At 68.3% G+C, this 57,428-nt stretch carries 42 protein-coding genes and 2 pseudogenes (2 of these 44 running past the window's edge); 13 read left to right on the top strand and 31 right to left on the bottom strand.

The annotated features are described in order from the left end of the window. The 8 genes in view from cas2 to PHN62_RS02695 are tightly spaced (at most 7 nt apart) and all read right to left on the bottom strand, a layout consistent with a single transcriptional unit that may run on beyond the window. A protein-coding gene (cas2, locus tag PHN62_RS02730; protein ID WP_300145943.1) for a CRISPR-associated endonuclease Cas2 crosses the window boundary here: on the bottom strand, positions 1 to 278 show its 5' portion. Its footprint begins 22 nt before the window's first position; 278 of the gene's 300 nt are visible here — the first part of the coding sequence; its start codon is at positions 276 to 278; the stop codon falls past the left edge of the window. Beyond that, on the bottom strand, positions 278 to 1,252 hold the full coding sequence (gene cas1, locus PHN62_RS02725; RefSeq protein WP_300145940.1) for a CRISPR-associated endonuclease Cas1: 975 nt from the start codon (positions 1,250 to 1,252) through the stop codon (positions 278 to 280). The genes cas2 and cas1 overlap by 1 nt, the downstream gene beginning before the upstream one ends. Continuing rightward, a complete protein-coding gene (locus tag PHN62_RS02720; protein WP_300145938.1) occupies positions 1,252 to 1,818 on the bottom strand; it encodes a Dna2/Cas4 domain-containing protein in 567 nt (188 codons plus the stop codon). The genes cas1 and PHN62_RS02720 overlap by 1 nt, the downstream gene beginning before the upstream one ends. Further along, the gene (locus PHN62_RS02715; RefSeq protein ID WP_300145935.1) at positions 1,796 to 3,823 is read right to left on the bottom strand and encodes a DEAD/DEAH box helicase; all 2,028 of its coding nucleotides are present in this window, start codon (positions 3,821 to 3,823) and stop codon (positions 1,796 to 1,798) included. The genes PHN62_RS02720 and PHN62_RS02715 overlap by 23 nt, the downstream gene beginning before the upstream one ends. Beyond that, complete coding sequence (locus PHN62_RS02710; RefSeq protein ID WP_300145933.1) at positions 3,820 to 4,506, bottom strand: hypothetical protein; 687 nt, start codon at positions 4,504 to 4,506, stop codon at positions 3,820 to 3,822. The genes PHN62_RS02715 and PHN62_RS02710 overlap by 4 nt, the downstream gene beginning before the upstream one ends. A gap of 2 nt (positions 4,507 to 4,508) precedes the next feature. Continuing rightward, the gene (gene cas7d, locus PHN62_RS02705) at positions 4,509 to 5,513 is read right to left on the bottom strand and encodes a type I-D CRISPR-associated protein Cas7/Csc2 (protein ID WP_300145930.1); all 1,005 of its coding nucleotides are present in this window, start codon (positions 5,511 to 5,513) and stop codon (positions 4,509 to 4,511) included. Next, positions 5,513 to 8,422: a hypothetical protein gene (locus PHN62_RS02700; protein ID WP_300145927.1), complete on the bottom strand. Its 2,910-nt coding sequence runs from the start codon at positions 8,420 to 8,422 to the stop codon at positions 5,513 to 5,515. Before PHN62_RS02700 ends, cas7d begins: the two co-directional genes overlap by 1 nt. A gap of 7 nt (positions 8,423 to 8,429) precedes the next feature. Continuing rightward, positions 8,430 to 9,140 carry a CRISPR-associated endoribonuclease Cas6 gene (locus PHN62_RS02695; RefSeq protein WP_300145925.1) on the bottom strand — a complete coding sequence of 237 codons (711 nt, stop codon included), beginning with the start codon at positions 9,138 to 9,140 and terminating at the stop codon, positions 8,430 to 8,432. A gap of 112 nt (positions 9,141 to 9,252) precedes the next feature. Between PHN62_RS02695 and PHN62_RS02690 the strand changes: the two genes are divergently transcribed. Both PHN62_RS02690 and PHN62_RS02685 read left to right on the top strand, forming a co-directional pair. Continuing rightward, positions 9,253 to 10,092: a hypothetical protein gene (locus tag PHN62_RS02690; RefSeq protein WP_300145922.1), complete on the top strand. Its 840-nt coding sequence runs from the start codon at positions 9,253 to 9,255 to the stop codon at positions 10,090 to 10,092. A 283-nt stretch (positions 10,093 to 10,375) separates the two neighbouring features. Beyond that, positions 10,376 to 11,197, top strand: a pseudogene (locus PHN62_RS02685) (integrase core domain-containing protein); the annotation flags it as partial. Positions 11,198 to 11,241: 44 nt separating this feature from the next. Here PHN62_RS02685 and PHN62_RS02680 read toward each other — a convergent pair. From PHN62_RS02680 to PHN62_RS02670, 3 genes and pseudogenes are all read right to left on the bottom strand, one after another. Next, positions 11,242 to 11,769: pseudogene (locus PHN62_RS02680) on the bottom strand (IS5/IS1182 family transposase); the annotation flags it as partial. A gap of 1,213 nt (positions 11,770 to 12,982) precedes the next feature. Further along, positions 12,983 to 14,404 (bottom strand): sodium:alanine symporter family protein, encoded by a 1,422-nt coding sequence (locus PHN62_RS02675; RefSeq protein WP_300145919.1) that lies wholly within the window; start codon positions 14,402 to 14,404, stop codon positions 12,983 to 12,985. A gap of 319 nt (positions 14,405 to 14,723) precedes the next feature. After that, positions 14,724 to 16,676 carry a hypothetical protein gene (locus PHN62_RS02670; RefSeq protein WP_300145916.1) on the bottom strand — a complete coding sequence of 651 codons (1,953 nt, stop codon included), beginning with the start codon at positions 16,674 to 16,676 and terminating at the stop codon, positions 14,724 to 14,726. Positions 16,677 to 17,379: 703 nt separating this feature from the next. Between PHN62_RS02670 and PHN62_RS02665 the strand changes: the two genes are divergently transcribed. The 4 genes from PHN62_RS02665 (at position 17,380) to PHN62_RS02650 (ending at position 22,753) form a co-directional block, all read left to right on the top strand. Further along, a complete protein-coding gene (locus PHN62_RS02665) occupies positions 17,380 to 18,858 on the top strand; it encodes a DegT/DnrJ/EryC1/StrS family aminotransferase (protein WP_300145913.1) in 1,479 nt (492 codons plus the stop codon). Positions 18,859 to 18,932: 74 nt separating this feature from the next. Continuing rightward, complete coding sequence (gene neuB, locus PHN62_RS02660) at positions 18,933 to 19,982, top strand: N-acetylneuraminate synthase (protein ID WP_300145911.1); 1,050 nt, start codon at positions 18,933 to 18,935, stop codon at positions 19,980 to 19,982. Beyond that, positions 19,979 to 20,668 (top strand): acylneuraminate cytidylyltransferase family protein, encoded by a 690-nt coding sequence (locus PHN62_RS02655; protein ID WP_300145909.1) that lies wholly within the window; start codon positions 19,979 to 19,981, stop codon positions 20,666 to 20,668. Before neuB ends, PHN62_RS02655 begins: the two co-directional genes overlap by 4 nt. A 201-nt stretch (positions 20,669 to 20,869) precedes the next feature. Beyond that, positions 20,870 to 22,753, top strand: coding sequence for a DUF262 domain-containing protein (locus PHN62_RS02650; protein ID WP_300145905.1), 1,884 nt, complete (start codon positions 20,870 to 20,872; stop codon positions 22,751 to 22,753). A 98-nt stretch (positions 22,754 to 22,851) separates the two neighbouring features. On the opposite strand, the gene katG is transcribed toward PHN62_RS02650, so the two are convergent. From katG to PHN62_RS02625, 5 genes are all read right to left on the bottom strand, one after another. Continuing rightward, the gene (katG, locus tag PHN62_RS02645; RefSeq protein ID WP_300145903.1) at positions 22,852 to 25,029 is read right to left on the bottom strand and encodes a catalase/peroxidase HPI; all 2,178 of its coding nucleotides are present in this window, start codon (positions 25,027 to 25,029) and stop codon (positions 22,852 to 22,854) included. Positions 25,030 to 25,265: 236 nt separating this feature from the next. Further along, positions 25,266 to 27,818, bottom strand: coding sequence for a heavy metal translocating P-type ATPase (locus tag PHN62_RS02640; RefSeq protein ID WP_300145901.1), 2,553 nt, complete (start codon positions 27,816 to 27,818; stop codon positions 25,266 to 25,268). A 51-nt stretch (positions 27,819 to 27,869) separates the two neighbouring features. Continuing rightward, positions 27,870 to 28,136, bottom strand: a complete 267-nt coding sequence (locus PHN62_RS02635; RefSeq protein ID WP_300145898.1) for a hypothetical protein — start codon at positions 28,134 to 28,136, stop codon at positions 27,870 to 27,872. A gap of 83 nt (positions 28,137 to 28,219) precedes the next feature. Beyond that, positions 28,220 to 28,654: a hypothetical protein gene (locus PHN62_RS02630; RefSeq protein WP_300145895.1), complete on the bottom strand. Its 435-nt coding sequence runs from the start codon at positions 28,652 to 28,654 to the stop codon at positions 28,220 to 28,222. 43 nt (positions 28,655 to 28,697) lie between these two features. Beyond that, positions 28,698 to 30,161: an APC family permease gene (locus tag PHN62_RS02625; RefSeq protein ID WP_300145894.1), complete on the bottom strand. Its 1,464-nt coding sequence runs from the start codon at positions 30,159 to 30,161 to the stop codon at positions 28,698 to 28,700. A 286-nt stretch (positions 30,162 to 30,447) separates the two neighbouring features. Between PHN62_RS02625 and PHN62_RS02620 the strand changes: the two genes are divergently transcribed. From PHN62_RS02620 to PHN62_RS02610, 3 genes are read left to right on the top strand one after another with little or no spacing between them, the layout of a single operon-like run. Beyond that, on the top strand, positions 30,448 to 31,644 hold the full coding sequence (locus tag PHN62_RS02620) for an exopolysaccharide biosynthesis protein (RefSeq protein ID WP_367186981.1): 1,197 nt from the start codon (positions 30,448 to 30,450) through the stop codon (positions 31,642 to 31,644). After that, entirely contained in the window at positions 31,641 to 32,003 is a 363-nt protein-coding gene (locus PHN62_RS02615) for a hypothetical protein (protein WP_300145888.1), read from the top strand. The genes PHN62_RS02620 and PHN62_RS02615 overlap by 4 nt, the downstream gene beginning before the upstream one ends. 9 nt (positions 32,004 to 32,012) lie before the next feature. Beyond that, positions 32,013 to 34,424, top strand: coding sequence for a hypothetical protein (locus tag PHN62_RS02610; RefSeq protein ID WP_300145886.1), 2,412 nt, complete (start codon positions 32,013 to 32,015; stop codon positions 34,422 to 34,424). On the opposite strand, the gene PHN62_RS02605 is transcribed toward PHN62_RS02610, so the two are convergent. After that, positions 34,425 to 34,916 (bottom strand): Rrf2 family transcriptional regulator, encoded by a 492-nt coding sequence (locus PHN62_RS02605; RefSeq protein ID WP_300145884.1) that lies wholly within the window; start codon positions 34,914 to 34,916, stop codon positions 34,425 to 34,427. It abuts the gene before it with no gap. A 249-nt stretch (positions 34,917 to 35,165) separates the two neighbouring features. On the opposite strand from PHN62_RS02605, the gene PHN62_RS02600 reads away from it, so the two are divergent. From PHN62_RS02600 to PHN62_RS02590, 3 genes are all read left to right on the top strand, one after another. Continuing rightward, complete coding sequence (locus PHN62_RS02600; protein ID WP_300145881.1) at positions 35,166 to 36,044, top strand: hypothetical protein; 879 nt, start codon at positions 35,166 to 35,168, stop codon at positions 36,042 to 36,044. A 67-nt stretch (positions 36,045 to 36,111) separates the two neighbouring features. Further along, entirely contained in the window at positions 36,112 to 37,515 is a 1,404-nt protein-coding gene (locus PHN62_RS02595; RefSeq protein WP_300145879.1) for a substrate-binding domain-containing protein, read from the top strand. A 17-nt stretch (positions 37,516 to 37,532) separates the two neighbouring features. Continuing rightward, positions 37,533 to 38,330 carry an alpha/beta hydrolase gene (locus tag PHN62_RS02590; protein ID WP_300145876.1) on the top strand — a complete coding sequence of 266 codons (798 nt, stop codon included), beginning with the start codon at positions 37,533 to 37,535 and terminating at the stop codon, positions 38,328 to 38,330. A 6-nt stretch (positions 38,331 to 38,336) separates the two neighbouring features. On the opposite strand, the gene PHN62_RS02585 is transcribed toward PHN62_RS02590, so the two are convergent. From PHN62_RS02585 to PHN62_RS02560, 6 genes are all read right to left on the bottom strand, one after another. Continuing rightward, positions 38,337 to 39,662 carry a tetratricopeptide repeat protein gene (locus PHN62_RS02585; RefSeq protein ID WP_300145873.1) on the bottom strand — a complete coding sequence of 442 codons (1,326 nt, stop codon included), beginning with the start codon at positions 39,660 to 39,662 and terminating at the stop codon, positions 38,337 to 38,339. Between the two features lie 2 nt (positions 39,663 to 39,664). Continuing rightward, a complete protein-coding gene (locus PHN62_RS02580; protein ID WP_300145870.1) occupies positions 39,665 to 40,876 on the bottom strand; it encodes an HEXXH motif-containing putative peptide modification protein in 1,212 nt (403 codons plus the stop codon). Next, positions 40,866 to 42,452, bottom strand: coding sequence for a radical SAM protein (locus PHN62_RS02575; protein ID WP_300145868.1), 1,587 nt, complete (start codon positions 42,450 to 42,452; stop codon positions 40,866 to 40,868). Before PHN62_RS02575 ends, PHN62_RS02580 begins: the two co-directional genes overlap by 11 nt. Before the next feature lie 60 nt (positions 42,453 to 42,512). Then, positions 42,513 to 43,661 (bottom strand): hypothetical protein, encoded by a 1,149-nt coding sequence (locus PHN62_RS02570; RefSeq protein ID WP_300145866.1) that lies wholly within the window; start codon positions 43,659 to 43,661, stop codon positions 42,513 to 42,515. A 36-nt stretch (positions 43,662 to 43,697) separates the two neighbouring features. Further along, positions 43,698 to 44,426 carry a hypothetical protein gene (locus PHN62_RS02565; protein WP_300145863.1) on the bottom strand — a complete coding sequence of 243 codons (729 nt, stop codon included), beginning with the start codon at positions 44,424 to 44,426 and terminating at the stop codon, positions 43,698 to 43,700. A gap of 225 nt (positions 44,427 to 44,651) precedes the next feature. Next, positions 44,652 to 46,604, bottom strand: a complete 1,953-nt coding sequence (locus PHN62_RS02560; protein ID WP_300145860.1) for a patatin-like phospholipase family protein — start codon at positions 46,602 to 46,604, stop codon at positions 44,652 to 44,654. 213 nt (positions 46,605 to 46,817) lie between these two features. On the opposite strand from PHN62_RS02560, the gene PHN62_RS02555 reads away from it, so the two are divergent. Further along, entirely contained in the window at positions 46,818 to 47,390 is a 573-nt protein-coding gene (locus PHN62_RS02555; protein WP_300145857.1) for a peroxidase-related enzyme, read from the top strand. On the opposite strand, the gene PHN62_RS02550 is transcribed toward PHN62_RS02555, so the two are convergent. The 8 genes from PHN62_RS02550 to PHN62_RS02515 all read right to left on the bottom strand — a co-directional run. Next, positions 47,372 to 47,944 (bottom strand): NTP transferase domain-containing protein, encoded by a 573-nt coding sequence (locus PHN62_RS02550; RefSeq protein ID WP_300145854.1) that lies wholly within the window; start codon positions 47,942 to 47,944, stop codon positions 47,372 to 47,374. The two genes, PHN62_RS02555 and PHN62_RS02550, sit on opposite strands and share 19 nt — an antisense overlap. Continuing rightward, a complete protein-coding gene (locus PHN62_RS02545; protein WP_300145851.1) occupies positions 47,941 to 48,819 on the bottom strand; it encodes an XdhC family protein in 879 nt (292 codons plus the stop codon). Before PHN62_RS02545 ends, PHN62_RS02550 begins: the two co-directional genes overlap by 4 nt. A gap of 223 nt (positions 48,820 to 49,042) precedes the next feature. Continuing rightward, complete coding sequence (locus PHN62_RS02540; protein WP_300145848.1) at positions 49,043 to 51,283, bottom strand: xanthine dehydrogenase family protein molybdopterin-binding subunit; 2,241 nt, start codon at positions 51,281 to 51,283, stop codon at positions 49,043 to 49,045. A 13-nt stretch (positions 51,284 to 51,296) separates the two neighbouring features. Continuing rightward, positions 51,297 to 51,746: a (2Fe-2S)-binding protein gene (locus tag PHN62_RS02535; RefSeq protein WP_300145846.1), complete on the bottom strand. Its 450-nt coding sequence runs from the start codon at positions 51,744 to 51,746 to the stop codon at positions 51,297 to 51,299. Positions 51,747 to 52,033: 287 nt separating this feature from the next. After that, entirely contained in the window at positions 52,034 to 53,821 is a 1,788-nt protein-coding gene (locus tag PHN62_RS02530) for an NAD(P)/FAD-dependent oxidoreductase (protein ID WP_300145843.1), read from the bottom strand. A gap of 110 nt (positions 53,822 to 53,931) precedes the next feature. After that, on the bottom strand, positions 53,932 to 55,005 hold the full coding sequence (locus PHN62_RS02525; protein WP_300145840.1) for a 2,3-butanediol dehydrogenase: 1,074 nt from the start codon (positions 55,003 to 55,005) through the stop codon (positions 53,932 to 53,934). Positions 55,006 to 55,323: 318 nt separating this feature from the next. Then, complete coding sequence (locus tag PHN62_RS02520; RefSeq protein ID WP_300145837.1) at positions 55,324 to 57,216, bottom strand: sigma-54-dependent Fis family transcriptional regulator; 1,893 nt, start codon at positions 57,214 to 57,216, stop codon at positions 55,324 to 55,326. Positions 57,217 to 57,292: 76 nt separating this feature from the next. Next, positions 57,293 to 57,428: the end of a cupin domain-containing protein gene (locus PHN62_RS02515; protein WP_300145834.1), read on the bottom strand. Its footprint extends 410 nt past the window's final position; only the last 136 of its 546 coding nucleotides appear in the window; the start codon falls outside the window, past its right edge — the gene reads right to left on this strand; it ends in the stop codon at positions 57,293 to 57,295.

The raw sequence follows: 57,428 nt of genomic DNA, 5'->3' as shown, positions 1-57,428 counted from the left end.
GAATGGTGCAAGAGCTCCTTCTCCTCCAGAGCCCCATTCCCCTCGTTCTTCACCAGAGACACAGCCCGCAGATTATGCCGATTGGCCGTCTGAAACTGCAGGAGGCGATCGCCAGGCTCCGCGACCCTCACCAGAGCGGCGCGCAGCTTGCGATATCGAGAGTCCGTCAGATCTCCCGCGAAAACCGAATTCTGCTCATGAGTCAGGAACTTCACCAGCAGCTTCTTGTAGATCTCGGTGCGCTCGGACGGCACGTCGTAGGTGATCACGAGAAACATCAGATCCGGCGCCTCCAGGGCTTGTATTCGTCGATCCCCAGAAGATCCCGCTCCAGCGCAAGGGCCTCCTGACGCAGGATCTCCCGGAACGAAGCCTCGCCCTGCACGCGCTCCTCCGTCTTGCGCACCCAAAGCTCCAGGGTCTCCACGCGGCCGCGCTCGGACAGGCGGCAGACTCCCTCCTCCTCATGGAACCATTCCGGCTTGATCAGGCCGCGCAGGACCGCCTCGAAAATCAGCGTGTCGCAGATGGCCGGCTTGAAGATTTCGGAGAGGTCCAGAGCCAGAGAAGACCGCGCCTCTCGCGTCGCGTGGAGGAAGGAGACGCAATCATCCAGATGGGTCTTGGCGATCTCGTTGCGCGTCAGGGCGTAGGCCAGCCCGTTGAACCAGGAAATCAGGCAATTGACCGGATTGTTGGGCGGCCGCCGCCTGCGTGGACCGAAAGCCAGAGCTTCGTCGATCAGCGGCCAGGCCTCGTAATAGAAGGCGCGGATCTGGCCTTCGATCCCCATGAGGCTTTCGGCGCTCTCAGCGGAGGGGATGCGCTCCGAAAGCTTTTCGATGGAGGCGACTGCGCCATCCAGAGCCCGATTGCCGCGATAGCTGCGATATTTCAGATTGACCAGAATGTTGCGCGCCGCGCCGGTCACGAAGGCTCGGGCGAAACGCATCCTTCTGTCCGGATCCAGCGCCGCCGCGGCCTGAAGCAGCCGCACGCGCCCTGAAGCCGGAGAGCCTTTCGGCTCGAAGCAGCCGACGACGTTCCCATGCCAGTCCAGCACCGTCACCCGCACGCCGTTGCGTCCGCAGAGCCCCAGAACCGCCGTGGTCAGATGAGCCTCGCCCGCCACGATCACATGTTTCAGCCCCTCGATGGGCGCCCGACGCCGCGCGCCGGAGGCCGTGAGGATGAGCAGCGTCGAATGCTCGCGGGAGAGCTTGACGTCCCTGGTGAGATACAGCGTCTCCATCAGGCGAACCCGCAGAGAAAGCGATAGGAGCAGGACTCGCAGATCGACTTGCGCGCCGCGGGAGGCGCCAAAGGCGTTCGCGTCAATTCCTCCAGACGCCGGGCCATCTCCAGCATGCGCGCGATCTCCTCCGGCCCCACCGCGACCGGCAGCTTCTTGCGTCCGCCGACGATCTCGTTCGCCGCCGACCACCGGCGGCCCGTGGCGGCCATGAGCAGCAGCGCGTAGAAGAGCGTCTGCATGGAGACCGCCCGTCGCGCCCCCGCCGAACCCTTCGCCTCGATCACTTCGCGACCCGCCCAGTCGATCCGGTCGGGCGCGAGGCCCATCAGTCCCTCGACGGAGCGGTCGCGCGGTCGATGCAGTTCATGCGCCACGGCGCCGAGCTTCATGCGCTCCTCAAGGTGGGCGTAATCCACGCGTTGCAGATGCAGCCAGGCGCGCCTTTCGCAGAGATCCAGATGCTGGAACAAGAGCCCGTGCAGATCATGGGCCTCCACCAGCGCGACGAAGGCGCGGATAGGCGCCGCCCAGTCGCCGAGGTCAGAGGATGACGCTTGGGCCATCCTCGGCTCCGTCTTGCTGGATGAAAGGGACGATCTGCGTGCGGTTGACCAGCGTGATGGCGCTCAAGAGCGCGATCTCCTTGTCCGAGGAGAGGCCTGGCTCGCCGATATCCCCAGCGGCGGCCCGTCTCCAATGGGTGGCGATGTCCTTGAGCGGCAGGGTGACGCGCGCCCCCTTATGCGGGAAGAGGGCCTCTTCATGACGCTCCACGCGCTGGCCGCCAAGCGCGCCTTCGATCAGGACGATGGGCCGCGAGACATGGACCCTCACGCCCCCTTTCTCGTCAAGGATAGCCGGAGAGCGCCGCAATTCCTCCGTATCAACGTAAAGCTGCCAGGGGATGGATTTGCTCTTGCCGCTCGGCTCGACCAGCGTCACCTTGGGCAGGATCATCCGCAGCTTTTTCGCCTCATTCAGGAAAGCCTGCGCCCAGGCCTTCGTGAAGTTCCAGCGGCTTTTCAGCATGGGATCGAGGCGCTTTTTGATCTCCGCCGCATGTTGCGGGCGAAAGTTTTCAAGCGCGCCCCCAAGACCCTTGTAATGCGCGCTCTGCTCCAGAGCCGCCCAGAAGAGCCCAGCCCCCCAGATCGCGGATTCCGGCATGGACCTGAAGCTTCCATCTCTTTCGATCCGGTCGGCGGCCAGATCCTCCGGCCTGGCGTCGAAACGCGCGCGGATCGCCTTCAGGACGAGATCCGTGAAACGATCCACGGAAATGCGCTCGCCCTCCTCGGCGAGCAGCTTGGGCAGATGCCGCAGCCAGGCCTGACCCGAACGCCCCAGAGCTCTTTCATTGAGCAGCACGACGACTTCTCCGGGGATGTCGCCGCGCGCCGCCCGCCCGAGCCTTTGCACGAAGGAGCATGCGTCATGTCCGGGCTCCATGAGGATCAGCCCGGCCTTGAAGGTCACGCCCATCTCGACGCTGGAGGTGGCGACCAGAACCTTGAACTTGCGCGGATCGGTCTGGCGGCCGATGGTGAAGAAGCCGTCCATATCGCGCTCGACGCTGTCGTCGGAGGAATTGATGGAGAGACGCTCCTCCTGCCGGACGCCGATGGAGTCGAACCAGGCGGCCAGAGCCTGCTTGTCCTGCAGCAACTGACGAATGGAGTCGTAGATCACCACCACCTGAAACCCGTCGTCGCCCCGCGCGAGGGTTTCGAGGATGCGCGGCTTGTGCGCCTCCAGCAGGCTCGGGAGATCCGTTCCCGGCTCCAGCCTCACCCGGACGTCGCCATGCAGGGCGCGCATGGCCGGAGTCGCCTCCGGCCCGCCGGTCACGACCGTCTCCTGAGCCGTCACGATGGCGGAGGCCTCGATTCCGAAGCCCGTCAGGGTGGTCCGGACGTCGATGGGCGTGGCGGAGAGGAAGGTGATCTTCGCCGTGCGCCCCATGCGGCTGGCGATGGCCGCCAAGCCGCAGGACAACCCCATGCCGCGTGCGTCGATGCTGTGGAACTCGTCGAAGACGACATGATCCAGGCGCAGAAGGTCGAAGGGATTCTCCGGATCCTGCCCGTCCTTGCGGAGGCCGGGGTTCAGCAGATACCAGGCCACGCTCTCCGGCGTCGCGAAGATCATGAAGCCGAGCCCCTCGGGGGCGAGATCCGGGCGGATCTCGCTGCGGATCTGACGGATGCGCAGATCCCGGAACCTCACTTCGGGATTCGCCTCCTCATGGGCCTTGCGCCCGTCGGAGGTCCAGAGGAAGACCCGCGCCTGAGCCTCCTCCTTGCTCAGGCCCGCGTCGAGCAGATCCCCCAGCAGCCCCTCCATGAGGTTCTGCGCCAGACGCCGCGTCGGGACGATGAAGAGGATGCGCGCATTGCGCTCGCGCATGGCCTTCTGGAAGGCGTAGCTCTTGCCCGCGCCCGTGGGCGCGGAGAAGATCCGCACGGAAGCCTTTTCTTCGATCATGCGCGCCTGAAGCGGAGAAAGCCCGGTCTGCGGATCGGAAGGGACCGCATGGCGCGGAATGACGAAGGAGAAGGCTTCGGTCATGCGGAGGCTCCCGTCTGGAAGCTCCGCCATGAACCGACGACCGCAGCCGCCTCCGCCAGTTTCATCGGCGCCGTGAGCTGGATGTCGTAAAGCGCGAAGACGTCGACCTCCATCGCCTCGACCGCCGCGCCGAAGAGCTTCGCCGTATGGAGATTCAGGCGGGCGGCTTCGATTTCCGGAGCGCGGCGCAGTTCGATCAGGCCGCCGAGATGGCGTCCCGTGCGCAGGACGAGGCTCTCCACCTTGCGTCCCTCGACCTCCGAGGCCAGCCTGAAGGGATCGGGGCCGAAGACCGCGCCCTCATAGACGACGCCCGGCGGAACCTCCTGAATATAGAACCAGGTCTTGAGGTTCCCGGTTCCGGTCGCGTCCATCAGCCTTTTCTGATAGCCGCCTTCCGTATCGAGATTCAGCCGTTTGCCGATGGGCGGCAGCAAGCGGGGATTCTGCGCCTCGAAGGCCGAGCAGAGCCAGGGCAGGGCCTCCAGATCGCGCCGGTAATCCTTTTGCGGCAGGGCCGCCGAAGCCGCCAGAGCGCCCATGGCTCCCGCCAGCGCATAGGACATGGAGCGGTCGGCCAGATAGCTGGAGAGGGTCGCGGTTCCCGAAGGAACCGCAAGGCTGTGATAATGGAACGGGGTCAGCGAGACGGCCCGAACCGGAGTCGCGACCGGCGCGCCCATCCTCAAACTCCCTCGAACCAGGCGTCGAAATAGGCCCCGACCTTCCCGGCGGTCGCCTTGTAGGCGCCGCGCAGGGCGGGGTCGTCGGCTTCGAGCCGCGCGATCAGATCCTTTTGCGCCGCGAGGATCGCCTCGCCGGGGATCTCGACCGGCCAGGCCGCGCGACAGGCCTCCGTGAGCGCTCTGGAGACGGCGGCCACGTCGTCAGGATCGACGCCCTGCTGGTAAAGCCGGTCGATGGCGACATAAGGGCTGCTCAGATCGCGCTCGAATCGCCCGGCGAAGATCCCGAGCGGATGATTGCGCACGTTCACGCCGTAGATCGAGGTCGCGCCGCCATAGGCGCCCGCCAGACCGAGGCTCAGGAGCAGATGCTCCACAGCTTCCGGCGGAGCGGTCTTGCCGTTGAAGGCGATGGTCTGGAGCAGCAGCGTTCCAGGCCGCAGGAAATGGCGCTCGAAGATGTTGGTCGAATTCGCCTTGCTCTGGGCGTCGAAGAGGGAGCCGTCTTCGGAGGCGCGGTTATGGAAGGTGCTGTCCACGCAATCGCCATAGGGCTGGACCGACACGGCGTCGGAATATTGCGCGGCGGCCTTCACCGGCAGGACCTTCGAGCCGTGATTGGCGCTGTCGCCGAAGACCAGCGTGTTCAGGTCGAAGCGGGCGGAAGGCTTCTCCTTGCCCACGAAGGCGGTCTTGTTCTGGGCCGAGGCGCCGCCCGCCTCGAAATAGCGCAGCACCTGCAGGCCGCGGGCGCGCTCGCCGAACTTGAACTTGTTGGCGACGGCGCGGGCGTGACGGCGGCCGTTGGAGTCGATGTCGGTGATCTCCGCCTCGGCGTTGCGGAAGGAGGCGGGCGAGATCACCTCGCGCAGGACCACCAGAACCGCCGAGCCGAGGTTCTTCAACGCAGGCTGGGCGTAGCTCTTGCCCTTCTCGTCGCCGACGGTCATGGAAAGCAGCGAGTCGAGGCCGCCGAGATAGGGTTTGATCGCGTCGAGGGTCATCAGTTGTGCTCCGCAGGGGTTTTCCGGTCGTCGCTCGCGGCGGCCTCCTGGGCCTCCTCGTCGAGGGGTCTGGCGCGCGGACGATAGGATTCGTTGTCGAAGGCGACCTGATAGATCGCCAGAGAGATGCGCCGGGCCTTGGCGGCGGGCTGGCGGTTCTTGAACACCTCGGGCCAGAGGCGCTCGACGAAGAGCGTCGCCGTCTCCATGGCGGCCTTGCGCGGGAAGGCGAGGCCTCTCTCCTTGCCTCTCCAGGCCAGCCGCGAGGAGCGTTCGAACTCCTCCTCCAGCTTTCCGGCGATTCCGGCCTTGAGGCTCTCCGACCCGGTCTGGCCGATGTCGGCGCATTCGTCGATGGCCTCCAGAGCGATCCGCAGCCCGAGGCTCCGTTCGGAATTGCTGGCGTCCCGTTTGGGGGCGGTCTGGATCCGGGTCATCGACCGGGCGTAGTCGATCAGAAGTTCGTCGCTTTGGGTCATGGGGATGTCGGGGCTCCTCACGAAATGTCTCAGGGGTTGCGGGAGGGGGCTCATCTTGAGCTTGTCCTCCGGCATGCGGTTGAGGGCGGCGAGCGCCTCGCAGGCCGCGGCGAAACGGGTGGCCGGATCGGCGAAGCGCAAGGCGAGTTCAAGTCCGAGATTGGGGGCGTCGGCCATCTCTTCGATCAGGCCGAGCAGGCGCAGGGCGTCGGGAATCTGCTCCAGACGCAGCGAGGCGCCGCCCATCCCCCGCTCGATCGCGCCGGGCAGGAAGTCGAAATGGACATAGGCGTTGTTCGGCGTGGGCAGGCCCTTGAAGACATGCACCGGGCGCCCCAGACGCAAGGCCGCCTGCATCATCATCCGCGCCAGCTTGAGGGCGTCCGCCGTCCTGGGCGGAATGGAGACATGGCGGGCGAACATCACCCTCTGGCCGTAAGTCTGGGTCTCGGGATAGACCTCCTTGCCGGGTTTGGGCTCCAGCCGCGCGAGGTCGTAATGATCGATCTGGAGGAAATCCTGATCGGCCTCCATGTTGAGGCTGGCGAAGAGCCCCATCATCGTCGGCGTGGAGACATAGGCCGGGACGTCGCCCCCGCCGCGCCCTTCGCCCAGCAGCGAGCGCAGACGATGCTCGGCGGCGGCGGGCGCCGAAACCAGAGTCTGGGATTTCGTCCGGTCGAAGAACTCCGGACGCCCCTCGCGGCCCGAGAAGGCGCTGACCTTCAGCCCGTCGAGGCCGGATCTGGCGTCGATCTCGGCGTCGAGGCCGACCGGCGTATTGGTGAAATGGCAGCGGCCGGGGGCGTTCTCATCCGCCGAGAGGAAGCGGCGGGTCATGGCGGCGCGCAACCAGGTCGTCGCGGCCCCGGCGAGGGCCGCGCCGGGATCGCCGATCTTCTCCAGAAGTCCGGCCCTTTCGGCTCCGTCGCCGCGGAGCCAGAGATTCAGGAGGCCGTCTTCTGCAAAGATCCTGTCCGAAAGTCCTTCATCCTCTCCGGCGAGACCCGCCGCCCAGCCCGCGAGCAAAGTCTGACGGCTGAGCCTATGCTCCAGCGCGCTCAGCCATTCGGGCGGGGCATGGCCTTCGGTCTCCAGCAGGGCGAGAAGTTCGGATTCGCGGCGGGCGGAGTCCGGCGTGCGTTCGGCGAGGCGTTTCTCCGCAGGCTCCTCGCAGCCGAGGCCGACGGCCAGAGCCGCGGCGTGACCGCGACGCTTGACCTCCTGCTCATCCAGAGAACCGCCGCGCGTCGGCCAGGGCTGATAATGCTTGCCGGCGAATTTCTCCAGACCGGCGTAATTCGTCGGCAGGCCGAGCGGGATCAACAGTTCGTCGATGGGATCGCGCAGGGAATCCGGGCCGGTGAGGAGATCCACATGGACGAACAGCGCCTTCGAGGCCTCATCCGGATTGAGACGCAGCACCTCCAGCAGATCCTGAACCCCTGCGCCGCCGTCGAGGATGTTGCGCGTGCCGCGCGGATTGGTCATCACGCGCATCTTGAGCCGCAGACGCCCCGTCGCCCGGGAGATTCCCTGCTCCATGGCGGCTTCGGCGAAGGCCTCAGGGATCAGGGCGAGCAATTCGCCGTCATGATGGATCTCGAGGAGCGGAGGCATGCCCGCCAGCTCCTGAACGGCTGCGGACAATCCGCGCTGGAGCTGGTTCAGCAGGAAAGGCGTATGGGCCGAGCGCAGATGGACCACCCGCCAGCCGCCCCAAGCTGATTTCGCGCGCAGGCCCTCGAAGGAGGTCCATTCCTCCAGCATGTCCCTCACGCCATTCGGGCTTTTGAGGAATTTGCTCTCCATGCGGTCCGCCAGGCGCGCATAGAGGCAATCCTTCTGCTCCTCGTTGGAGAGCAGGCTCATGCCCGGCGCGGTCAGATTGCTGCGGCTGACCTCCACCGCATGGATCATCGAGAGAAGATCCTCCGGGCGAAGCTCGACCCCGGCTTCCTTCAGGAAGGCGTCGACGCGATAACGCGTCGCCAGCTCCGCCACATCCTGAACCGTCAACTGATCGATCCGGCTTTTGTTCAGCATCTTGTCGGCGTCATGGAGGAAGCCGACCGCGATCTGGCGGGCGACGCGCCTGCGGATCTGGTCTTCCGGCACACCAGCGGCGCGCAGATCCAGCTCCGCGAAGACCGCCGCTCCGCGCGCGACCGAAACGAGATGATCAAGCAGACTGACGTTGCGGAAGAGCTTGCGCTTTTCAAAAGCCTCGCCCTCCACATGACCGCCCTTGCCGGAGATGCGGCAAAGCCAGGGAGTCCGGGGGTCGATCCGCTTGCCGGAGGCCACTTCCCTGGCGGCCTTCTCGGAGAGGGGGCCCTGCTGGAAATCGCGTTCGGCCGAGCTGAAGGCTCCGTTGCGGACGACGATGTCCATGAAGGAATCGAAAAGGTCTCGGGAATGCGTCAGCATGGCGGCCTCACGACATCAGCGCGGGGCAGCCGTTGCCCGCTCGGGTCTTGGCGCCGAAGCCCGCCAGATAGGCGAAACGGACGTCCTCGGGCGCGCCCCGAAGGGTCATGGGCGCGGCGAAGCCCGGCAGGATCATGCTGCGTCCGTTCGGAAAACGGCGAATATGGATCAGATGCTTCTTGCGGCCGTCGGTGCGCGCCGTGAGAGGGTCGATGACGATCTCGAGGGCAAGCTCCCGCCCGGCTCTGCGGTCGAGACCGGCCTTGAGCGCGGCCGGAGCCTCCTCGACGGGCAATTCCTCATGAAAGCGGGTCTTGCTCTTCCCTTCCTTGGCGGCGGGCAGGATGAAGGGACTGATGAAGCCGATCATGATTTCATCGGCGCCCGGAGCGAGATCGTCGCATGGCAGGATGCGGGCTTCGGCGCCGTCGATCACGTCGCCGTTGCAGGATCTGACCTTCACCTTGGCGGCGTCCAGCCGGGGCAGAACCTCGGCGAAGGCCGGATGCGGCGAAGAAACCACGACGGAGCGCACGCGACGCTTGCGGCCCGGAGCCGAAAAGGCCTCCATGCCGAAGGTCCAGGGGTAGGCCTGCTCGCCGACGACCTGTTCGGAGGTCAGGCCGGCCTCGGTGAGGCCAGCCACGAGAGCCGCGTTCATGCTGTCGACATAGGAGACATGCTGAACACATCCCTTGAAATCAATTCTGATTCTCATTGCAACCTCCGAGCGCGTCTGATGGCTGATCAGATGTTGAAAACGCGCGGAGGTCAATCATGTAAAGCGGTATCGAGTTGTGTCGAAAAAGAACATGAAATAGAATTTTAGGATGGATTATTTTGCGATCGAATATCTGGCTTACTGGGAGGGTCGCCTGAGCGCCGGGCGACTGGCGGCCCTTCTGGGCAAGACGCGCAGTCAGGTGCAACGGACCATCATCAAGGATTATGAGGAGCAGCATCCCGGCGCCCTGATGCGCGGGGGACGGGGCAAGACCTTCGCCGACACGGCGGAGGGATTGAAATTCGCGCCGACTTCGGCCTCGGCCTTGCTGGACGTGATCCGCGGCGAGCGTCGCCTGGCGGAATCCTCGGGCGAAAAGCCCCGCTTCGGGCCTCCTCTGGAGGAGGTTTCCGCCTTCGGCTTCAGCGAGCCGGATCCCGACGTGTTCCAGCGCCTCTACGCCGCCTGTGTCGGCAGACGTGCTGTGCGCCTGGATTACGCGGCGAAATCCGGCCTCATGGAGTGTGATTTCAGTCCGCACGCCCTGGTGCGGGACGGAGGCCGAATCCATTTTCGCGGCTATGCGTCAACGATCTATCGCCCTTCGACGCCCTATCCCGACCCTTTCCGCCAATATATAGATCTTGTGCCCTCGCGCGTGAGACGCCTGATCCACGAGAGCTCTGTCACGGATTACGTCCCGGATGCGGGCGACGCCGATTGGCATGCTCGCGAGACGCTTGTGTTTCGCCTGAACGACGATCTTCCGAAAGAGATCCTCGGCGTGCTTGCGGTCGAGCATGAAGGCGCCAGGGCGAGCGGCGATTTCAGGATCAAGAGGATCCAGAATGTTCGCAAGGCCCTGAGAATCTATGTGCAGAGATCCTTGAGACATAGAGCCTTCGGCGATGTCCTTTACGAAATCTGGCGGCCCGTTCCCAATTGACGTCGACCTCCAATCCTGAAGGCGAGGGGAGTGGTCGGTTCGACTTTCAAGAGGCGATTTCCAGCATCGGCGAGGCTGCAAGAAACATTGCGCCGCTGATCGACAAGATCATGATCAGACAGGATTTGCGCTCGGCCCCGGAAGCAAGGTCGCGCCCCTCCCTGCGGAAGCGCGCGATCCTGACTTGTCGCCTCGGCGCGCCCCTTCAGGCGCGGCCTCTGCAAAGCTCGCCAAGCGGATCCCCGCCCCTCATCGGAGAAGTGTCAAGTCGCAATAAAATTGGCGTTTCCTGATGACGCGAGTGGCCGCGGCGCTGGGCGTGGCCCGATCGAATCTGGCGCAAAGAAGCGGCGCGCCTCGCAAAATCCGCGGCCCCTGTCGGGAAGCGCAAGACGAAGAGACGGCTCCGTTGATCCGCCGCCTGATCGACGAGCGCCCGACCTGTGGCGGTCAGCGCATGGCGGCCTTGCTGAGCAGGGAGTTGACCCGGCAGGGACGCCCCCTCGTCAAGCGCAAGCGGGTCACCCGGATCATGGAGCAGGACCGGCTGCTTCTGGAGCCCTGCAGGGTTCGGCGTCCAAGGCACGCCTCCATGACGGCGAGGTCATGGTCGGGGGCTCGAACCTGCGCTGGTGTTCGGATGCTCTGGAGTTCGCCTGCTGGAACGGCGAAGTCATCCGCATGGCCTTCGTCATCGACGCCTTCGATCGGGAGGCCATCGCCTTCACCGCCCTCGGCAGCTCGGGGATCAGCGGTTCGGATCTTCGGGACCTCATGCGGGAGGCCGTTTCGGGGCGCTCAGAGCCCCAAAGCCCGTCGAGCATCTCTCCGATGATGGAAGCCATCATGTCGCCGGAGAGCCTCAGGCCTTCGCCGCGACCCTGAACCTCATTCCCTGCTCACGCCGGTCAGGAGCCCGCAGTCCAACGGCAGGACCGAGGCCTTCGTGAAGACCTTCAAGCGGGATGATCTGCGGGTGAATCCGATGCCGGACGCCAGAACGGCGCTCGGCCAAATTCCCGGATGGATCGAGGATGACAACGAGATCCATCCCCATTCCGCCCTCAAGATGCGCTCCCCGAGGGACTTCTTCAAAGACAAAAACACAGAGCCAGCTCGCCGGTCAAACGCAGAACACTCCACGCCCCTGTTGCGGTTGAGAGAGGTCCAGTCCGGACAGGCGGCGGGAGCCTCATTGCTGCGTGTGGGAATGGCTGGGGCGGCTCCGAGGTCGCGGATCTGCTGTCGAAATTCATGGCTGCTATAGCGCCGAGCGGCGTCGGCGATCACGCAAGCCTTGGTCCCATAGCCTCCACAAGAGCGGTCAGGCGCTTGCCGGTGACCTCGCTCCGCTCCTGATCCCCCCTTTCCCTCGCTCCAGCGGCTTTGGAGTGAACGCGAAGACTGGTCCCATCCAGAGGACATGCCCAACTCCACGCCCCGCCGCTTCTGAACCAGCGCCAGAAGCTTCTCTCAGACCCCAGGCCGCGACCAGCGGATGAAGGTCTGCCCCGCCATCCACCGAGGCCCAAGCTCCACAGGGATGGAGCGCCATTTCTCCCCTTCGCGTGACGCCTGGGAGATCGTCCGGCGCAGGTGAGGGTTCAGGCGCCTCGTATGCGGACGGCAGGCTTGGATCAGAGGCTCAAGAACCTCCCTGTGTTCATCCGTAACCATCCATCGCCCTCAAAATTCGAGGAAAGCCACAGCATAACAAATATAAATGATAACAGAGCATAGGGTGGCGAGCAGTTCGGGCGCAATGAATCTCTGGAGGCGGGATCGCTCCTTCCGACCGGGCGTTGGTGCTCGCGCCCCGCAAGCGCTTTCCTCTCGACTGAGCGTTGATGCAGATGCGCCTCGGAAGCGGATTTGCTCGCCTTGGGGAGCACGAGGGCGAAACGGAGCGTCTGGAGGAAGCTGTGGATGCCTATCGCGCCGTCCTGCAGAAATTCACCTGCGATCGCGTTCCCGGAAACTGGGCGCATACGCAGAACAACCTTAGGAGCGCTCTCCGGAAAAATGCTTGGCGGAGGGAAAGCATAGGGCTGCTCCAGAAGGCGCGGAGCCATAAGTCGAGCGCGCTGGAGGTCTTCGAGGCGGCTGAGGCTTACGCCGAAATTTCGCGCCGAAGCCTCATGCAGACCGACGCGCCTCCCGCACCCCCTTGATCCTGCCTCCCAAACAGCCTTTCACCCCATCATCCGGAGCATGTGAGGAGCAGATTTCTGAAGCGGAACAACTTCCGGGTCATTGAGATCGATTGATCCGATTTGGTTTTCTGGCTGCGCCCTGCACCTGCGTTCTGCGTCCAGGGTTGGACCAGAGCGCATATTTCCAGGCTATGAATCGTCATGGCGAGGCGGTTTGGACGGGATCCATGGCGCAAGATTGGTCTCCCTTTCTGGGCCCGAAGCGTCATGAGGTCATGAATTCCGCCCTTGGCTCTTGACGCAGGGCGCGCGCATGTAGGGGGAGAGCGTCGAGAAGGGAATTCTCGAGCATGAGCGCTTCAGCACGATTGGAGACCGGAGAATTTCCCCGTTCGAGCGGGCAACCGGCGAGCGCTTCTGGTCTCTGATGAACTTCCTCTGGGAGTTGCATGTCGGGGGCGGAATGCCGATGGGCCTCGTGGGTGTGATCCATTCAGGATGCCCAGGCTGCAGGCGGACTTCTGCATCGACTATGTCTTGATCGAGCGCTTGTGCGGTCCCTGCAATGCGGGGCCTCCATCTGCGCGCCAGGAAACGATCGGACCCGGCCTGCTGCTCATCCATCGTTCCCCTCTTCTCGGCGGAAGGGATGAGGGGCAGGTCGCCAAGGCGCTTCACAAAGCGGAGGAGCGCCAAGGCTGATGAAGACTCGCGCCTGTCAGATCGCAGTCAGGCGTTCATTTCCAGATCTCCCGATCGACGCCTTTCGCGATCTCGGGATGTTCGGCGGCGTGGAATTTCGGCTCCACTCCGGCCTTGCGCTGCTCGAAATAATTGCGCGTCAGAGCCACGACCGTTCCCGAAAGCGCAAGGATGGCGATCAGATTGATCGTGGCCATCAGACCCATGGAGGCGTCGGCCAGGTTGAAGACCGTCGCCACCGCCTGAAGCGCTCCCCAGATCACCATGATCAGCACAAGTCCCCGCAGCGCCATCAGTCCGGTCTTGGTCCCGACTCCGAGAAAGGACAACGCCATCTCGGAATAGGCGTAATTCCCGATGATCGAGGTGAAGGCGAAGAAGAAGATCGCGATCGCGACGAAGATCGGACCAATCGCCCCGACATGCTCCGCCAGAGACGCCTGCGTCAGCTGCGTGCCCGTCAGCTCGCCTCCGGGAACATAGACCTCCGCGAGAAGGATCATCAGCGCCGTGGCGGTGCAGACCAGAATCGTGTCGATGAAGACGCCGAAGGCCTGCACGAAGCCCTGACTCGAGGGATGATGCGGATTGGGCGTGGCCGCGGCGGCGATGTTGGGCGCCGAGCCCATGCCCGCCTCGTTGGAGAACAGCCCGCGCTTGACGCCGTTCAGCATGGCCGCCGCGACGCCTCCCGCGATGCCGCCCGCCGCTTCGGAAAGGCCGAAGGCGTTCGCGACGATGTGCCAGAGCATGCCCGGCACCTCGCCGATGTTCATGATCACGACGATGATCGCCATCAGCAGATAAAGCGCCGCCATGAACGGAACGACATAGGAGGCGACCGACGCGATCTGCCGGATGCCGCCGAAGATCACGACGGCCGTCAGCGCGGCGAGGGCGACTCCGGTCGCGATCTTGGGCAGACCGAAGGCGCCCTCCATGGCGTCGGCGATGGAGTTGGCCTGGACCGCGTTGAAGACCAGGCCGAAAGACAGGATCAGACAGACGGAGAAAACTCCGCCCAGCCAGGGCAGGCCCAATCCGCGCGCGATGTAGAAGGCCGGGCCGCCGCGATAGACCGCGTCGGCGTCGCTGGCGTCCTTGACCTTGTAAAGCTGCGCCAGAGTGGATTCCGAATAGGCCGTCGCCATGCCGACGAAGGCCACGACCCACATCCAGAAGATGGCGCCCGGCCCGCCGAGCACCAGCGCGACGGCGACTCCGGCGATGTTGCCGGTGCCCACCCGCGAAGCGAGGCTGGTGCAGAGCGCCTGAAAGGGCGAGATTCCCTGTCGATCCGTCGCGGGAGCGGCGGCGATCGAACGGATCATCTCGCCGAAATGCACGACCTGCAGGAAACGGAGGCGGATGGTGAAATAGATTCCGACGGCGATCAGTCCGTAGATCAGGACGTAGCCCCAGAAGATATTGTTCAGAAAGTCGATGATTGCGGTCATGTTTCCTTCCTCGGCGGGTTCGTGGGTTCACCTTTGAAATGAGGCAAGCTCGGAGGAATCCGATTTGAGGGCCTTTTTCCGCTTCCCGCAAGGAAACCTTGTCGAGGAAACCGCCGACAAGGAGAGCCCGGAGGCGCCCCGCCGATGATGAAGCCTGTCGTCCACAGATCCGGCGCCGCCCGACGCATGCGCCGGACGATCCCCGAGGCGCAGCCAGACGCTCCGGAAAGGCCTCCGCCTTCCCCGGTTCATGCGGGCGTCTGATGAAAGGATGAGATCGGCGGAGCCGGTCCTCGTCAGGGATCCGACCCTGTGCGGATCATCGGATGTTCAGGATGCGCTCCAGAGCCAGGCCATCGAACAGCTCGGGATTGGTGCTCCTGAACTCCTTCATGTATTCCGCATTCCTCTGCTGCAGGGCGGGGATGTCCGAAAGCATCCGCTGCAGATCCTCGATCCTGTCGACGTCATGCGCGAAGCCCATCGAAGGGAAATCGGTCGTGATGTTCTCGTCCATGTTCAGCCTCAGGACGGGGATCCCCCGCAAGGCCGCGCTATAGCCGACATTGCTGAACAAGGTGCAGACAGCCTTGAGGTCGGGATTGTTCAACACGTCGTCCGATTTCCTGTTCCGGAAGACCTTCCGCCCCAGCTTCCGCTCGATGTCCTTCCGGGTCTGCGCGCTCATCGAGGGATGGGTCGTCACGACGATCTCCCAGCCCATGTCTTCAAGATGCGCGGCATGGAGAAACGACAGGGCCAGAGCGTCCAGATGATGCAGCCCCTGCGTCGGATAGAGCAGGATCGGCGCGCCCTCCGGAGCCCCGTCCTCCCGGGCCCCGTCGTCCTTCCGCGCCCGAGCCCTGCGCTTCTGCATCAGCGCGGCCTCCAGGATCGAGCCCACCACCACGACCCGCTCCGGATCATGCCCCATGTGCTCGACGTAGATCGCCCGCTGATGCCGGTCGAGACAGGCCACATGCGTCGCCAGCGGAGAATCGTAGCGCGGAGACCGGCTGACCAGAAGGGTCTGCACCTCGACGCTCGTCGCGCCGGCCCGTCGGGCGGCGAGGGCCGCCGTCATCCCCAGAAGGCGCCCGTTGCCCGGGACGCAATAGACCCGCCGACGCAGATCCCGCGCGCACCAGGCCTCCACGGCCTCGCCCGCCGCCAGAGCCCGCGGCCATTCCGCGAACATCCGTCGCGAAGCCTCCAGCAGGAAGGCTCCCGCATCCTCCTCCGTCCGGAAATCCTCGAAGATCCTCTCCAGAGAGGGCCGCAGCCACAGGGGCGTCCGGGGCGGCCGGACCGGCATGAACGGAGAGGCCGCCTCATGCGTTCCCTCGAAGGGGCGCCGCCGTCGGGAGAACCAGCGCCGCCACCGGCGCCTCAGAGGCTCCTGCGGAGCCAGGACGCAGGGTTCGTCCTGAAGGGTCAGCCCCTCCAGAATGGCCAGAGCCGCAGGCGCCCAGCGCCCTTCCTCCGGATTGCGCAGATCCGCCGCCACCAGATTCAGACTGTCCTCGGGAAGGGGGTCGGGCTTCAGGAGCGCGGCGGTCCCGGCCAGGCTGGAGGCGGACCGGAACGAGCCTCCCCAGAGGCCCTGGATCCGGTCCTGAAAGGCGCACCAGGCCATCCGCAGATTGTCCATCCCATGCGCGCCGCACAGCAGCACCGCGAGGCCCGCGTCGCCCATCCCCGCTCTGAGGAGCGCGTCCGCCAGAGGACGCCAGTCGCGTTCTCCGGCGACGATCACCACCGGCTCTCCCTGACGCGTCTCCCGGGTCAGCTGGAGCAGCTGGCTGTTCAGCGCGAGGTTCTGCGCGGCGCTGGAGCGGATCAGGCGGCGGACGGGTTCGAAATAGGCGGATTCGCGGGCGCTGAAATCCTGCTCCAGGCGTCGGCTCAGGCGGTCGCTCCAGAGGTTGGCGCGGGTGTAGTCCCGGTCGCCCCGCTCATAGGTGAGGCCGATGCTGGAGTCGAACCGCGCGACGCGCGCCTGCGCGGGAAAGGCCTCCTGAAGCGGATCGCCGCCCTGCACGAGGCCTCCCGCCGCGCTCTGGATCAGGGGCGGCGGAGGGCGCGCTCCGGGCGTCACGATCAGGAAGGGGGCCGCTCCGCTCTCCCTGAACGGCAGCAGGAGGATGGATCTTTCGGCGCCGAGGAACTGGTTGTGCAGGCCGCAGGCGTCGAGCAGCTTCCGGCGGATCGACCGGAACCCGCTCCCGGACAGGCTGTCCGGGAGATGCTCCACGAAGGGGGCGTCCTTCATGCTGAGTCTGAGGGCGTCCGATGCGGTCTGCGTGTCTGGGAATGCCGGAGGCTTGTCGAAACGACGTCTGAAATCCTTTTTCCCCATCAACAGGAAATTCCTTCGGGTTCATTTGTAGTCACGCCGCGTTCGTCCGCGCCCGCCTGGTTCTCCAGGCGGGAGCCTTGTCCTGAATCCTGACGCCGATCTCGGGGAAACATATATGCGGGAGCTTCTTTGGGAAATGGAATTGTGACGATCCGCAGCGCTGCGGAAAACGCCGCAAGATCCTGCTTCGTCTTTTGTTTTCAGTCGGTTGATGTCCGGTCGTTTCAAGTCGGGACAATCGCCCGGGTCGCCTGCGCCGCGCCCGGACAAGGCCGGGGAGACGCCCCGCGCGCGCCGCTCCGGAGATTCCCGAGGCCGCGCCGGACCAGCCTCCGAGCCGCCAGCCGCCGCAGCTCCGCGCGAGCCCCATCCGGAAGGAAAGGGTGCGGCGAAGGGTCGTGGCGTGCGTTCCCCGCGGCGCGCGGCGGGCCGGATCTCGGCTCAAGGCGCGGTTTTCGCTGGATCTTCATGCGACGGGCCGCCCTGGTCCCGGATCGGGGGACCTCCTGCGGATTTCTCGCGGGGGGCATCTGAAGACACGCAGTTTTCTGAAAACGGTGCTACAAGCGGCTCCGTCCGGAATTTGCTCTCTCGTTCCATCAAAGGCGTGCTCCAGATGCCCCAGTTCGACGGCTTGACCATCCCCTCGGTTGCGACTCTCCAGGAAGCCTTGCGCCGCATGCTCGCCTCGGGCGAAGAGGCCCTGATCCTGGTCGGCGAGGACGGCGAGCCCCTGCGCGAGATCACCGAGCGGGCCGTCCGCCGGATGAGGATCGCCGGCTTCTCCGACGAAACCCCCCTGAGCGCCCTGCCGCCCGGCGCCCTCGCCAGAGTGGGCGCGGCCGAGCCTCCCGAGGCCGCCCAGAAGGCCATGGCCGCGGCCAATCTGCGCCTCGCCGCGGTGGTCGACGCCCGGGGCCGCGTGGCCTCGGTGGTCCGGCGCGACCGGCGCGACGAACCCATCCTGCTCTCTCCGCCCCATGTCGGCGGCGAGGAGGAGGAGCTCGCGCTCCACGCCTTCGACACCAACTGGATCGCGCCGCTCGGCCCCAACGTCGAGCGCTTTGAAAAGGACATCGCCGCTTCTCTCGGCGTGAAGGCCGCCCTGGCGCTCAGCTCCGGTTCGGCGGCGCTGCATCTCTCCATGGCGCTGCTGGGCGTGAAGCCGGGCGATCTGGTCTTCTGCTCCTCCTTCACCTTCATCGCTTCGGTGGCTCCGGCGCTCTATCAGTGGGCCGAGCCGGTCTTCATCGACAGCGAGCCCGACAGCTGGAACATGTCTCCGGCCGCCCTTGAGCGCGCCTTCGCCGCCGCCGCCCGCGAGGGCCGCAAGCCCCGGGCGGTGATCGTCGCCAATCTCTACGGCCAGAGCGCCGACTACGACCCCATCCTGGAGATCTGCGCCGCCCATGGCGTTCCCGTGGTCGAGGACGCGGCCGAATCCCTCGGCGCCGACTACAAGGGCCGCAGGAGCGGCTCCATCGGCGCCTTCGGCGTGGTGTCCTTCAACGGCAACAAGATCATCACCACCTCCGGCGGCGGGGCGCTGGTCTCCGACGACGTCGAGGCCATCGCCCGCGCCCGCTTCCTCTCGACCCAGGCGCGCGATCCGGCCCCCCATTACCAGCACAGCGTCTACGGCTACAATTACCGGATGAGCAACATCCTGGCGGGCGTGGGCGTGGGGCAGCTGCGGCTGCTGGAGCGTCGCGTGGAGCAGCGCCGCCGGGTCTTCGCCTTCTACGAGGCCGCCCTCGGCGGACTCGACGGCCTGAGCTTCATGCCCGAAGCGCCCTTCGGCCGCTCCAACCGCTGGCTCTCGACCATGACGCTCGATCCCCGGCGGACGGGCGGCGTCGCGGCGGCGGACCTCATGGCCGCCCTGACGGCGGCGAAGATCGAATCGCGGCCGCTCTGGAAGCCGATGCATCGTCAGCCCGTCTTCGAGGGGCGCGGCTATTTCGGCCATGGCGACAATGAATCGGTCTGCGACGGGCTGTTCGAGCAGGGCCTCTGCCTGCCTTCGGGCACGGCGCTCACCGAGGCGCAGCTCGAGCGGGTGGTCGACGTCATCCGCAAGACCCTGCGTCGCTGAGGACGCCTGAAGACTCCGCGCCCCGCCCTGCGGCGGGGCCTCTCCCTCTCCCTGAATTCGACACGGGCGAACCCATGACCTCCCTGAAATTCGGCGCGCGCGAGATCGGCGAAGACGCGCCCTGCTATGTGATCGCGGAAGCGGGCGTCAACCATAACGGCGACATGGACCTCGCGCTCCGGCTCATCGACGCCGCCGCCGAGGCCGGCGCCGACGCCGTGAAGTTCCAGACCTTCCAGGTCCGGGAGATCGTCTCCGCCGAAGCGCGCAAGGCCGCCTATCAGGCCCGCAACACCGGCCAGGACGGCGGACAGATGGAGATGCTCCGGGCCCTGGAGCTGAGCTTTCCCCAGTTCGAGAAGCTCGCCGCCCATTGCCGGGATCGGGACATCGCCTTCATGTCCACCGCCTTCGACGCCGGAAGCCTCGATTTCGTGGCGAGCCTCGATCCTCCGGCGCTGAAATGGCCCTCGGGCGAGATCGACAACATTCCCTTCCTGCGCAAGGCCGCGCGGCTGGGCAGGCCCGTGATCCTCTCGACGGGCATGGCGGGGCTCGGCGAGATCGAACGCGCCCTGCGCGAGCTGGACGCGGGCGGATGCCCCGGCGTGGTGGTGCTGCATTGCACCTCCAATTACCCGGCGGCGGCGGCGGACCTCAACCTGAAGGCCATTCCGGCCATCCGTCAGGCCTTCGGACGCCAGGTCGGCTATTCCGACCATTCGCTGGGCGTGGCGGCGGCTCTGGCCGCGCGGGCGCTGGGCATGTGCGTGCTGGAGAAGCATTACACCCTCGACCGCGGCATGGAGGGCCCCGATCACGCCGCCTCTCTGGAGCCGGGCGAGCTCAAGCGCCTGATCGAGGAGCTGCGCTTCGTCGAGGCCGCGCTCGGCGACGGGGTGAAGTCGCCGAGGGCCGCCGAGCTGAACACGCGCGCCGTGGCGCGTCGGGGGCTGCGTCTGCGGCGGGCCATGGCCGCCGGAGAAGCGGTGGCGGAGGCCGATCTCGCGGCGCTGCGTCCGGCGACGGGGATTTCTCCGGCCATGATCGACGAGGTGGTCGGCCGCAGGCTCGCCCGCGACCTCGCCGAGGGCGAGGCCCTGAACTGGGCGGATCTGTCATGAACGCGCAGCGGGGCCGGGGCGGGGTGCTCGCGCTGATTCCGGCGCGGGGCGGCTCCAAGCGTCTGCCGGGGAAGAACATCCGGCCTCTGGGCGGGATTCCGATGATCGCCCATACGGTGCGGGCGGCTCTGGCCTCGCCGCGTCTGGACCGGACGATCCTCAGCACCGACGACCCCGCCATCGCCGAGGCGGTGCGGGCGGCGGGCGGAGAAGCGCCTTTCCTGCGTCCGGAGCATCTGGCGACGGATGCGGCCTCCAGCGTGGACGTGGCGCTGCATGCGATCGATTTCTGCGAGGCCGAAGGCCGGAGCTACGAATGGCTCGTGCTGCTCCAGCCGACCTCGCCGCTGCGCAGCGCCGAGGACATCGAGGGCTGTCTGTCGCTCTGTCTGGATCAGGGCGCCGAGGCCGCCGTGACGGTGACCCTCGCGGAGAAGCCGCTCAATCATTACGGCCGCCTCGACGCCGAGGGGCGCTTCGACCGCGAGGCGCTCGGGGAGGCCGTCGGCTCGGGGAGTCTGGCGGCGCTGACGGGCGCCTGCTACGTGCTGCGGGTCGAGACGCTCCGGCGCGAGCGCAGCTTCCTGCCCGAGGGCGTGCGCGCCTGGCCGACTCCCTGGGAGCGCGCCGTGGATGTGGACGTCCTGGCGGATTTCGAACTCGCCGAGCGGCTGCTCGCCCGCTGAAGACGGTCGGGCGGGGGCGGCCCGGCGCTTCGGCGGCCGGAGCCGCCGAAGCTCAGGGATGAAGCTTCGGGACGGGTTGACTTTCGGTTGAAAACCGGGCCTGAGGAGGCCTGCCGCGCATCTCCGCGCGGCGCGGGCGGGCGGTCTGCGTGGGAGCCGCCGTCTCCTGCCGGGCGCCCCACGCCTTCCCGAATGAAATCAATGGCTGGCTCGACATTTCAGACCAATCCGGTCGATCTCCACCGCCTTCTTGACGAATGCCGTCGCGGCGTCATCCAGTTGCCCGACTTCCAGAGAAGCTGGGTCTGGGACGAGGAGCGGATCAAGAGTCTGATCGCCTCCGTGTCGCGCGCCTTTCCGGTCGGGGCGCTGATGTCCCTGGACACGGGCGGCGCGGTGAATTTCAAGCCTCGCCCCATCGAGGGGGCGCCGGCTCAGGCTCGGGAGACGAATCCGCAATCCCTGCTGCTCGACGGACAGCAGCGCATGACCTCGCTCTATCAGGTCACCCTGCGCGGCCAGGTGGTCGAAACCATCACGCCGAAGAGGAAGAAGGTCAAGCGGTGGTTCTACATCGACATCCGCAAGGCGCTGGACGAAACCGTCGAGCGGGAGGCCGCCATTCTGGGCCTGCCCGAGGACAGGATCGAACGCGGCGCCTTCGGCCGCGAGAAAGGGCTTGATCTCTCTGCTCCGGCCGGGGAGTACGAGGCCCTGATGTTTCCGGTCGCCCAGGTTTTCGACTGGGACAACTGGCAGGACGGCTTCACCGATCACTGGAGCGACGATCCGGAAAAGAAGATGCTCTTCCGCCAGTTCAAGAACGACGTGCTCGAGAATTTCAAGAGCTACCGCGTTCCCGTGATCGCCCTCGACCACCATACCTCGAAGGAGGCCGTCTGCGTCGTCTTCGAGAAGGTGAACACCGGAGGCAAGCCGCTCGACGCCTTCGAACTGGTCACGGCGATGTACGCCGCATCCGGACATGAGCTGCGCAAGGACTGGTTGGGCGACGGGATCACGCCCGGTCGTCAGCAGCGTCTGGCCGAGATGCTGCGTCCGGCGGGAGCCACGTCGGGCATTCTGGCGGGAGTCGGCAACACGGATTTCCTTCAGGCCGTCTCCCTGTTCCACACCCGCGAGAAGAGGCGCGCCGCAGAAGCGGCGGGCAAGCAGGGCAAGGAGCTGCCTGCGGTGTCCGGCAATCGTCAGGCGCTGCTGGATCTGCCGCTCGAAGCCTACAGGCGCTATGAGGGCCAGGTGGAGCAGGGGTTCGTCCGGGCGGCGAAATTCCTGCACATGCTCCACATCTACCGGATCTTCGATCTGCCCTACCAGTCTCAGGTCGTGCCTCTGGCGGCGATCCTGGCGGATGTCGGCGAGGCCTGGGAGCATGAAGCCAACCGCAGCAAGCTGACGCAATGGTACTGGTGCGGCGTGTTCGGCGAGCTCTACGGCTCGACGGTCGAGACGAGGATCGCTCAGGATTTCATCGAGACGCCGATCTGGCTGAAAGGCGGGCCGGAGCCCGGCGCGGTCAGCGAAACCATCTTCCGGGCCGACCGCCTGAAGACCATGCGCATGCGGCTCTCCGCCGCCTACAAGGGGGTGAACGCGCTGCTGATGAAGGAGGGCGCGCAGGATTTCCGCTCCGGCCAGCGCTTCGACCACACCGTCTTCTTCGGAGAGAACGTCGACATCCACCACATCTTCCCGCAGGACTGGTGCAAGGCCCGGAAGATCGACGCCAAGATCTATGACTCGATCATCAACAAGACGCCGCTGTCCTTCCGGACCAATCGCAGCATCGGCGGAGCCGCGCCTTCGGCCTATCTGGCGAAGCTCGAACAGGGAGACGCCGAGACTCCGCCGATCAGAGCCGCCAATCTGGACGGCTATCTGGCCTCTCACCTCGTCGCGCCGGGCCTCCTGCGCGCGGATGATTTCGACGCCTTCATGGAGGATCGGCGCAAAAGACTGCTGGCGCTGATCGAGAAGGCCATGAACAAGCCCGCCTATGCGGGGACGGAGCCGGAGGAAGGGGATGAAGTCGAGCCGGAGCGGGAGGAGGGCGAAGCCGCCTGAAGGCTGAAAGCGGAAGACGCCGGAGCCCCGCGCGGGGCTCCGGCGTCTGATGAGCGCGAAGGGCGCCTCCCCGCCGGAGCGGAGAGGCGTCTGTGGCGTCAGGCGCGCAGGTCGAAGCGGTCGGCGTTCATGACCTTGGTCCAGGCGGCCACGAAGTCGCGGACGAACTTCTCCTTGTGGTCGTCCTGGGCGTAGACCTCGGCGTAGGCCCGCAGGATCGAGTTCGAGCCGAAGACCAGATCCACCCGGGTGGCGGTCCACTTCACCGCGCCCGTCTTGCGGTCGCGGATCTCGTAGAGCCCGTTCTCCACCGGAACCCACCTGTTCGCCATGTCGGTCAGGTTGACGAAGAAGTCCGGAGTCAGGGCCCCGACGCGGTCCGTGAAGACGCCATGCTTCGTCCCGCCGTGATTCACGCCCAGAACGCGCATGCCGCCGACCAGCGCCGTCATCTCGGGAGCGGTCAGGCCCATGAGCTGCGTGCGGTCGAGCATCAGCTCCTCGGCGGAGACGACGTAATCCTGCTTCACCCAGTTGCGGTAGCCGTCATGAACCGGCTCCAGAACCGCGAAGGACTCCACGTCGGTCTGCTCCGCCGAGGCGTCGCCGCGACCGGGGGAGAAGGGGACCGTCACGTCGAAGCCCGCCGCCTTCGCCGCGCGCTCCACGCCGAGGCCGCCGCCCAGAACGAGCACGTCCGCCAGGCTCGCGCCGCTCGCCCGAGCGATTGGCTCCAGAACCGCGAGGACCCGCGCCAGACGCTCCGGCTCGTTGCCCGCCCAGTCCTTCTGGGGAGCGAGGCGGATCCGCGCGCCGTTGGCGCCGCCGCGCATGTCCGAACCGCGATAGGTGCGGGCGCTGTCCCAGGCCGTGGCGATCAGATCGGCGTCGGAAAGGCCGCTCGCGGCGATCTTCGCCTTGAGGGCCGCCACGTCATAGCCGGTCGGGCCGGCCGGAATCGGATCCTGCCAGACCAGATCCTCGGTCGGGGCGTCCGGGCCGAGGTAGCGCGAGCGCGGACCCATGTCGCGATGCGTCAGCTTGAACCAGGCGCGGGCGAAGGCCTTCGAGAAGAGGTCGAAGTCGTTCATGAACCGCAGCGAGATCTCGCGATAGATCGGATCCACCTTCAGCGCCATGTCGGCGTCGGTCATCAGCGGGTTCAGGCGGATCGAAGGATCCTCCACGTCCACCGGCTTGTCGGCTTCGGCGATGGAGATCGGCGCCCATTGCGTGGCTCCGGCGGGGCTGCGCGTCAGGGTCCATTCATGGCCGAAGAGCATCTTGAAGAAGCCGCCGTCCCATTTGGTGGGCTCGGTGGTCCAGGCGCCCTCGATGCCCGACACCACGGTGTCGCGACCCACGCCGCGGCCCTTGGTGTTCATCCAGCCGAGGCCCTGGTATTCGGGGCCGGCGGTCTCGGGATCGGGGCTCAGGTTGGAGGCGCTGCCGTTGCCGTGGCTCTTGCCGAGGGTGTGGCCGCCCGCGGTGAGCGCCACGGTCTCCTCGTCGTCCATGCCCATGCGGGCGAAGGTCTCGCGCATCTGCCGGGCGGTCGCCTGAGGGTCGGACTTGCCGTTGACGCCCTCGGGATTGACGTAGATCAGGCCCATCTGAACCGCCGCCAGAGGATTCTCCAGCGTCTCGGGCTTGCTGACGTCGCCATAGCGGCCGTCGGAGGGGGCGAGCCATTCCTTTTCGGCGCCCCAGTAGGTGTCCTTCTCGGGATGCCAGATGTCTTCGCGGCCGAAGGCGAAGCCGTAGGTCTTCAGGCCCGCGACCTGATAGGCGACGGTTCCGGCCAGAGCGATCAGGTCGGCCCAGGAGATCTTGTCGCCGTATTTCTTCTTGATCGGCCAGAGCAGACGGCGGCCCTTGTCGGTGTTGACGTTGTCCGGCCAGGAGTTCAGCGGCGCGAAGCGCTGATTGCCCGTGTTGACGCCGCCGCGGCCGTCGCTCGTGCGGTAGGAGCCCGCCGCATGCCAGCTCACGCGGGCCATCATGCCGACGTAGCTGCCCCAGTCGGCGGGCCACCACTCCTGACTGTCGGTCATCAGGGCGCGCAGATCGGCCTTGAGCGCCTCGAAGTCGAGGCTCCTGACCGCCTCGCGATAGCTGAAGCCTTCGTCCAGCGGATTGGTCTTGCGGTCATGCTGGCTCAGGATGTCGAGATTGAGGGCGTTGGGCCACCAATCCATCACCGACTTGCCGATCTCCGTATTGCCGCCATGCATCACCGGACATTTGCCGGCGGTCTTCGCGTCGTCAGCGCCCATGTTTCCCTCCAGAGGCTTGCGTGACTCGGGTCGCCGGGGAGGATCCTCCTCCCCCGCCCGAAGCTTCGTAAGGCCATCGGTACCAGAGACCTCCCATAACGCCTAATTGCATTTTCCAAAGACTGCGATAGGCTGAGCTTATGGCGGGGCTCTGCGCGCGCGCCGACGCAGGGGGGAGGGACCGGCCTCGCAGGCCGGCCCCCGGGATGCTTCGCCGCTCTGGAGCCCCTTCGGCCTCAGAGCCGGGGCGGGGGCAGGCCCAGCGCCCTGGCCTTGCGGATCTTCGAGACCTGACGCAGAGGCGTCAGGCCGTTGCCCAGCGCCAGCATGCCGCCGAACTGGTTGAAGATCATCGAGTGCATGACGCCGAAGACTCCGAAGAAGGCCCCCGCCACGCAGACCACGTTCGGCGCGAGAATCAGGCCCCAGCTGCGTTTGAGGTTGCGCTGAAGCCCCCGCGAGACGTCATGCAGCTGGAGGAGCTTGACGAGATTGTCCTCCATCAGCACGACCTGGGCGGTGTCGGTGGCCACGCTGGAGGCCCCGCGCAGCGAAATCGAGACGTTGGCCTTCTTCAGCGCGATGGAGTCGTTCACGCCGTCGCCGATGAAGCAGACCTTGCGGCCCTCCTTCTGGAGCATCTCGACGTATTTCGCCTTGTCCTGGGGCAGGACCTCCGAGAAATGGCGGTCCATGCCCAGACGCTCGGCCAGACGCCGCGTGGGCTGTTCGTGGTCGCCCGAGATGATCGCCAGATGCTTCGCGCCGCGCGCCCGCAGGCCCGCGATCACCGCCGCCGCCTCGGGACGCTCCGCCGCGCGCAGCTCCAGAGCCCCGCCCAGAGCCCCGTCGACGCCCACGAAGACGAAGGAATCCCCCGCGTCATGAGCGGCCTTGATCTCGCCCTCGATCTCCTCGGGCAGAGTCACGCCCTCATGACGCATGAAGCGCGCGCTGCCCACCCGGACCTTGCGGCCCTCCACCTCCACCGTGACGCCATAGCCGACGTCGTATTTAGAATCCTCGATCTCCGGGATCTCCAGATTCTCGGCTTTGGCCCTGTCGAGGATCGCCCTGGCGATGGGATGGCTGAAGCGCTTCTCCGCCGCCGCCGCCCACCGCAGGATCTGCGCCTCCTCAAGGCCGCCATAGGTCAGGATGCGCCCGACCTCCGGGCGTTCGCGGGTGAGGGTGCCGGTCTTGTCGAAGAGGAAGGTGTCCACCTCGCGCAGGATCTCCAGGGCGCGGCCGTCCTTGACGAGGATGCCCAGCTCGGCGCTGAGGGTCAGCGAGGTCAGCAGCCCGATGGGCGCCGCCACGCGGATTCCCGTCCCGAGGTCGCAATTGACGATGGCCGTCGCGCTGTTCACGCCCCCCGAGAGCAGCCCCAGAGCCCCGAGCGCCAGAGTCGGCGCCACGGCCTTGTCGGCCATCTTCTCGCCCCAGGATTGCGAGGCGAGCTTGTATCCGGCGGTGTCCTCGAGGATCCGCGCCAGCTTGGCCGAGGTGGTTTCGCCGCCCGCGCTGGTCACCGAGACCAGCACCTTCCCCGCGATCAGGGTCGTGGAGGCGAGGACCGGATCTCCCGCGATCTTCTCGACGGGGGCGGATTCGCCGGTCAGCGTATGCTGATCCACCATGGCCATGCCCTCGACCACGGTTCCGTCCACGGGGACGGCCTCGCCGGTGTGGATGGCGATCACGTCGCCGAGCTTCACCTGTTCGAGCGGAGTCTCGATCTCGACGCCCTCCACCACCCGCCAGACGAAGCGCGGCTGCTTGCCGAAGACGTTGAGCAGCATCTTGCGGGAATCGTCTTCGGTCTTCTGGACCAGCTTGCGCGAGATGCTGAGCGTCAGGCCGAGCACCGTGCCCGCCAGAACCTGATTGGTCGCGAGGCAGGCCATGACCACGATGGCGTCGAGGACGTCCACCCCGAGGCGCTTCTCCTTGAAGAGCACCTCGTAGGCGTTCCTGAAGCTCGGGATCACCGAGAGGAAGAACACCGCCGCGCTGACCGGCGCCAGAGCCGGGAAGGCGAAGCGGCTGGCCACCGCCAGACCCACCGACAGCGCGTTGACCGGCATGTCCAGATCGACGGGCGAGATGGGGGCTTCGGCGGCGGCGGCCAGGGCGCCGTCGAGAATCTCCACGATCTGCCCGACGCGGATCTGGCGCGGATCGTAATGGACGAGCACCGTGCCGGTGATCTCGTTGGTCTTGTAGCGCTCGATTCCGAAGGTGTTCATGAATTCGCGCTCGATGGTGCGGCCGAGGTCGCGGCGGCGCACCAGAGCGGGATTGTAGAGCCGGATCCGGCCTTCGATCCGGTGACGCGGAATCCAGGTCGAGATCCGGCGCCCGTAGCGGCGATAGCGGATCTCGCCGCCATGCCGGGGGCCTTCGCCCGAGGGGGCCTTGACCAGCGCCGCGAAGGCGGGACCGGCGGTCAGGATCTCGCCCAGCGCCTTGAGCCGCGCGTCTCCGGGCGCCAGAGGCGAGGCGAAGAGGATCTCCGCCTGACGCCTGCGCTCCAGGATGGCGACTTCAAGCACCTCCTCCAGAGAGAAGACGCGCTCCAGGAAGCTCCGCGCCAGAGGCCCGCGCGCGTCGGAGAGGAATTCGGGGCCCGTCAGACGCAGGGTCGCGGGCCCGGGGAAGCTCGTCTCCACGGCGGGGAGCCGCGCGGCGGCGCGAGTCGCGGCGGCCGTCTTGCGCCGGGGCGGAGCCTTGCGCGCGGCGGGGCGCGGAGCGGAGGACTGCAGGTCTTCGTCGAGAGCTATGGCCATGGCGCGTCGGAATCCTTGGGCGGAGCGGAAGGGCGGCGGGCGGGGTGGGGATCAGCCGTCGGAATCTTCGGCTTCGGGGCGGCTGCGGGCCGAGCGGGCGGCGAATTCGTCTTCGAGCCGCTCCTTGCGGTCGGAGACGGCGCGGGCGCCCTGGGCGTAAAGCCCGCCCAGAACCGAGGAGGCGGCTCCGGCGAGGGCGTTCAGGGCGCGGAGTCCGCCGCGCAGGACCGTCCCCGGAGCGGGGCCGCGCCTCAGGACGATTTCATAAGCGGGCTCCGGCTGCGCGGGAGGAGCGGCGGGGGTCTGCGGATGCGGCATCTTTGCGCCCTTTCTTCTGGAGCGACGCGCGGGAGGAAGAAGACGCCGCGCGAGAGGCGGCGTCCTCCGGTCCGCGAGGTTCGTCAGGCTTCGGCGGCGGGCGTTTCGGCGGAGCGGACGGTCCGCTTGGTCGCGCGGGGCTTGCGGACCGGCCTGGCCTCCTCCTCGACCGCCTCGACGGCGGCGGCTTCGAGGGACTCATGCTCGGCGCGGCGCGAGGCCGCCGCGTCGAAGGCGGCTTCGGCGCCCTCCTCGAATCCCCGGCGGATGGCGTTGTCCTTCGGCAGCAGCTCCTTGAGGAAGACCGCGCCGAAGACGAGCCCGTAGGAGACTCCATAGGCGGCGTTGTAGGCGCCCGCGCTGGCGGTCGAGCGCACCTTCTGCGCGGCGGCCTTGGCCGAGGCCGTGGCGTTGGCGGAGGCGCTGGCTCCGGCGGAGCCGAGGGTCTCGGCGGCGCTTTCGAGCGCCTCGCCCAGAGCGGCCAGAGGATTGGTTCCGGTGGCGTCCGTGGTGGTCATGAGATCTGTCCTTGTCTGGAGGAAAGGCTGGAATCCGGGCCGCTCACTGCGGCTTGCCCGCGGCGGAGAAGCTGAGGCGCACCTGTTCGATGGCGCCCTGAACCTGGTCGATCATCTGCGGACGGCGGCTGCGCTCCAGCCGGAGCCAGCCGAAGCCCGCCAGCATGTAGAGCGCGAAGACGCCGAGCAGCAGCGCGTTGACGTTGCCCGAAAGCGGAAAGACGTCGCCGATCACGCCGAGGATCGGGAAGGCCATGAACAGCAGGCCGCCGCCCGAGCAGAGCAGGGCCCCCGTCGTGAGCTGGCCGATCCGGCGCAGATAGAGCGGCGCCGCCACCGCGATCAGGATGTAGACGACGATGAAGCCGAAGCTCGCCACCGTGCCGAAATGCCCCTGGGCGTCGAAGGCGCTCACCCCGAGCAGATGCGCCCCCACCGGCAGCGCCAGCGTCAGCAGCGCCGAGAAGAACACCGCCACATGAGGCGTGCGGTTGCGCGCGTGAGCCTCGCCGAGGGCCTGGAAGAAGAGCCCGTGATTCGACATCGAATAGAGGATCCGCGCCGTCGAGTTGATCGCCGCCAGAGTGCAGGCGAAGAAGCTCATGAGGATGCCGACGTTGATGACGGTCCCGAGCCAGTCCAGCCCGTAGCGCTGCGAGAGGTGATGCAGGGGCGCTTCGGTGCGGCCCAGATCGGCGGCTTCGCCCGAGAAGCCGAAGACCACCACATAGGCCGAGAAGATGAAGAACAGCCCCGAAACCACCACGCTCTGCGTCACCGAACGGGGGATGCTGCGCAGGGGATCCTTCGCCTCGTCGCCGAGCGAGGTCGAGCTCTCGAATCCCGAGAAGCCGAAGACCACCAGCACCACGCCCAGCAGCACGCCGCTCATGCTGGCGCCTTCGAGCTTCAGCTGCGCCGGGTCGAGGGCGAAGCCCTTGTAGGACCAGATCAGCACGCCGAGCGTCACCACCGAGAGCAGCGCCACGGCCTCCAGAAAGAGCATGGTCTTGGCCGACATGCGCACGTTGCGGCTGGCGATGTAGCCCGTGAGCCCCGCGCCGACGACGAACCACTCCACGGTCCCGAGGCTGAAGCCGGTCCATTGCTTCAGCAGCAGATCCGCGATGATCGCGAAGCCGCAGAGCGTGGACATGCCGGTCAGGATGTAGCCGAGCATCAGCGCCCAGCCCCCGAGGATGCCCGGCGTCGGCCCGAGCCCCTGCACGATGTAGGTGTAGAGCGAGCCCGGAGAAGCCGAGCGGCGCGCGAACTGGTTGATGCAGCCGCCGATCAGCATCATGCCCGCCATGCCCAGCAGGAAGCTCAGCCAGGTGCCGTTTCCGGCCGTGGCGAAGATCAGCCCGATGATGGCGGCGGGCACCGTCGAGGGGGCGATGACCGCCACCGACTGCGCCACGACTTCAGGATAGGGCAGGCAATTCTTCTGCAAGGTCGCCCGCCCCTGCGTCCCCTGATCCGCCGGAGAGCCCGAGGTTTCTGTCATATCGTTTTCCAGATTCCGCATAAGGTGAAAATTCGGCCCTATCTGTCTGATCGCCGGGGAGCGTTTGACAAGGGAGGTCGGGCCTGATTATCGTCTAGCAGGTCTATCGACAAATAAGGCCCGATGCGAGCGAATATCCGATCTTTCGTTTATTTGTCAACATTATGACATCATGCAGGAAAGAGGATCGTCAATTGGAGACCGCCAGACTTCTGCGTCGGAAGCCCTTGTCAGCCGAGTCCTGGAGGGCGGCCGCGCCTGAAGAAAATTTACCTGATGAGTAAAAATGGAAAGGCGTCGCCCTTCCAGGCCGACGTCGCCCGAACCGGGGATGCGCCATATGACCATCGCTCATAAGACGAAAGCCGCAACGACCGCTCCCCTGCGGCGGGTCGCGCCCGAAGCCTCGGGAGGAAGCGACGCGGCGGAGGTCGCCAGGCGAAGCCGTGCGAAATCAAGGCGGACCGAAGCCGTCGCGCGGGCCGTCTCTCTCCGGAGCGCAAGAGAAGACGGCGAACTCATGAGAAAAACGCAGAAGACCAAAGACCTCAGGTCGAAAAGCAAAGAAGATTTCACGAAAAGGACCGCCTCTTCCGCGAAGAATTCCGCATTTGCTCATGATGATTTCTTGAAAGCGGAATCACGGAATGCGAAGGCCTCCGGCGCCACTCCCTGGGGCGCGAATCCCGAGGCCGCGTCCTGCGGGATCCGGCTGTCCCGCCCCTCCGACCTGCTGCGGGGCATATTGACGCAAAACCCCGGGACCGAAGTCTTCACCCTCGAAACCATCATGCGCGCCCTCGGAGAGGAGCGATTCGACGCGAATCTGCTCTTCGCCACGCTGCCCAGCCTGGAGGCCGCGCCTTCGAAGCCCGCCATGATCGAGGTCTCCGCCGCGCTGATGGCCGGACAGATGGCCGTCGGACGACGCGGACCCGCCCTCCCGAGGACGCTGCTCGACCGCGAGATCCCGCGTCATTCGCTCGCGGTGGCGATCCATGCGGCGCTTCCGGTCGTCGAGGCGGCGGAGAAATTCGCGCGTCCGCGTCTGAAATGGCTGAACCATCCCGTCTCGCGGCGGATTCTCGGGGCCTTCCTCTTCGTCCTGACCGCGACCGTGGCCTTTCCGCTGATCGGCTTCGATCCGCTGCAATCGCTCTCGACCTTCGCGATCTCCTTCGGCATGGCCGAGGGCGACGGCGCGGCCATCCTGCTGGGGGTGATGGTGGGGGTGGTGGCGCTGGGGCTCATCGCGGCCTCGAATTTCTCGACGCGCGCCCTGCGCTCGAAGGCCGCCGGATGGCTGCGCAAGCTGGCGCGCAAGATCGCGGGCTCGTTGCTGGCGCGGCTCTGCGACCGCCTCGGGCTGGGGTGGATCGCGAAGCTCCTGCGTTTCGAATGGACGCAGCTTCTCCTGCTCTGGCGGCCCGAAGGCCGGGCCGCCCCCCTCCCGACGCGGACCATGGAGGCCGCCACCGCATGAAGAAACAGAAGATCTACGCCTTCGACCTCGACGCCCCCCTGACGGAGGAAAGCCGGGAGGCTCTGGAGACGGCCATCGAGGAGGCCGCCGAAACCCACGAGACCGATCTCGAATACGGCTGGGAGGACAACGACGATTCCCGCCTTCATGTCTTCATCAAGCCGGTGGAGATCGAGGTCCGTTTCGGCGAAGGACAGGCCGAGCTGCTCGCGGCGGCGCCGCTCTGGGCGAAGGCGGCCTTCACCAGCCAGCGCAAGGCGGAGCTGCGCGCGCTGGTCGAGGGGGTGCTGCTCGGCGCGCGGCTGATCCTCCCGGAGGAGGAGGGGGCGGCCTCCGTCTCTCCCGCCTCCAGAGCCTGAGGGGACGAGATGAGCCAGATTGCTCCGCGCCTTGTTCTGGGCGCCTCCAGCCTCGTGATTCACGAGGCGCCTTTCTTGCGCGCGGGCGAAGAAGCGGATCTGCGCGCCTTCCTGCGGCGCGTCTTCGCGCTGGAGGAGGTCCGGGCGGTCGAGATCGACCGCAGCCGGGGTCTGAGCCGTCTGCGTCATGAGGCGCAAGGCGATCTCGCGGGATTCTGGCGCCGGCTCGGCCAGGCCCTGCGCGCGGAGCCTCCGGAAGGCGGCGTTTCGGCGGAGGCCCTGTTTCTCGGGGCGCCGGGGCCGATCCGGGCGCGGCGTTTCGGGCGCGAGCTGACCAGCTTCCGGCTGCGCCTCGATGGGCCGGACCTCCTGCGGATCGGACATCCGCTCTTGCGGCGGCGGGCGGATCTGCGCTTCCGGCTGGAGGAGGAGCTTGCGGCCTCGCCCGAGGCGCTGGCCTTCCGCCGCGATCCGGTCACGGCGGAGATGGTCCTCCGGCTGGCCTCCAGGGACCGCAGCGCGGCGCGTCTGGCGGCGGATCTCGAAAGAGCCTGGCCGCGTCTGCTGGAGGGGCCCGCAGACCCGCCCTCAAGCAGGCGGCTGGCGGTCGCGGCGGGGCTGCTGGGCGTCAGCCTCGCGGGAACGACCGTCGCGCCCGCGCTGCTGCCGGTCGCGGTGGCGGGCGCGGCGCTGTTCGGCGCGCCGAACCTCCTGGCGGCGGTCCGCGATCTGCGGCGGGGCAGGGTGGGGCTGCGGGCGCTCCATGCGACGGGGCTGCTCTTCTTTCTGGCGACGCGCTCGCCTCTGACCTCGACCCTGCTCGCCGCCCTGACGCAGTTCTGGCCCTGGCTGGCGAGGCGCGCGGCCATCCGCAGTCAGCGCGCGCTTCTGGCTCCCTGGCGACGGCCGCCGGGGCGGGCCTGGCTGGTTCTGGAGACCGGCGAGGAGGTGGAGGTCTCCGCCGGACGTCTGGCGCCGGGGGATCTCGTGGTTCTGCGGCGCGGCGACCGGGTCGCGGCGGACGGGCGGATCGAGCGCGGGCTTGCGGCCGTCGTCGCGGCGGAAGGGACCCAGGGCCCTCCCGGAGACCGGCAGGCGGGCGACCTCCTGCGCGCGGGAGAGACCATCCTCGACGGCGAAGCCTTCCTGCGCGTCGAGCGCCCCGCGGCGGAGTCGCGGGCGGCGGTGGCGGCGTCCTTCCTGCCGCATGGGCCCTTCGCGCATCTGCCCTCCCTCGCGGCGGCGGAGCGAGTCGCGGACCGCAACGCGCGTCCGGCTCTGGCTCTGGCCTGGGGCAACCTCCTGGCGACGGGGGTTCTGCGGCGTTCCCAGGGGATCCTCCGGCCCGATTACGCGACGGCTCCGCGCCTGAGCGCCCAGCTCGCGGCGCAAGGCGCCTATGTCGAGGCTCTGCGCGGGGGGGCGCTCTTCCGGCGGCCCGAGGCGCTGGAAAGGCTCTCCGAAGCCGACGTGGTGGTGCTCGACGAGAGCGCGCCCCTGATCGAACGCCCTCTGGAGATCGCCGAAGCGGCGGCCCTGGGCGTCCGGGAGCGCGAGGTCCTCGCCTGGGCGGCGGCGGTCCTCGAAGCCGGGCTCTTCACGGCGAAGGAGCGCCGGGCCGTCGAGCCGCGCGGCCCGATCCGGCGTCGGGCGGGGGCGGCCTGGTATGTCGATCAGGCGGGACGGCGGATCGAAATCGCCTCCGAAGCCTATCTGCTCGAGACTGGCTTCGAGCCCGCGACGAGCCCGCTCGGGCGGCGGGAGGCGGCGGGAGAGGCGGCTCCGCGTCCTCCGGTCTGGGTGCTGCGCGACGGCGAGGCGGTCGGGCGGATCGCCTTCCGCGAGGGCGCGGCGCGTCCGGCGCGCGAGGCTCTGGAGAGGCTGCGGCGCTCGCCGGGGCGGGCGCTGCGGGTGCTCTATCTGGCGCAGGGCGACAAGGCCGCCGCCGAGGCTCTGGGCGCGGCGCTCGGGGCGGACCACGCCTTCGGGGGGCTCTCGCCGCAGGAGAAGGCGCGGTTCATCCGGGGCCTGGAGCGCAAGGCGCTCTGGATCGGCGACGGCGCGGACCCCGCCTCCGCCGCAGCCCTGGCCGTGAGCCACGTCAGCTTCTCGACCGCCGAGCCCTCCGCGCGCGAGGCCGCCGACGCGCTCCTGCTCTCGGGGCTGGAGGGCGCGCGCGCCGCCCGCGAGGCCGCCCATCGGCGCCGCGCGACGGTCGCCGCCGACGGAGGCCTGATCACGGCGGCGAATCTGCTGGCGCTCGCCGGAGCCTTCCGCGCGAATTTCAGCGGCTTTCAGTCGGGGCTCGCCTCCAATGCGGCGACGGGCGTCGTCGCGGCCCGCAGCCTCCTGCGGCTGGAGCGGCTGCGGCGCGAGGCCGAGCGGCGGGCTCTGGCCGCGCGGAGGGCCTTCACGATCTGATCAGGCCTCCGGAGGCGGCTTGCGGAGGGGGCGGCGCGCGGGCGGCGTCGCCTTCTCCTCCTCTTCTCCGGGGAGGTCCGGCATGGCCCGCATCCGCGCGATGGAGATCCGGGAGAGGACGTCGAGCATGGCCTTGCGCAGCTCCAGCATGGTGGGCCGCACCACGCAGGCGGCTTCGTCGGGACAATCCTCGCAGCGCTGATAGAAATTGAGGCTGACGCAGCGGATCGGCGCGAGCGGCCCGTCCAGGGCGCGGATGGCGCTTTCGGCGGTGATCTCCTCGGCGGGGGCGGCGAGGCGATAGCCGCCGCTGCGGCCCTTGCGCGCGACCACGAGCCCGGCCTCGCGCAATTCGCCGAGGATCGCATCGAGGAATTTCTTGGACATGCCGATCTCCGCGGCGATCTCCTGCGAGCGCGCCACCTCGTCGGGCCCGAGCCCCGCCAGATGGCAGAGCGCCTTCAGGCCGTATTTCCCCTTCATCGACAACATCCGCGCCTCCCTTCGGGCCGCGCTCTTGATAGGCGCGTTCCGGAGCGGGCGGAAGGCCTCGCCGCATCCTCCGGAGGGCGGGCGCGCGAACCCTCCCGAATCTGCATTTCGCGCGTTTTCACGCCTTTCGCCCTATGGCACGCGCTTATCCTTAATGATAGCTTTACGCAGTGCGGCGCCGTGGCGCGACGGCGCGCGGATTCGCCGCCGCGCGGGCCGCCGAACGCCGCAGGCAAGGGAGGAGACCGCATGGGAGTCGTCCGGCGCATGATGCTCATCGGCGCGCTCGCAGTCCTGACCGCGCCCTCGCCCGGCCGCGCCCAGGAAGAGCTCGGGACGGAGGTCGGGACGGCGGAGGATCCGTCGCAGGCTCTCGATTGCGTCGAGCGTTTCGAGCTGCGGCGCACCCGTCCGGGCGCCGCCGACGTGCGCATCTCCTCCGCCTGCCGCAAGGGCGGCGAGGTCGCGGATTTCTCCATCGGGGATTACGTCTTCTCCGCCGCCTTCGACGATCTGGGCCAGGCTCAGGCCACCCTGCCGCTGCTCGGGCGCCTGACGCTGCTCAACTGGAGCGACGCCGAAGGACGCCCCAGGGCCGAACTCATCGAATTTCCCGATTATGACGGCACCCTCCAGATCGCCCTGATCTGGGCGGGGGAGGCCGATCTCGACCTGTTGCTGGCGGAGGCGCCCGGCCCCTTCCCCGGCGAGCGGATCGGGCGTCTGACCGCCAACGTCACCTCCCGGCGCCCCAACCTCGAAGAGCAGGCGCCGGAGACGAAGGAAGGCTACGGGCGGCTGGTGCTCTCGGACGCGGGCGGCGCCGAGGGGCATCACGCCGAGGTCTATGTGCTGGAGGCGGCGCGCAATCCCGTGCGGCGAGGGCTGCGGGCGCGGGGGCGCATCGAGCCCCGCGTCGAGGTCTCGCTGGAGGGCGCGGCCCGGGAGGCCGCCTGCCGGGCTCTGGCCGGGGGCGCGGAACGGGTGCATTTCACGTTGCACGTCAACGCCTATGGCGCCAGCCGGATCGAGCGTCAGGCGCTCGGCGCGGCGGCCTGCGACCCGCAGGCGCCTCGGGAGCGGCGGCTGATGCGGGCGGATTTCGTCGATTTCGGCCCCGGGAGATAACGGCCCCCCTGCGAGGTCCGGGCTTGCGGTCAGGGGTGAGGATCCAGCGCCAATCATGGGAAGTTTCATGCGGAAGACCACGATGATCGCGCTGACCTGCGCCCTCCTCGCCCCCGCCGCGGCGGCCCAGCCCCGGGAGGCCGCGCAGGAGGAGACGCCCCGCATGCTCCTGCGCTTCGCCGGATCCAACGCCATGGGCGCGCGGCTGCTGCCCGAACTCGGACGCGCCTTCCTCGAAGCCTCCGGCTACGTCGAGGTTCTGAAGCGTCAGGGCGCCGCGCCCGAGGATCTGATCCTCTCCGCGCTCTCGCCGGAGGACGAGGAGGTCGAGATCGGGATCTCGGCCCATGGCTCGCCCTTCCGGGCGCTGCGGGCGGGAACGGCGGATCTCGGCATGGCCTCGCGCCCGGTGCGCTCCGCCGATCAGGAGGCCGCCGGAGGGAGCGGGCTTTCGGCGCATGTGGTCGCGCTGGACGCCGTGACGGTGGTGGTCCATCCCGACAATCCGGCCAAGGCCCTGTCTCTGGCGCAGCTGCGCGACCTCTTCTCGGGCCGGACCACTGATTGGAGCCGGATAGATCCGGCCTTCAAGGGTCCGGTGCGCCTGCTCGTCCGGGAGGCGGATTCGGGCTCGGCCGATCTCTTCAAGTCGGTCGTCATGGAGGGGCGCGCCTTCGCCCGCAGCGCCGAGAGCTTCGCCTCCAACGCCGATCTCGCGGCGGCGGCGGCGGGGGATCCTCTGGCGCTGGGCTTTCTGGGCGGGCCTCCGGGGGCGGCCAGGCCTCTGGCTCTGGCGCAGGATTGCGGACTCGTCTCCGCGCCCGAGCCCTTCGCGCTGAAGACCGGAGAATATCCGCTCGCGCGGCGGCTGACTTTGCTGCGGAGATCCGCCGGAGCCTCGCAGACCGCGCAGGACTTCGTCGCCTTCGCGCTTTCGGAGGCCGCGCGTCCGGCTCTGGCGGCGGCGGAGCTGACCGATCTGGAGGTGGTCGCCAGTCCGCGCGGCTATGGCGACGAGGCCATCCGGCGCAGCCTGCTGCTCGCCGACAAGGAGGACGTGGGCCTCGCCGACATGCAGGACTTCGCCCGTTTCGCCGCCGATCCGGAAGCGCGGCGGCTCAGCGTGACCTTCCGCTTCACCTTCGGCGGCGCCGAGCTGGACGAGAACGCCGCAAGGGACGTCGAGCGCCTGGCGGCCTACTGGAAGGCCCTCAAGCAGGAGCAGCCCCGCCGCAGGCTGGCGGCTCTGGGTTTCACCGACAGCCTCGGCGTGCATGCGGACAACCGCTGGCTCGCCCGCGACCGGGCGCGGGCGGTGGCGGCGCGTCTGGCGGCGGCGGGAGTCAAGACGGACCTCGTCGTCGGCTGGGGCGAGATCGCCCCGGTGGCCTGCGACTGGAAGGCGGGGCGCACGGGCGTGGACGCCGCCGGCCAGGGCCGCAATCGCCGCGTCGAGATCTGGATCTACTGAAGGCGGGAGGAGGCCGCATGACCAATCCCGCATCGGGCGACGCCGCCTCTTCCCGGGCCGCGCGGAGCGGCGCGCGGCCTGTGGTGCTGCTCCACGGCTGGACGATGAGCGGCGCGAGTTTTGATCGGCTGATCGCCCGGCTGGGGCCGGACTTCGCCTGTCGCGCGCCGGATCTGCCGGGCCATGGCGCAGGACGCGCGCAGCCCGCCACGCTCGACGCCTGCGCCGATCTCGCCGCCCGCGAGATCGAGGCGGCGGGGCCGGGCGCGATTCTCGTCGGCTGGTCGATGGGGGCGGCGGCGGCCTGGCGTCTTCTGGAGCGGCGGGGTCCGGGAGATCTGGCGGGGCTGGTCACCATCGACATGGGGCCGAAGCTCGGGCCGGACTGGGCTCTGGGCCTGCGCGACCAGACGCCGGAGCGTCTGCGCCGGGGGCTGGAGGAGATGCGCGACGACTGGCCCGTCGCCGGACGGAAGGTCGCCCGCGTCACCTTCGCCGGGCGCGAGGGCGGGCCCGACATGAGCCCCGAAGAAGCCCTCCGTCAGGTCTTCTCGAACGATCCTCGGGCGATCCTGCCCTATTGGGAGGAGATGCTCGCCATGGACATGCGTCCTCTCGTTCCCCGGATCTCTCTGCCCTGGCTGGTGGCCTATGGCGCCCGCAGCAGGCTTTACGCGCCGGAGACCTCGGAATGGCTGGTCGAGACGGCGCCCGACGCCCGTCCGGCGCGCTTCGAGGCTTCGGGCCATGCGCCCCATCTGGAGGAGCCGGAGGCCTTCGTGAAGGCCTTCCGGGATTTCGCCGCCAGCCTCTGAACGGCCTCAGAGGCGCTGCGTCTTCTGCGCATGGCGCGTCCTGATCTCGACGGCGCGCGGGGTGCCCGCCCGCGCCAGATAGCCCTGAGCCTGGGCGAGATCGCCGTAACGGCCGTAGAGATCGCCCAGCTCCTCCAGGGCGTGGGCGTATCCGGGATCCAGCCGGAGGGCGGTCAGATAGCATTCGGCGGCGATCTGGTCATGGCCGAGCCGCCCCCAGCAGACGCCGAGATTGTGATGCACCACCGCCCGGCTGGCGTCCTCCGCGAGGGAGCGCTCGTAGAGCTTCAGCGCGGCGGCGGGCTCGCCCTGATCCTGCAGGGTGTTGGCCCATTCGTTCAGCGCCGGAGCGAATTGCGGATTCAGGGTCAGGGCGGCGCGGAAGCTCGCGAAGGCCTGATCCCGCGCCTGCATGTCGCGCAGGGCGAGCCCGATGTTGGACCAATGCGAAGGATCGTCGCCTTCGAGATCCGCCGCCGCCTTGAAGCTCTGACGCGCGCCCTCGAAATCTCCGGCGCTCCAGAAGACGCGCCCGAAGCCCCCCGCCAGAGCCGCCGTCATCGGGGCCCGCGCCGCCAGAGCCTGAAACCGCGCATGGGCCGTCGCGAGATCGCCTTGTCCCCAGGCCTCCAGCCCCTCGGAGAGCAGGGCCTCTTCGGCGGCCTTCGCCCGAGCCCCGGCTCCGGCTTCGGCCCGGTGGAAGCAGGCCGTCAGCGCGATCACTCTTTCGCCCGCCGCCAGATTCGGACGCCCATGCGGAACCTCCGAGCCCCGGCCTATGGCGAGTCCGTTGCTCTGGGTGGGGATGACGTGGACGGGAGCCTCTCCGGGGGCGCGGCCGGGCGCGAAGACTTCGAGGCTCAGGCCCCGGCTCGGCGCGGCGCCGGGCGGATGGGAGGCCTCCAGATAGAGGATGAGGGTGCAGGCGCAGGAGTCCTTGCGGTCCAGATGCACCCCGAGCCGCGATTCCGCCGCGTCGTAATAGGTGTAGCAGGTGCTTTCCCGGCTGACCTCCAGAGCCTCGCCCATCAGCGCCGAGAGGAAGGGCGCGCCGATGGTCTTCAGGAAGGCCGCCCCCAGGGGGCCGAGCTCCGCCCGCATCAGCTGCTGATCGAAATCCGCCGTGGCGAGGTTCTCCCAGGCGGCGGCGCGTTGGGCGAGCGCCTCCTCCAGCAATTCGGCGTGGAGCGCGGGCGCCAGAGCCGGAGCCCCGATCCCCACGAAGCCGATCCGCTCCAGATCCGCCGCCAGAGCCCGCAGGCTCTCGTCGGAGGCCGCGAGAGCCGCGCGGACCTCGGGGTTCAACGTCGTCGCGAGAGCTTCGTCCTTCATGATCAGAGCGCCTCCGCCGCCGCGCCGAGCTTCGCCAGAAAGATTTCTCCGACCTGCGTCGGGCGCGCCTGCCCGCGCAGATAGGTCCAGGCCTCGCGCACGCGCCCGGCTTCGAGATCGCGGATCTGCGCGAGATCCGCCGCGAAATCGGGCCGCAGGATCATCAGGCGCCGGTAGAATTCGCAGACGTTCACGAAGGCGTGGACGCCGTTCATCACGCCGCTCAGAGGCCGCAGGTCCTTGCGCCAGGGCGAGGGGTGGATGCGTTCGGCGTCGTTGGCCAGCATGGGGTCGAGCGCGTAGACCGGCGCGATGCGCGTATGGGCGCCCTCATGGCTGAGGAGATCCGCCACCTGAACCGGATCGCGCAGGGAGGCCGCGAAGATCCCCTGAAAATCGCCCCGGCTCACGCTCGAGGTGCCGCCGCCCGGCAGGAGGTCGAAGACGAAGAGCGCGTGAAAGGCCCGCTCCACGGCCCGCGAGGCCATGGGCCAAACGTCTGCGAGCAAGCCCCGCCCCTGTGCGAGGATCGGCAGGGCCTCGGTCGGGTCGGCCAGCAGGGGGACGGGATTGTCCAGCCAGGCCGCTTCGGGCGCGAAGTTCAGCACCGGCCATCCGCCCGCCCTCGGCAGGGCGTGGAGCCGATCCGGGAGAATGGCCGCCTCCTGCTCCAGCCCGGAGCGGGGCAGGGCGGCTTCGGCGCCGTCGGTCCAGAAGAGGCGGATCTCGCCCTCTTCATCGGCGATCAGGACCGAGCCTCCCGCCGAACCGACCACCAGATTCGCATGGGGCAGATGGAGCCAGTCCTGATCTCCGAAGGCGGCTGCGGGCAGCGCCAGACGAAAGCCCGCGCAGCCCGGCGCGCCGATCAGGAAGCGCGCGAGTCCGATCTCCTGCTCCGGGCTTCCGACGGGGCGCCTCAGCGCCTTGGCGGCGGTCCCCGGCGAGAAGGCGGCGGCGGCGTCTTCGGGCGCGAGGGCGTCGAGCCAGGCGGCCAGCGTCCCGAGCGCGCGGCGGGTCCAGCCCTCGGCGCAGAGTCCGGCGGCGGCGAGTCGGCGACGGGCCTTTCCGGCGCGCTGAAGATCGCCCAGACGCGCGGCGAAATCGCTGATTCCGCCCGCCGGACCGGGGAAGACGACCCCCTCCAGATCACCGAGAAGGGCGAGGCGTTCGGCTTCCTCCAGCCGCAGGGCTTCGGCGAGGTCACGCGGCATGATGCTGAAGCTCCGGCAGGAGGGCGCGGGAGGTCAGCGCGAGCGGCGTTCCGCTCGGCGCGAAGAAGCGGCGGTTCATGTGGCTCATGGCCGCCGCCTCATGCGCCAGCCAGCCCATGAGATGCGGATACATCGACTTGAAGAAGGCGCATTCCGGCGTCTTGTGGCGCACGGTCCCATAGCGCTCGTAGGATTGCGCCGGGCATCCCGCCTGACAGAAGGCGCGATAGGGACAGACGCGGCAATCGTCGTAATCCTGGGGGCGGCGCTCGCGGATGGCGACGACATGCGGGTTCTCGCGGCCCGGATCGTCGATGCGGCGGGCGTCGCGGATGTTCCCGAGCTTGAGCCCCGGCGATTGCGTGGCGCGGCCGCAGGGATAGAGCGAGCCGTCGGCGCCCACCGCCACGAAGCCTTCGCCCGCGCCGCAATGGCCGCGCAGACAGCGGCTCGCGCGGCGCTTGCTGACGAGATGACGCGTCATGTCGATGGCGTTGCTCTCGATGAGGTCGGCGTCGCGCCGGACGAGCAGCGCGAGGAACTCCTTGAACCAGGCGACGATCTCGGCTTGCTCCATGCCCATGGCGTCCCATTTCTGGCGGGCGTCGCCGAGGAAGGCGATGGGATTGACCTTCACGCTGCCGATGCCGTTCTGCGTGAGGAAATCCAGCAGCTTGCGGGGGTCTCCGGCGTTGGCGCGGTTCAGCACCACCAGAGCCCCGAAAGGCACCCCCGCCCGCTGGAGCATGTCCACGCCGCGCATGACCCTGGAGAAGGATTCCCCGCCGTTCACCTGCGGACGGCTGACGTTGTGGGATTCGGGATCTCCGTCCAGCGAGAGCCCCACCGTCACGTGATTGGCGCGCAGCCATTCGATGCGCTCGGGCGTGAAGAGCGTGCCGTTGGTCTGGACGCAGATGTTGACCGGACGTCCCCGGCGCTCCGGATGGGCGCGGATGTAGGCGGTGAGCTCCTGCATCAGCTCCCAGCGGAGGAAGGCTTCGCCGCCGGAATATTCGAAGGTCAGGCCGCGTTCGTCGTCGACGGCGTAGGCGGCGTCCACGGCGAGGAAGGCCGTCTCGCGGCTCATGTGCGGCTGGCCGGGACGCGCCCCCGCCAGACAATAGAGACAGCCGAGATTGCATTTCTCCGAGAGCAGAAGCTCGATCAGCCGCCCTTCGTTGTGGATGTTGGGGGAATCCTCGAACATGGCCGGATCGGCCGCCGTCGCGCCGTCCAGCGTGACGAGCCCCCGCCGGAAGAGCAGGCCGAGGAACTCCTCCGGCCCGCCCAGAGCCTCCGCAGGCCATTCGTCGGCGAAGGCGCCGAAGGACCGCCCCTCGCGCAGCCCGCTCAGGCGTTCGGCCTCGCGGCGGGTGAGGAAGGCCCAGGAGCCCGAGTCGGCCGCCGTCGCCAGAGGCCCCCAGGCCGTTTCGGTCAGGCCCGTCGCGGCGGAGGAAACCAGGGTGTCGCGAGCCAGGGTCACGGCGCCCCGAGGCGCGTAGCTCTTGCCGAAGCGGATCGGCAGATCGGCCGATTCCTCGGATTCGAGAACGGCGGAGCCATAGTAGCGCATCGTCCGGTCTCCTGTGAAAGGCGCGGCCCGGGTCGGGCCGCAGGCGGCGTCAGCCGGGGATCATGGGGCCATGGCCCTTTCCGGAAGCTCTGCGGGAGCTTCGAGTCCGTCGGCGCTGAAATCGGCGAGGTCGCAGAGGAGGTCCGTCCCGGCGAACCGGGCCTTTCCGCCCGCCTCGGGCTGGGGCGTTTCTCCGGAGGCCAGCGCCCGCCCCAGAGGCCCTTGCGGATCGGAGAGCAGCCAGCCCTGCGGCGCCTCGATTCCCGAAGCCCCGAGCCGGCCCTCCGGCGCCAGAGCCACGCCGCCCCGCTCCGAATAGAGGACCAGGCCGCGCATCAGGCTGCGGGTCCGGGCGGCGCGCTCCGGATCGAGGAGGCGAAGCCCCGCCTCCAGCCGCCGCGCCTGAGCCAGAGAAGCGGCGCAAGCGCAGCGGCAGGGGAAATGACTCAGGATCTCGGCGCCGAAATAGCGCGCGAAGAGATTCAGCCGCCAGTCATAGGGGCCGGAGAGTCCGGCGGCCTGGGTCGCCTCCAGAACCAGCGGCGCGAGATCGCCCTGACGCTCGGCGGCGGCCTTGGGCCAATTCGCCTCGAAGAAGGCGCGGCAGCAGGGTGGAAAGCCGAGGACCTCGCCCACGACGGAATCCCAGCCCAGAGCCACGGCCATCCAGCCGAGCAGGGCCCTGTCCTTGTCGGGCGCGATCAGGAGGCTGCGCATCGCGCCGGAGCCGGAGCCGGGGCGGGCGGGAGTCGGAGCCGGGGCGAGGTTGCTGTAGCCGCCCTTGCCTTCGTCCTCCGCCTTGCGCCACTCCAGCGCGGAGAGCAGCCCCCAGAGTCCGCGATCCTCCGCCCAGCGCAGCCAGGCGGCGAGTTGAGGCTCCGGACCGTGCAGCAGGGACGCCGGACGCAGCCCCGAGGCGGTCAGCCGGGCCTCGAGGGGCGGCGGAGGACCGCCCTCCGGACCCGCGCCCTCCTCTCCGAAGAGCAGGGCGCCGGTGACGGCCTGGCCGAAGGCTTCGGGCGGAGCGCGTCTTCCGCCCTCGGCGAGGAGGGGAGGAGAGGCCGCGCCCTCGGCCAGTCCGAAGGCGGCGAGAGGCTCGGTCAGGATCCGCCTCCGGACGGCCGGATCCATCCGGTAGGCGCGCAGACGGATCAGCAGATCCGCGAAGATCTCGCGCCGTCTGGCGGCGCGCCGGGAGGGGTCGATCATGAACGGCCTCCTTCCGCCGGGAGCCCGGCCGGACGCTCAGCGCCTGAAGAGCAGGCCCGGATTGATCTGCGGATTGACGGTCTCGCGGTTGAAGTTGGCGTGGCCGCCGGTGTTGGCGTGGCCGGTCGGCCCCGAGTTCACATGCGCGCCCTGGAACACGCCCGGATTGATCTGGGGCGTGAACTGCGGATTGATGATCTCGCGGTTGAAGTTGGCGTGTCCGGGCACGTTGGCGTGTCCCGCCGGGCCGGAGTTCGCATGCTGGCCCGCGAATCCGCCGGGACTCACGCGCGGATCCAGGAACTGCCCCTGCATCTGCTGATTGAAGTTGGCGTGTCCGGGCACATTGGCGTGTCCGGTCGGGCCGGAATTCGCATGCGCGCCCGTGAAGCCGCCGGGATTCACACGCGGATCCAGGAACTGCCCCTGCATCTGTTCGCGGCTGAAATTGGCGTGTCCGGGCACGTTGGCGTGTCCGGTCGGGCCGGAGTTCGCATGCGCGCCCAGGATCTGGCCGGGCTGGACCTGCTGGGGCAGGAACAGCGGACGGCCCTGGAAGGGCGTCGCGCCCGCCTGGGCGGTGCGGACGGGAGCCGTGGCCCGAAGACCGGGCGTCGCGGCGGCCGTCGCCCGGAGGGCGGCGGGCTCCGCGAAGGTCTCTGCGGCGGCCTCGGGAGTCGGGGCGGCCTGGGTCGCGGTCGGAGAGCCGAGCTGCGTGAGCAGGGCCCCCACGGCGAGCAGCAATGGTTTGAATTCGTCTTTCATGGCGTCCTCATGCTCATACGGCGGGAGGTCGCTTCTGCAGGCATGTCAGACCACGCTCCGGACAACGAGGAGTCTTGTACGCCGACAGGCGATCTCTCGTTCGTGAATGCAAGTCTCACGCGATCTTGAGGCGGAAATATGGCTGTCGGCGCCCTGGTCGCCTTGTTTGTCCGAGGGGGGACGTCTCGTCTCCGGCGCGGCTCCGGCAAGCGGCTTCAGGCGGCTTCAGAAGGTCTGGACGATCTTCATGTGCTGCAGGGGCAGGGGCGCGCCCGCGTCGAGATCGGGGCCGCGCTCCGCCCAGATCCCGCCTTGAGCGATCAGATGATCCAGCAGCTCCCGGGAGGCCTCCGCCGCTTCGGGGCTCCCGAAGGGATGCACCGGGACCGGAGGCCGCCCGCGCCGCGAGCTCTGCGGCTCCAGCGGGGCGGGCGCCTGAGCCGCGCCCTCCGCGATCCGGATCGTCTGGCGCTGCAGGGCCGAGGCGAAATTGCGCCATCTGATCCAGCGGTGCTTCGGGAAGGAGAAATCGTCGCGCAGGCGTCTGCCCGCGAGGCTCCCCTTCAGCGCCACGCGATCCAGATCCTCCTGCGGCATGTCGAGGTTCAGGCCGCCTTCCCCCGCTTCGAGCAGGATCTGGACGGTGCGGTCATGTTGCCCCGAGGCCCGCGCCTGGAGCAGATCGCGCCAGGTGCGCATGGTCTCGAAGCCGCTGGCGAGGAAGGTTCCGATCTCGACCAGCGCGCTGGCGTGTCCGATGGGGCGATAGGCGGGCCTTCTGCCGGATTCCTCGGGCTGGGGCAGGAGGACCGCCGCCGCCGCCTTGTCCTCCGGCAGGTCGGAGCGGGGCGTGGGATGGGGGCCGTCGTCGGTCTTGTGATAGACGAGGTTGATGGCGAAGGTCGGCCTGGAGGGCAGGGGCGCGTCGAAGAGATGGATCGGGAAATTGCTGGAGACGCCGCCGTCGGTGAACCAGCAGGGCCGGAGCTGCGCGGCGCGCGGCGCGACGGGCTCTTCGCCGCCCGTGGCGAGGCCTTCCATGCTCTCGGTCAGCGAGGGGCCCGCCGCGTCGCCTCCGGAGGCGCGGGGCGGCGCCTCGGGAGCCGGCGGAGGCCTCTGCGCGGCGGTCTGGGCCTCCGGAGGCGCGACCTGCTCGTGCAGCGGCACCGCGCTCAGCAGCAGCGGATAGCTCAGGCTCATCCGCATCGCCACGAGGACCGGCGTCCGGTCGCCGCAGGGAAAGCGGTGATAGGTCTCGCCCTCGCAGAGCAGGGGATCGCCCGCCCGCTCGACCATCCAGTCGACGACGGAGGCCGGGAAGAGCCTGTCGAACTCCTTGCGCCGGAACCAGAAATTCGCCTCCTGGAGGGGGAGGGTGCGCGGCTCCAGATGGGAGACGCTGGTGGTGATCATCTGGAGCGTGATCCTGTCCTTCTTCCCCTGCTCCTCCTCTTCGTCCGGATAGGGGGGCGCGCTCCAGAGATCGCCGAAGACGAGCGGCTTCCCGGGAGGCTGGCCGGAAAGCTCCTGGAGCACCTCGTGCATCCATTCGGTCAGGGCGGGCCGGGCGTCTCCCGGCGCGCGCAGCCCCGAGCAGAGCCCGAGCAGATTGCCCCGCAGGATCCGCGCCGCCCGCAGAAGCCCGAAGACCGCCGCTCCGCAATAGGCGCAGAGCAGGGAGGGAAAGGCCGCCGCGACCAAACCCGGCGCTCCGGCCGCCAGAAACCCGGTCGCGAGGAAGGCGCAGAGCAGCGTCAGCCCCTCCAGCGGCGCCAGGACGAGAGGCAGCAGAAGGCCGGCCAGAATCCTGCGGGTGGCGCTCTTCTCGCCGATCAGCGCGACGATCAGCCGGAAGGCGGGGCCGAGGCTGCGGGCGGGCTGGAACAGATCGAGCAGGAAGCCTTTCCCGGAGAGCCGTCCGGCGGCCTCCTCCAGGCCCTTGAAGCCGAGCGGGACCGGCCCCGGACTCCCGGCCGCCTCTCCCGACTTGCCTGCGGCGAGCCTCCGGTCTCCGAGCGCCGCCGCCGCGGTGGCCGCCGCCGCGATGGCTCCGGCGGAGGTGCCGCCGATGCTCTTGAACCGGAACCCCTTCGCCAGTTCGAGGACCGCATGGGGATAGACGACGCCGCTAGCGACTCCGCCCTTCATCACCAGATCGCAATACCGCATTTCGGTCATGTCCGTTCCCTCCTTGCGCGTCCGGAGGTCCGTTCCGGGTCCGGGCGGGATTCCCGGCGAACCTCCCTTCAAGCTATCCGGCAGGGATGGAGCTCCGGTCAAGCCTCGACCCGGCGTTGCGGCGGCGGCGGGAGTTCTCCCCGGAGCGCAGGCTTCCGCCGGAGCGAAAAGGCCCTATGCTCGCCGGAACGCAGGAAGCTCCGGAGGATCGTCATGTCTCAAGCCGCGCCCGTCAGCCGTTTTCCCGTCCCCGATCTGGAGGCGCTCCCCGAGGACGTCCGCAGCCGCATTCTGGCCGTCCAGGAGAAATCCGGCTTCATTCCGAACATCTTTCTGGCTCTGGCGCATCGGCCCGAGGAGTTCCGCGCCTTCTTCGCCTATCACGACGCCCTGATGGACAAGCCCGGCGGGCTGACCAAGGCCGAGCGCGAAATGATCGTGGTGGCGACTTCGGCGGCGAATCAATGCCAGTATTGCGTCGTGGCCCATGGGGCGATCCTGAGGATCCGGGCGAAGAATCCGCAGATCGCCGACCAGATCTCCGCCAATTACCGCAAGGCCGAGATCACGCCGCGTCAGCGCGCCCTGCTGGACTTCGCCATGAAGGCCTCGCAGGAGGCCGCCGCCGTCGAAGACTCCGACCTTCAGGCTCTGGCGGCGCATGGGTTTTCACAAGATGATCTTTGGGACGTCGTCTCCATCGTGGCCTTCTTCGCGATGTCCAACCGGCTGGCCAACGTCGCCGACATCCGGCCCAATCCCGAATTCTACAATCTGGGGCGCTGAGAAAGAGCCAGATCCCCGGGGAGGTCGACGTCGGCGGCCTCCTCCGGCGTCAGGGCGAGGAGATCCTCCGGCGCGAGCCCCCGCAGGACCTCCCGCGCGCCCTGGTCGCCCTCCGCCCGGAGCGCCGCCGCGAAATCGGCGGAGGCCAGCAGCGCGGGCGGCGAGCGGACCCCTGCACGGACGCAGGCCCGCGTCCGGCCCTCCGCGCCGGAGATCAGCCGCCGCAGGGTCTCGCCGGAGATTCCCGGCATGTCGCCCAGACAGATCAGCAGGCTTCCGGCGCCCGCCTCCTGCGCGGCCAGAACCGCCCTTCGCAGAGAATCCGCCATGGGCAGGCCCGGCGCGATCCTCAGCGGCGCGAAGCCCTCGGGCAGGACGGCTTCGACTCCGGGCGAGGAGACCACCGCCGCCAGACTCCCGCATCCGGCCTCCCGCATCGCCTCGGCGGCCCGCAGGACCAGAGGCCGCCCCCGCCAGAGCGCAAGGAGCTTGTCCTCCGGCCCGAAGCGCCGCGAGGCGCCCGCCGCCAGCAGCACGCCGAAGGGCGGCTTCATGCTTTGGGCGCCGCCGCCAGAATCTCGGCGAGAACCGAGATCGCCAGAGTCTGCGGATCGCGCGCCGAGGGCACCAGTCCGATGGGGCCGCGCAGACGGCTCAGGGCGGAGTCGGCAACGCCCATCTCCGTCAGTCGGGCGAGCCGCGACCTCTGGGCGGAGCGGCTGCCCTGAGCCCCGATGTAGAAGGCGGGAGTCTCCAGCAGGCGGCCGAGGATCTCGGGCTCGTGGTCATGGTCGTGATAGAAGAGCGCCGCCGCGCATCGGGCGTCGAGGCCCATCTCCGCGATCTCCTCCGCCCGGCGCAGAGGCCGCGTCCGGCAGCCGAAGGCGGCGGCTGAGTTCAGGCTCTCCTCCTCGTGCGAGATCAGGAGATGGTCGTAATCGAGGCTCAGCAAGAGGCGCGCGAAGACGGCGGCCTCCGGACCCGCTCCGAAGACCAGAAAGCGCAGGGCGGGCGGAAATCCCAGGACGAAGCCCGCTTCGGCGGGGCCGGTCGGACGCCAGGGACCGAGGCTCGGCTCGCCCTGCGGCGAGACCTCCAGCGCGACGGCGCGGCGTTCGGCGCGGGCGCGGCTCAGATCGAAGAGCGCGCTCCGGTCGCGCAGAAGGAAGAGCGAGACCTCCACCGCGCCGCCGCAGGGGAGCCGCAGGTCCATGAAGGGCGAGCCCGCCCCATAACGCAGATGCTGGGGGATTCCGCTCGCGCGGACCTCTTCGGCGCGGAGGATCAGGTCCGCCTCCACGCAGCCCGAGGTGATGGCTCCGGCGAAACGCCCGTCGGGCAGGATGGCCATGGCCGCGCCCGGATCGCGATAGGAGGGGCCCTGAGTCGCCGTCAGCAGGGCGAGGACCACCCCGGGACCGCCGCGCAAGGCGGCCTCCCAGGGATCTTCGAGAGCGGGATGGCGGCCTTCCGCCGCGAGAGGCGAAAGCTTCCAGTCGCAGAGCATGAGCATGGCCATCGAGATGAGGAGGGGAAGAACGGCCGCCCCGCGCAGGGCGGCCGCCGGAGCGTCGGCCAGCGAAGCCGCTTCGGCTTCGCGTCGCGACGACGCGACCAGATGAAAACCCGGAGTCCCTGAGGGGCTCCGGGACTCAGGCGCCGCCTTCCGTCAGGTCGAACTTCGAGAGCGGCAGACTGCGGATCCGCTCGCCGGTCAGCACCGCGACGGCGTTGACCACCGCAGGCGGAACGCCCGGCAGGCCCGGTTCGCCGACGCCGCCCATGGGCGCTCCGCTCTCAAGGATGCGCACATGGACGCGCGGCATCTTCTCGGGCGGGAGGATGGGATAGGCGTCGAAATTGCGGGCTTCGGGCTCGCCGTCCGTATAGACGACCTCCTCCAGCAGCGCCGAGGAGAGCCCCAGAGCCACCGCCGAGTTCACCTGGGCCTCGATGATCGCCGGATTCACGATGCTGCCCGGATCTATGGCCACCCAGACGTCATGAACCACCGCTTCGCCGTCCTTCAGCGAGACCTCGGCGATGGTGGCGACCTCGCTGCCGAAGGGCGAGGCCATGGCCACGCCCCGGGCGCGGCGGGTTCCATCCTCCGCCGTGAAGGGGCCGCGTTTCCAGCCGCCGGATAATTCGCCCACCGCCTCCAGAAGGGCTTTATGGCGGGGCTTGTCGGCGAGCAGCTTCAGCCGCAGCTCATAGGGGTCATGGCCGCCCGCCGCCGCCATTTCGTCGAAGAAGGCTTCGTAGAAGAAGTCGTTCATCGAATGCCCGACCGAGCGCCACCACCCGATCATCGCCGGAATGGGGACCACCACATGCTCCACGCGGCGATGGGCGATGGCGTAAGGCTTGTCGGCGATGCCCTCCACGGCGGAAGGATCGGGATCTTCCGGCTTGCGCCCGAACCAGCGCCCCGTCGGACCCTCGCCGAGGGCCTCCGCGAAGAAGGCCTCCGGCAGGCCCTCGGCGTCGAGTCCGGCGCGGAAGCGCGCCACCGCCAGAGGCCGGAAGGCGTCGCGGAGGAACTCCTCCTCGCGGGTCCAGATCACCTTGACCGGACGCCCCGTCGCCTTCGCCAGAGCGATGGCCTGAGGATAGGGGCTCGCGCCGTGATAGAGGAAATGGCGTCCGAAGAACCCGCCGAGCAAGGGCGAATGAATCCGCACCTGCTCGGGCTTCAGGTCGTTTTCGGCGGCCACGGCGGCCTGATACATCTCGGGCGCCTGATTGGGCGTCCAGAGGTCGAGCGTGCCGTCCTCGTTCCAGCGGGCGAGGGCCGAAGGCGGCTCAAGCTGGCCATGGGCGAGGAAGGGCGCGTCATAGACGGCCTCCAGCTTCTTCGGTGCCTTCTCCAGAGCCGTGGCGGCTTCGCCGTGGTTCTCGGCGACGAGGCCGGGGCCGGGCGTCTCGATCAGCTGCTGTTTGAAGCCCTCGCTGGAGAAATCGGCGGGCATGACGTTCGTCGCGTCCGCCTCCGGCTCCTTCCATGAAACCTCAAGGCTCTCGACGGCGCGGCGCGCCCGCCACCAGCGATCCGCGACCACCGCGACCGCCCCCGGCAGGGCGTGCACCGAGACCACGCCCGGCATGGCCTCGACCTCCGTGAGGTTGGCGATCTCGCCCGGCTCCTGCCCGCGGCGGGGCGCATGGACGACCGCCGCCTGCAACATGCCCTCGACCTTCAGGTCGATGCCATAGACGGCCTTGCCGGTCGATTTGTCATGGGCGTCGAGCCGCGCCACCGGCTTGCCGATCCAGCGGAAGTCGCTTGCGTCGCGCAGCGGGGCTTCCTCCGGGATGGGCAGGGCGGCGGCCTCGGCGGCGATCTCGCCGTAAGGGACGCGGCGTCCGGAAGCCGCATGCACGACTTCGCCCGGCTCGGTGGTCAGCTCCTCCAGCGGGGCGTCGAGCTTCTGGGCGGCGGCCTGGAGCAGCATCATCCGCCCGGAGGCGCCGAGCTTGCGCATGGTCTGATAGCTCGACCGCACCGAGAAGCTGCCGCCCGTGATGCGCATCATGCCCATCACCACGAGGTAGTCGGGGCCCGGAGGCGCCGCCTCCACCGTGAAGCGCGCCGGATCCACGTCCAGCTCTTCGCCGATGATCTGGGCGAAGGCGGTGTGGACGCCCTGTCCGCCTTCCATGAAGGGCGAGCGGAAGAGCACGCTTCCGTCCGGATTGATTTCGAGGAAGGCGGGGAAGCGCGTTCCGGGGACGACCTTGGCCGCCGCCTCCTGAGCGCGCGAAACCTTCACCGGAAGCGAGACGCCCAGCACCAGAGCGCCCAGAGAGGCGCCGAGAAAGCCGCGTCGGGAGAGATTGACCGGCGCGCCGCTGGCGGGCAGGTCGAAGGCCCTCGGATCGAGATCGTTCATGGCTCGCCCTCCCTCAGCCTTGCGCGGCGGCGCGCCGCACGGCGGCGGCGATGGCGTTGTAGGTTCCGCAGCGACAGAGATTGGTCATCGCGGCGGCGATCTCCTCGTCGTTGGGTTTGGGAGTCTCCTTGAGGAGGGCCGTGGCGGCCATGACCTGCCCCGATTGGCAATAGCCGCATTGGGGCGTCTGCTCGGCGACCCAGGCCGCGACCACCCGCCGCCCGACTTCATCCTCCTCGACGGCCTCGATGGTCGTGACGGAGGCGCCTTCCACGCTCGCGACGGAGGTGACGCAGCTGCGCGTCGCGACTCCGTCCACGAGCACCGTGCAGGCGCCGCATTGCGCGACGCCGCAGCCGTATTTCACGCCGGTCAGGCCGATCTCGTCGCGGATCACCCAGAGCAGAGGCGTGTCCGGCTCCGAATCGATCCGTCGGGTTTCGCCGTTGATGGTCAGTTCCATTGGGTTTCTCCTCAGATCGCCGCAAGCCGGACGAAGGCTTCGACGAGGGCGCCGCGCCCGGCCGCCGGGCCTCGGGGAGAGGCCGGCTTCGTCTCCGGAGGGCGCTATCGGCGTCAGGCTTTCGCCTTTCCATAGGATTTGTCAATCGACAAGCCGGAGAGCGGCGCAGGCTGAAGACCCCTGCGCGCCTGCGGGACTCCGCCGGACCGCGGGCCGCAGGACGCGAAACGCCGCCCCTTTCGGGGCGGCGCTCGCGGTTCAGGCGATATTCTTGCGTCGGGCGCGCGTCAGGAGAGGTGATGGCGCTCCTGAAGTTGATAGACGGGCGTGGGGATCCCCTCCTTGCGCGCCTTGATCTGGAGCGAGAGGTATTGCGAATAATGGCGCGACTGATGGAGGTTGCCGCCATGGAACCACAGGGCTTCCTGCTGGGTGGGCTTCCACATGTTGCGCTGTTCGCCTTCCCAGGGGCCGGGATCCTTGGGCGTGGCCGAGCCGAGGCCCCAGACCTTGCCCACCTTGTCCGCGACCTCCTGGCTGATGAGGTCGGCCGCCCAGCCGTTCATCGAGCCGAAGCCGGTCGCGTAGACCACCAGATCCGCCGGAAGCTCGGTCCCATCCTTGAGGACCACGGAATTCTCGGTCAGGTGGTCCACGTCTCCGGAGGCCAGCTTGATCGAGCCGTCGATGACCAGATCGCAGGCGCCGACGTCGATGTAATAGCCCGAGCCGCGCCGCAGATATTTCATGAACAGGCCCGAACCATCCGCGCCCCAGTCGAGCTGGAAGCCCGCCTTCTCCAGGCCCGCATAGAACTCGGCGTCCTTCTCGCGCATCTTGTCGTAAAGCGGGATCTGGAATTCATGCATGATCCTGTAGGGCAGAGAGGCGAAGATCAGATCCGCCTTGCGGGTGGTCACGCCCGCCGCCACGGCCCGCTCCGAATAGAGATCCCCGAGGCCGATCTCCATCAGCGAATCCGAGCGCACGATATGCGTCGAGGAGCGCTGGACCATGGTGACGTCGGCTCCGCCCTCCCAGAGCGCGGCGCAGATGTCGTGCGCCGAGTTGTTCGAGCCGATGACGACGACCTTCTTGCCCGCATAGGCGTCGGGGCCGGGGTGCTGGGAGCTGTGCTGCTGCTCGCCCTTGAAGATCTCCTGACCCTTGTATTTCGGGATGTTGATCTTGCCCGACATGCCCGTGGCCAGCACAAGCTGTTTCGGCCTGAGGGTGATCTCCTTCCCGCCGCGCTCGACGACGACGGTCCATTCCCTGGCCTTCTCGTCGTAGCTGGCCGACTTGCAGGTGGTGGAGGACCAGTAGTTCAGCTCCATGACCTTCGTATACATCTCCAGCCAGTCGCCGACCTTGTCCTTCGGGGCGAAGACCGGCCAGTTCTCGGGGAAGGGGATGTAGGGGAGATGGTCGTACCAGACCGGATCATGCAGGCAGAGCGACTTGTAGCGCTTGCGCCAGCTGTCTCCGGGACGCTCGTTCTTCTCGATGATGATGGTCGGCACGCCGAGCTGACGCAGCCGCGCTCCCAGAGCGATTCCGCCCTGTCCGCCGCCGATGATCAGCGCATAGGGCTGCTCCGCGAAGCCGAGTTCGGCGGCTTCCTTCTCGCGCTTCTCCTTCCAGGTGAGGCGGTTGCGGTCATGGCCATGCTCGGCGCCCATGGGACGGCGCAGGTTCTTCGGCTCCTCGTGGCCCTTGAGTTCGCTCATGGTGGTGAGCAGAGTCCAGATGAGGCCGTCCTTGACCCGGATCTGGCCATAGCCGCGCGCGGCCTCGGTCTCGAATTCGATCCAGCCTTCGGAATCCGAGGCGGCTTCGGCGGGGTCGAGGCCGAATTTCGCGGGTTTGATCTGCGCGAGCTGGCTGTTCAGCATGTCGCGGATCTGGGCCTTGCCCTCCATGGTGCGCAGGTTCCAGGTGAAGGCCACCAGATCGCGCCAATAGCAGTCTTCCTGGAAGCAGGCGACGGCGGCCTCGACGTCTCCGGCCTCCAGCGCGGCGCCGAGCTTCTTCACGACGTCCGCGACGACGCCTTCCCGAGCCTGGTCAAGCATGAGTTCACTCCCTGTGATGTTTGTGGATCCGGCCTCCGGCTGCGCGGAGGTCGGGGATCGCGGCCCCTCTGCGGAGGCCGCGTCTGCGCGTCATCGGATCCGGCCGCGTTTCAGCGCGACAGGTCGATGAGGATCTTGAGTTGGGTTCCGGCCGGATCGAGCAGTTGATCGAAGCCTTCCTTCACCGCTTCGGCGAGGGCGATGCGCTTCGTCACGATCTTCCGGGCCGGAATGGCGCCCGAAGCGATCAGACGCGCCACGCGCGGCCAGTAATGGGTCGGATAGGCCCAGGCGCCCCGGATGTCGATGTCCTTGAAGGTGACGTCGAACCAGCCGAGGGGGCTTTCGCCCGGATGCAGGCCCGTCTGCACGACCACGCCCTGCTTGCGCACGGCGTCCACGCAGTTCTTGAGGGCGTGCTCGTTGCCGACGCATTCGATCGCGACGTCGCAGCCGACGCCGCCTTCGGTCGCGGCGCGCACGACCTCGCCGACCTTCTCGCTGCGCGGATTGATCGTGCGGACCTCGCCGAGGATCTCCTGGGCGAGGCGCAGGCGCGTGTCGTTGAGGTCGGAGATGAAGAGTTGCGTCGCGCCCGCCGCCCGCGCCGCCATGGCGGTCAGGATGCCGATGGGCCCGGCGCCGGTGATCAGCACGCTTTCGCCCGCCCGGATTCCCGCCCGGTCGCAGGCGTAGACGGCTACGGCGGTGGGCTCGATCAGGGCGGCCTCCTCGTCGGAGAGGTCGTCCGGAATGGGCTCGACGTTGTAGTCGTTGAGCAGCGCCTGCTGCGCCATGCCGCCCGAGCCCCAGGACAGCCCCGCCAGAGCCAGTTGCGTGCTCAGATGGAAGAGTCCGCGCGCGGCGAAATAGTCTCCGGAGCGCGGCATGATCAGCGGCTGGACCGACACGCGGTCTCCGGGCTTCACATGGGCCACGCCCTCGCCGACGGCCGTGACCACGCCGCCGAACTCATGGCCGAGAACCTGCGCGCCATGGGCGCCGGTGAAGGGATGGGGCTCTCTGGGGATGAAGATCGGCCCATAGGCGTATTCATGCAGATCGGTGCCGCAGATGCCGCAGAAGCGGTTCTCGATCAGCACCTGTCCGGGGCCCGGATTTCCGGGAGCAGGGATCTCCTCGACGCGCAGATCCTTCGCCGCGTGAAAGCGGAGCGCTTGCATTCGTAACCTCCCTTGTGGCTGAAGCCACGCTGATGATGAATGGAGGCGAAAGCCGCCTCCTTCATTCTTGAGAGACCCCCAAGCAAGATGGGCGCCAGATCTGCGCGAACGTGAATATTATAGATTTATCAAAGGATTGAAATCCATGCGCTGGAAAATCATGGCTGCGGCGGGGCGCGGGCGGCGGGGCTCGCCGGGGCCGCGCGCCGGAGGCTTTCCCTGCGGAAACCCAGGCGCGGCGGGGGTTTGGGCGCAGACCGGGACTGTGGCGCCGCAGCCCCGCCACAGGCGAGGCGCCTGCGGCGCCCCGGATCGCGCTCAGCCCTGCAGCCGCTTCAGACGGCGATGGATGGTCGAGCGGTCCACGCCCATCTCCCGCGCCAGAGCCGAGACGTTCCCGCCGCAGGCCTTGAGCGCCTGGAGGATCCCGGCCTCTTCGGGCGCCTGAGGGGAGGCGGCTGCGGCCAGCCGCTCCGGCAGATGGTCGAGCGTGATGACGCCGTCCTCCGAGAGCGCCGCCCCGACCCTCAGGACGTTGGTCAGCTCGCGCAGATTCCCCGGCCAGGCGTGGCGCAGCAGCGCCAGACGCGCTTCCGGCTCCAGACGATGGACGACGCCTCCGCCCTCCGCCTCGCCGAGGCGTTTCAGGATCGCGCGCATCAGCGGTTCGAGGTCGCGCCTTGCCCGCAGAGGCGGCAGCCTGAGGGTCGCCGCGTTCAGGCGGTAATGGAGATCGACGCGGAACCGCCCCTCCGCCGCCAGCTCCTCCAGATCGCGATGCGAGGCCGACAGCCATTGCAGACGCACCGGACGCGCCTCCAGAGCCCCCACCGGCTGGACCTCGTTCTCGGAGAGAACCCGCAGCAGACGCCCTTGCAGCGTCAGGGGCATGTCGCCGATCTCGTCGAGGAAGAGCGTCCCGCCGTCGGCTTCGAGGATCAGCCCGCGCTTGCCCTTCGGATGGGCGCCCGTGAAGGCGCCCGGCGCATAGCCGAAGAGCTCCGATTCGATCAGATGCTCGGGCAGGGCGGCGCAGTTCACCGCCACGAAGCGCCCCGGCAGCCTGCTGCTCGCATGGATGGCCCGCGCGAGATGCTCCTTGCCCGATCCGGTCTCGCCCTGGATCAGGATCGGCACGCCGCGCCCGGCCAGTCTGGCGGCGCGCGCCTGGAGGCGGTCCATCTCCGGATCCCCGAAGCTGAGTTCGCGCAGCGCCCTCGGCAGACTCGGCGGCGCAGGGGCGGCCGGAGCTTCGGCGCGGCGCGGACTCGCCGAGACCGGCGCGATGCTCCGCGCGAAGAGCACGAAGCCGTCATGGGCGCGCAGGATCCGCCGACCCTCGGGGCGTCCGCGCAGATAGAGCGGCAGATCCGCCGTCTCCAGGTCGAAGAAGCGCGAAACCGGCTCGCCGATGAAGCGGCGCGCGCCGAAGTCCTCCAGGTTCATTGCCTTGAGCAGGGCGCGGAAGCCGCCGTGGGTCATGCCGGTGATGCGGCCCTCGCCGTCGAGGGTCAGGGCGGCTTCGGGATCCACGTCGAGGAACTCCGGCGAACGGGCGAGGCGCAGCACCCAGTCCTCGCGGGTGCGCGCCATGAGGTTGGCCAGCTCGATCCGCCGCGCCGTCGAGGCCACCAGATGCAGGGCGAGCTGCTGGCTGGTCTTGGCCGCCGGAGAGCGCAATTGCGAGATGTCGAGCACCGCCGTCAGATCGCCGAGGGTGTCGAAGATGGGCGCCGCCGTGCAGGTGAGTCCGATGTGGCTGAGGTCGAAATGATCGTCCTGATGGATGATCACCGGCTCGCCCGAGACCATGCAGGCTCCCACCGCGCAGGTGCCCGCGCGGTTCTCGGACCATTCGGAGCCGAGATAGAGCCCCGCCTTGCGCAGGTGGTTGTCGAAGGTGGGATCTCCCATGAACTCCACCGCGACGCCGCGCGCGTCCGAGAGGAGCAGCACGTAGCTCTGTCCGGCGACCTGCCTGAACAGGCTCTCCAGCCCCGAACGCCCGATGCGGATCAGGTCTTCGGCCTGCTCGCGATGCTCGCGCAGGATGGCTTCGGGGACGATGTAGGCTTCCTGAGCGGCGGCGGGGTCCAGCTTGTAGTCGTTGAGGCAGCGCAGCCAGGATTCGACCACCGGCGCGTCGCGACGGCTGAGCGCGCCCAGAGCCACGCGCTCGATCTCCTTGATGTGGGCGAGGGGCGACGTCATGGGGGAACCTCCTCGGCCCATGCTGGCACGGAACGCGACGCGGCGTAATCCTCCACAAGTCCGAGAGGGCGCGGCTTCAGAAGCTGGGAGGCGTGCAGGCGCTGACCAGCTCGCAGGGATGCGGCCCCACGCAGCGGAAGCGATGCGGACGCAGACTCTCGAAATAATAGCCGTCGCCGGGGCCGAGGATGCGGCGTTCGCCCTCCACCGTC

Source organism: Neomegalonema sp., from assembly GCF_028688855.1.
Lineage (GTDB): Bacteria > Pseudomonadota > Alphaproteobacteria > Rhodobacterales > Rhodobacteraceae > Neomegalonema.
This window is presented reverse-complemented; position numbering and strand designations above follow the sequence as displayed.

Coding starts and splice junctions, on each gene's coding strand:
- PHN62_RS02695 (WP_300145925.1), bottom strand. CDS start 9,140: ATGAGAATCAGAATTGATTTCAAGGGATGTGTTCAGCATGTCTCCTAT.
- neuB (WP_300145911.1), top strand. CDS start 18,933: ATGACCTCCCTGAAATTCGGCGCGCGCGAGATCGGCGAAGACGCGCCC.
- PHN62_RS02655 (WP_300145909.1), top strand. CDS start 19,979: ATGAACGCGCAGCGGGGCCGGGGCGGGGTGCTCGCGCTGATTCCGGCG.
- PHN62_RS02555 (WP_300145857.1), top strand. CDS start 46,818: ATGTCTCAAGCCGCGCCCGTCAGCCGTTTTCCCGTCCCCGATCTGGAG.
- PHN62_RS02615 (WP_300145888.1), top strand. CDS start 31,641: ATGAAGAAACAGAAGATCTACGCCTTCGACCTCGACGCCCCCCTGACG.
- PHN62_RS02670 (WP_300145916.1), bottom strand. CDS start 16,676: ATGAAGGACGCCCCCTTCGTGGAGCATCTCCCGGACAGCCTGTCCGGG.
- PHN62_RS02570 (WP_300145866.1), bottom strand. CDS start 43,661: ATGATCGACCCCTCCCGGCGCGCCGCCAGACGGCGCGAGATCTTCGCG.
- PHN62_RS02530 (WP_300145843.1), bottom strand. CDS start 53,821: ATGCTTGACCAGGCTCGGGAAGGCGTCGTCGCGGACGTCGTGAAGAAG.
- PHN62_RS02625 (WP_300145894.1), bottom strand. CDS start 30,161: ATGACAGAAACCTCGGGCTCTCCGGCGGATCAGGGGACGCAGGGGCGG.
- PHN62_RS02715 (WP_300145935.1), bottom strand. CDS start 3,823: ATGACCGAAGCCTTCTCCTTCGTCATTCCGCGCCATGCGGTCCCTTCC.
- cas1 (WP_300145940.1), bottom strand. CDS start 1,252: ATGGAGACGCTGTATCTCACCAGGGACGTCAAGCTCTCCCGCGAGCAT.
- PHN62_RS02605 (WP_300145884.1), bottom strand. CDS start 34,916: ATGTTGTCGATGAAGGGGAAATACGGCCTGAAGGCGCTCTGCCATCTG.
- PHN62_RS02535 (WP_300145846.1), bottom strand. CDS start 51,746: ATGGAACTGACCATCAACGGCGAAACCCGACGGATCGATTCGGAGCCG.
- PHN62_RS02585 (WP_300145873.1), bottom strand. CDS start 39,662: ATGAAGGACGAAGCTCTCGCGACGACGTTGAACCCCGAGGTCCGCGCG.
- PHN62_RS02590 (WP_300145876.1), top strand. CDS start 37,533: ATGACCAATCCCGCATCGGGCGACGCCGCCTCTTCCCGGGCCGCGCGG.
- PHN62_RS02650 (WP_300145905.1), top strand. CDS start 20,870: ATGGCTGGCTCGACATTTCAGACCAATCCGGTCGATCTCCACCGCCTT.
- PHN62_RS02540 (WP_300145848.1), bottom strand. CDS start 51,283: ATGAACGATCTCGATCCGAGGGCCTTCGACCTGCCCGCCAGCGGCGCG.
- PHN62_RS02580 (WP_300145870.1), bottom strand. CDS start 40,876: ATGCCGCGTGACCTCGCCGAAGCCCTGCGGCTGGAGGAAGCCGAACGC.
- PHN62_RS02700 (WP_300145927.1), bottom strand. CDS start 8,422: ATGCTGACGCATTCCCGAGACCTTTTCGATTCCTTCATGGACATCGTC.
- PHN62_RS02565 (WP_300145863.1), bottom strand. CDS start 44,426: ATGAAAGACGAATTCAAACCATTGCTGCTCGCCGTGGGGGCCCTGCTC.
- PHN62_RS02665 (WP_300145913.1), top strand. CDS start 17,380: ATGCCCCAGTTCGACGGCTTGACCATCCCCTCGGTTGCGACTCTCCAG.
- PHN62_RS02720 (WP_300145938.1), bottom strand. CDS start 1,818: ATGGCCCAAGCGTCATCCTCTGACCTCGGCGACTGGGCGGCGCCTATC.
- PHN62_RS02690 (WP_300145922.1), top strand. CDS start 9,253: ATGGATTATTTTGCGATCGAATATCTGGCTTACTGGGAGGGTCGCCTG.
- PHN62_RS02675 (WP_300145919.1), bottom strand. CDS start 14,404: ATGACCGCAATCATCGACTTTCTGAACAATATCTTCTGGGGCTACGTC.
- PHN62_RS02710 (WP_300145933.1), bottom strand. CDS start 4,506: ATGGGCGCGCCGGTCGCGACTCCGGTTCGGGCCGTCTCGCTGACCCCG.
- PHN62_RS02550 (WP_300145854.1), bottom strand. CDS start 47,944: ATGAAGCCGCCCTTCGGCGTGCTGCTGGCGGCGGGCGCCTCGCGGCGC.
- PHN62_RS02520 (WP_300145837.1), bottom strand. CDS start 57,216: ATGACGTCGCCCCTCGCCCACATCAAGGAGATCGAGCGCGTGGCTCTG.
- PHN62_RS02560 (WP_300145860.1), bottom strand. CDS start 46,604: ATGACCGAAATGCGGTATTGCGATCTGGTGATGAAGGGCGGAGTCGCT.
- katG (WP_300145903.1), bottom strand. CDS start 25,029: ATGGGCGCTGACGACGCGAAGACCGCCGGCAAATGTCCGGTGATGCAT.
- PHN62_RS02635 (WP_300145898.1), bottom strand. CDS start 28,136: ATGCCGCATCCGCAGACCCCCGCCGCTCCTCCCGCGCAGCCGGAGCCC.
- PHN62_RS02640 (WP_300145901.1), bottom strand. CDS start 27,818: ATGGCCATAGCTCTCGACGAAGACCTGCAGTCCTCCGCTCCGCGCCCC.
- PHN62_RS02575 (WP_300145868.1), bottom strand. CDS start 42,452: ATGCGCTACTATGGCTCCGCCGTTCTCGAATCCGAGGAATCGGCCGAT.
- PHN62_RS02610 (WP_300145886.1), top strand. CDS start 32,013: ATGAGCCAGATTGCTCCGCGCCTTGTTCTGGGCGCCTCCAGCCTCGTG.
- PHN62_RS02620 (WP_367186981.1), top strand. CDS start 30,448: ATGGAAAGGCGTCGCCCTTCCAGGCCGACGTCGCCCGAACCGGGGATG.
- PHN62_RS02630 (WP_300145895.1), bottom strand. CDS start 28,654: ATGACCACCACGGACGCCACCGGAACCAATCCTCTGGCCGCTCTGGGC.
- PHN62_RS02595 (WP_300145879.1), top strand. CDS start 36,112: ATGCGGAAGACCACGATGATCGCGCTGACCTGCGCCCTCCTCGCCCCC.
- cas7d (WP_300145930.1), bottom strand. CDS start 5,513: ATGACCCTCGACGCGATCAAACCCTATCTCGGCGGCCTCGACTCGCTG.
- PHN62_RS02525 (WP_300145840.1), bottom strand. CDS start 55,005: ATGCAAGCGCTCCGCTTTCACGCGGCGAAGGATCTGCGCGTCGAGGAG.
- PHN62_RS02600 (WP_300145881.1), top strand. CDS start 35,166: ATGGGAGTCGTCCGGCGCATGATGCTCATCGGCGCGCTCGCAGTCCTG.